General features: G+C 67.4%; 54 protein-coding genes and 3 tRNA genes (1 of these 57 running past the window's edge). 32 read left to right on the top strand and 25 right to left on the bottom strand.

Annotated elements, in window-relative coordinates:
* The 3 genes from J2S53_RS17055 to J2S53_RS17045 all read right to left on the bottom strand — a co-directional run.
* Positions 1-205 carry the 5' portion of a DUF1540 domain-containing protein gene (locus tag J2S53_RS17055; protein WP_092925690.1) on the bottom strand. 80 nt of this gene lie to the left of the window's left edge, so 205 of the gene's 285 nt are visible here — the first part of the coding sequence; it begins with the start codon at positions 203-205; its stop codon lies beyond the left edge, outside the window.
* 280 nt (positions 206-485) lie between these two features.
* On the bottom strand, positions 486-956 hold the full coding sequence (locus tag J2S53_RS17050; protein WP_456241805.1) for a hypothetical protein: 471 nt from the start codon (positions 954-956) through the stop codon (positions 486-488).
* 92 nt (positions 957-1,048) lie between these two features.
* Positions 1,049-2,248 (bottom strand): helix-turn-helix domain-containing protein, encoded by a 1,200-nt coding sequence (locus J2S53_RS17045; RefSeq protein WP_456241804.1) that lies wholly within the window; start codon positions 2,246-2,248, stop codon positions 1,049-1,051.
* 76 nt (positions 2,249-2,324) lie between these two features.
* Between J2S53_RS17045 and J2S53_RS17040 the strand changes: the two genes are divergently transcribed.
* From J2S53_RS17040 to J2S53_RS17015, 6 genes are all read left to right on the top strand, one after another.
* Complete coding sequence (locus J2S53_RS17040; RefSeq protein ID WP_456241803.1) at positions 2,325-2,531, top strand: hypothetical protein; 207 nt, start codon at positions 2,325-2,327, stop codon at positions 2,529-2,531.
* Positions 2,528-2,755 (top strand): hypothetical protein, encoded by a 228-nt coding sequence (locus tag J2S53_RS17035; protein WP_456241802.1) that lies wholly within the window; start codon positions 2,528-2,530, stop codon positions 2,753-2,755. The genes J2S53_RS17040 and J2S53_RS17035 overlap by 4 nt, the downstream gene beginning before the upstream one ends.
* A gap of 358 nt (positions 2,756-3,113) precedes the next feature.
* Positions 3,114-3,362, top strand: a complete 249-nt coding sequence (locus tag J2S53_RS17030; RefSeq protein ID WP_456241801.1) for a hypothetical protein — start codon at positions 3,114-3,116, stop codon at positions 3,360-3,362.
* 10 nt (positions 3,363-3,372) lie between these two features.
* Positions 3,373-4,083 (top strand): DddA-like double-stranded DNA deaminase toxin, encoded by a 711-nt coding sequence (locus J2S53_RS17025; RefSeq protein WP_456241800.1) that lies wholly within the window; start codon positions 3,373-3,375, stop codon positions 4,081-4,083.
* The gene (locus tag J2S53_RS17020; RefSeq protein WP_456241799.1) at positions 4,080-4,337 is read left to right on the top strand and encodes a hypothetical protein; all 258 of its coding nucleotides are present in this window, start codon (positions 4,080-4,082) and stop codon (positions 4,335-4,337) included. The genes J2S53_RS17025 and J2S53_RS17020 overlap by 4 nt, the downstream gene beginning before the upstream one ends.
* A gap of 53 nt (positions 4,338-4,390) precedes the next feature.
* Positions 4,391-4,534 (top strand): Imm1 family immunity protein, encoded by a 144-nt coding sequence (locus J2S53_RS17015; RefSeq protein ID WP_456242819.1) that lies wholly within the window; start codon positions 4,391-4,393, stop codon positions 4,532-4,534.
* A gap of 137 nt (positions 4,535-4,671) precedes the next feature.
* Here J2S53_RS17015 and J2S53_RS17010 read toward each other — a convergent pair.
* From J2S53_RS17010 to J2S53_RS16995, 4 genes are all read right to left on the bottom strand, one after another.
* Positions 4,672-4,744: transfer RNA gene (locus tag J2S53_RS17010), tRNA-Arg, on the bottom strand.
* Between the two features lie 39 nt (positions 4,745-4,783).
* Positions 4,784-4,873: transfer RNA gene (locus tag J2S53_RS17005), tRNA-Ser, on the bottom strand.
* A 122-nt stretch (positions 4,874-4,995) separates the two neighbouring features.
* Positions 4,996-6,969, bottom strand: a complete 1,974-nt coding sequence (locus J2S53_RS17000; RefSeq protein ID WP_456241798.1) for an acetoacetate--CoA ligase — start codon at positions 6,967-6,969, stop codon at positions 4,996-4,998.
* A 123-nt stretch (positions 6,970-7,092) separates the two neighbouring features.
* On the bottom strand, positions 7,093-7,797 hold the full coding sequence (locus J2S53_RS16995; protein ID WP_456241797.1) for a dienelactone hydrolase family protein: 705 nt from the start codon (positions 7,795-7,797) through the stop codon (positions 7,093-7,095).
* A 221-nt stretch (positions 7,798-8,018) separates the two neighbouring features.
* Here J2S53_RS16995 and hisC point away from each other — a divergent pair, with 221 nt between their 5' ends.
* The gene (gene hisC / locus J2S53_RS16990; RefSeq protein ID WP_456241796.1) at positions 8,019-9,071 is read left to right on the top strand and encodes a histidinol-phosphate transaminase; all 1,053 of its coding nucleotides are present in this window, start codon (positions 8,019-8,021) and stop codon (positions 9,069-9,071) included.
* Between the two features lie 123 nt (positions 9,072-9,194).
* Here hisC and J2S53_RS16985 read toward each other — a convergent pair whose 3' ends face one another.
* The 3 genes from J2S53_RS16985 to J2S53_RS16975 form a co-directional block, all read right to left on the bottom strand.
* Entirely contained in the window at positions 9,195-9,656 is a 462-nt protein-coding gene (locus J2S53_RS16985; RefSeq protein ID WP_456241795.1) for a hypothetical protein, read from the bottom strand.
* Positions 9,657-9,730: 74 nt separating this feature from the next.
* Positions 9,731-10,567, bottom strand: a complete 837-nt coding sequence (locus tag J2S53_RS16980) for a L,D-transpeptidase (RefSeq protein ID WP_456241794.1) — start codon at positions 10,565-10,567, stop codon at positions 9,731-9,733.
* A gap of 672 nt (positions 10,568-11,239) precedes the next feature.
* Positions 11,240-11,324, bottom strand: a tRNA-Ser gene (locus J2S53_RS16975).
* A 232-nt stretch (positions 11,325-11,556) separates the two neighbouring features.
* Between J2S53_RS16975 and J2S53_RS16970 the strand changes: the two genes are divergently transcribed.
* The gene (locus J2S53_RS16970) at positions 11,557-12,543 is read left to right on the top strand and encodes an ABC transporter ATP-binding protein (RefSeq protein ID WP_456241793.1); all 987 of its coding nucleotides are present in this window, start codon (positions 11,557-11,559) and stop codon (positions 12,541-12,543) included.
* Positions 12,540-13,325, top strand: coding sequence for an ABC transporter permease (locus J2S53_RS16965; RefSeq protein ID WP_456241792.1), 786 nt, complete (start codon positions 12,540-12,542; stop codon positions 13,323-13,325). Before J2S53_RS16970 ends, J2S53_RS16965 begins: the two co-directional genes overlap by 4 nt.
* Before the next feature lie 367 nt (positions 13,326-13,692).
* On the opposite strand, the gene J2S53_RS16960 is transcribed toward J2S53_RS16965, so the two are convergent.
* Positions 13,693-15,216: a M28 family metallopeptidase gene (locus J2S53_RS16960; RefSeq protein WP_456241791.1), complete on the bottom strand. Its 1,524-nt coding sequence runs from the start codon at positions 15,214-15,216 to the stop codon at positions 13,693-13,695.
* Positions 15,217-15,494: 278 nt separating this feature from the next.
* On the opposite strand from J2S53_RS16960, the gene J2S53_RS16955 reads away from it, so the two are divergent.
* From J2S53_RS16955 to J2S53_RS16930, 6 genes are all read left to right on the top strand, one after another.
* Positions 15,495-16,484: an NAD(P)H-quinone oxidoreductase gene (locus J2S53_RS16955; RefSeq protein ID WP_456241790.1), complete on the top strand. Its 990-nt coding sequence runs from the start codon at positions 15,495-15,497 to the stop codon at positions 16,482-16,484.
* 158 nt (positions 16,485-16,642) lie between these two features.
* Complete coding sequence (locus tag J2S53_RS16950; RefSeq protein WP_456241789.1) at positions 16,643-17,224, top strand: bacterial proteasome activator family protein; 582 nt, start codon at positions 16,643-16,645, stop codon at positions 17,222-17,224.
* Between the two features lie 177 nt (positions 17,225-17,401).
* Entirely contained in the window at positions 17,402-18,265 is an 864-nt protein-coding gene (gene wzm / locus J2S53_RS16945; protein WP_456241788.1) for a galactan export ABC transporter permease subunit Wzm/RfbD, read from the top strand.
* A gap of 83 nt (positions 18,266-18,348) precedes the next feature.
* Positions 18,349-19,110, top strand: coding sequence for a galactan export ABC transporter ATP-binding subunit Wzt/RfbE (gene wzt / locus J2S53_RS16940; RefSeq protein ID WP_456242818.1), 762 nt, complete (start codon positions 18,349-18,351; stop codon positions 19,108-19,110).
* Positions 19,110-20,039, top strand: coding sequence for a galactofuranosyltransferase GlfT1 (gene glfT1, locus J2S53_RS16935; protein WP_456241787.1), 930 nt, complete (start codon positions 19,110-19,112; stop codon positions 20,037-20,039). Before wzt ends, glfT1 begins: the two co-directional genes overlap by 1 nt.
* A gap of 219 nt (positions 20,040-20,258) precedes the next feature.
* A complete protein-coding gene (locus J2S53_RS16930) occupies positions 20,259-23,618 on the top strand; it encodes an arabinosyltransferase domain-containing protein (RefSeq protein ID WP_456241786.1) in 3,360 nt (1,119 codons plus the stop codon).
* A gap of 340 nt (positions 23,619-23,958) precedes the next feature.
* On the opposite strand, the gene J2S53_RS16925 is transcribed toward J2S53_RS16930, so the two are convergent.
* Positions 23,959-24,408 (bottom strand): GtrA family protein, encoded by a 450-nt coding sequence (locus J2S53_RS16925; RefSeq protein ID WP_130468796.1) that lies wholly within the window; start codon positions 24,406-24,408, stop codon positions 23,959-23,961.
* Between the two features lie 211 nt (positions 24,409-24,619).
* On the opposite strand from J2S53_RS16925, the gene J2S53_RS16920 reads away from it, so the two are divergent.
* The 5 genes from J2S53_RS16920 (at position 24,620) to J2S53_RS16900 (ending at position 31,198) form a co-directional block, all read left to right on the top strand.
* Positions 24,620-25,957 carry an FAD-binding protein gene (locus J2S53_RS16920; protein ID WP_456242817.1) on the top strand — a complete coding sequence of 446 codons (1,338 nt, stop codon included), beginning with the start codon at positions 24,620-24,622 and terminating at the stop codon, positions 25,955-25,957.
* Positions 25,954-26,709: a decaprenylphospho-beta-D-erythro-pentofuranosid-2-ulose 2-reductase gene (locus J2S53_RS16915; RefSeq protein ID WP_456241785.1), complete on the top strand. Its 756-nt coding sequence runs from the start codon at positions 25,954-25,956 to the stop codon at positions 26,707-26,709. Before J2S53_RS16920 ends, J2S53_RS16915 begins: the two co-directional genes overlap by 4 nt.
* A 359-nt stretch (positions 26,710-27,068) precedes the next feature.
* Entirely contained in the window at positions 27,069-29,351 is a 2,283-nt protein-coding gene (locus J2S53_RS16910; RefSeq protein ID WP_456241784.1) for a hypothetical protein, read from the top strand.
* 240 nt (positions 29,352-29,591) lie between these two features.
* Positions 29,592-30,437 (top strand): LGFP repeat-containing protein, encoded by an 846-nt coding sequence (locus J2S53_RS16905; protein WP_456241783.1) that lies wholly within the window; start codon positions 29,592-29,594, stop codon positions 30,435-30,437.
* Between the two features lie 164 nt (positions 30,438-30,601).
* Positions 30,602-31,198, top strand: a complete 597-nt coding sequence (locus J2S53_RS16900; protein WP_456241782.1) for a DUF2017 family protein — start codon at positions 30,602-30,604, stop codon at positions 31,196-31,198.
* 130 nt (positions 31,199-31,328) lie between these two features.
* On the opposite strand, the gene J2S53_RS16895 is transcribed toward J2S53_RS16900, so the two are convergent.
* Positions 31,329-31,868, bottom strand: coding sequence for a nitroreductase family protein (locus tag J2S53_RS16895; protein WP_456241781.1), 540 nt, complete (start codon positions 31,866-31,868; stop codon positions 31,329-31,331).
* Between the two features lie 115 nt (positions 31,869-31,983).
* Here J2S53_RS16895 and J2S53_RS16890 point away from each other — a divergent pair, with 115 nt between their 5' ends.
* A complete protein-coding gene (locus J2S53_RS16890) occupies positions 31,984-32,460 on the top strand; it encodes a YbaK/EbsC family protein (RefSeq protein WP_456242816.1) in 477 nt (158 codons plus the stop codon).
* A gap of 522 nt (positions 32,461-32,982) precedes the next feature.
* Here J2S53_RS16890 and J2S53_RS16885 read toward each other — a convergent pair.
* The 4 genes from J2S53_RS16885 to glf all read right to left on the bottom strand — a co-directional run bounded on the left by J2S53_RS16885 (position 32,983) and on the right by glf (position 38,178).
* On the bottom strand, positions 32,983-34,239 hold the full coding sequence (locus tag J2S53_RS16885) for a decaprenyl-phosphate phosphoribosyltransferase (protein ID WP_456241780.1): 1,257 nt from the start codon (positions 34,237-34,239) through the stop codon (positions 32,983-32,985).
* On the bottom strand, positions 34,232-34,819 hold the full coding sequence (locus J2S53_RS16880) for a phosphatase PAP2 family protein (RefSeq protein ID WP_456241779.1): 588 nt from the start codon (positions 34,817-34,819) through the stop codon (positions 34,232-34,234). Before J2S53_RS16880 ends, J2S53_RS16885 begins: the two co-directional genes overlap by 8 nt.
* Positions 34,820-34,937: 118 nt before the next feature.
* A complete protein-coding gene (locus J2S53_RS16875) occupies positions 34,938-36,857 on the bottom strand; it encodes a glycosyltransferase (RefSeq protein ID WP_456242815.1) in 1,920 nt (639 codons plus the stop codon).
* A gap of 133 nt (positions 36,858-36,990) precedes the next feature.
* Positions 36,991-38,178: a UDP-galactopyranose mutase gene (gene glf / locus J2S53_RS16870; protein WP_092925371.1), complete on the bottom strand. Its 1,188-nt coding sequence runs from the start codon at positions 38,176-38,178 to the stop codon at positions 36,991-36,993.
* 207 nt (positions 38,179-38,385) lie between these two features.
* Here glf and J2S53_RS16865 point away from each other — a divergent pair, with 207 nt between their 5' ends.
* On the top strand, positions 38,386-39,462 hold the full coding sequence (locus J2S53_RS16865; protein ID WP_456241778.1) for an N-acetylmuramoyl-L-alanine amidase: 1,077 nt from the start codon (positions 38,386-38,388) through the stop codon (positions 39,460-39,462).
* A 390-nt stretch (positions 39,463-39,852) separates the two neighbouring features.
* Here the strand turns inward: J2S53_RS16865 and J2S53_RS16860 are convergent, their stop codons facing one another.
* Entirely contained in the window at positions 39,853-40,665 is an 813-nt protein-coding gene (locus J2S53_RS16860; protein WP_456241777.1) for an HAD family hydrolase, read from the bottom strand.
* A 123-nt stretch (positions 40,666-40,788) separates the two neighbouring features.
* Between J2S53_RS16860 and J2S53_RS16855 the strand changes: the two genes are divergently transcribed.
* Both J2S53_RS16855 and J2S53_RS16850 read left to right on the top strand, forming a co-directional pair.
* Complete coding sequence (locus J2S53_RS16855; RefSeq protein WP_456241776.1) at positions 40,789-41,682, top strand: LLM class flavin-dependent oxidoreductase; 894 nt, start codon at positions 40,789-40,791, stop codon at positions 41,680-41,682.
* A gap of 160 nt (positions 41,683-41,842) precedes the next feature.
* Positions 41,843-42,487: an endonuclease gene (locus J2S53_RS16850; protein ID WP_456241775.1), complete on the top strand. Its 645-nt coding sequence runs from the start codon at positions 41,843-41,845 to the stop codon at positions 42,485-42,487.
* Between the two features lie 91 nt (positions 42,488-42,578).
* Here the strand turns inward: J2S53_RS16850 and serS are convergent, their stop codons facing one another.
* A complete protein-coding gene (gene serS / locus J2S53_RS16845; RefSeq protein WP_456241774.1) occupies positions 42,579-43,838 on the bottom strand; it encodes a serine--tRNA ligase in 1,260 nt (419 codons plus the stop codon).
* A gap of 145 nt (positions 43,839-43,983) precedes the next feature.
* Here serS and J2S53_RS16840 point away from each other — a divergent pair, with 145 nt between their 5' ends.
* The gene (locus J2S53_RS16840; RefSeq protein ID WP_456241773.1) at positions 43,984-45,015 is read left to right on the top strand and encodes a septum formation family protein; all 1,032 of its coding nucleotides are present in this window, start codon (positions 43,984-43,986) and stop codon (positions 45,013-45,015) included.
* Positions 45,016-45,020: 5 nt separating this feature from the next.
* Complete coding sequence (locus J2S53_RS16835; RefSeq protein ID WP_092925666.1) at positions 45,021-45,371, top strand: metallopeptidase family protein; 351 nt, start codon at positions 45,021-45,023, stop codon at positions 45,369-45,371.
* A gap of 33 nt (positions 45,372-45,404) precedes the next feature.
* Here J2S53_RS16835 and pheA read toward each other — a convergent pair whose 3' ends face one another.
* Positions 45,405-46,328, bottom strand: a complete 924-nt coding sequence (gene pheA, locus J2S53_RS16830) for a prephenate dehydratase (protein WP_456241772.1) — start codon at positions 46,326-46,328, stop codon at positions 45,405-45,407.
* A 148-nt stretch (positions 46,329-46,476) separates the two neighbouring features.
* On the opposite strand from pheA, the gene J2S53_RS16825 reads away from it, so the two are divergent.
* From J2S53_RS16825 to J2S53_RS16815, 3 genes are all read left to right on the top strand, one after another.
* The gene (locus J2S53_RS16825; RefSeq protein ID WP_456241771.1) at positions 46,477-47,076 is read left to right on the top strand and encodes a macro domain-containing protein; all 600 of its coding nucleotides are present in this window, start codon (positions 46,477-46,479) and stop codon (positions 47,074-47,076) included.
* Between the two features lie 130 nt (positions 47,077-47,206).
* Positions 47,207-47,734 (top strand): DoxX family membrane protein, encoded by a 528-nt coding sequence (locus J2S53_RS16820; protein ID WP_456241770.1) that lies wholly within the window; start codon positions 47,207-47,209, stop codon positions 47,732-47,734.
* A 102-nt stretch (positions 47,735-47,836) separates the two neighbouring features.
* Positions 47,837-48,472: a response regulator gene (locus J2S53_RS16815; protein ID WP_092978274.1), complete on the top strand. Its 636-nt coding sequence runs from the start codon at positions 47,837-47,839 to the stop codon at positions 48,470-48,472.
* A 25-nt stretch (positions 48,473-48,497) separates the two neighbouring features.
* On the opposite strand, the gene J2S53_RS16810 is transcribed toward J2S53_RS16815, so the two are convergent.
* From J2S53_RS16810 to J2S53_RS16790, 5 genes are all read right to left on the bottom strand, one after another.
* Complete coding sequence (locus J2S53_RS16810; protein ID WP_456241769.1) at positions 48,498-49,652, bottom strand: GAF domain-containing sensor histidine kinase; 1,155 nt, start codon at positions 49,650-49,652, stop codon at positions 48,498-48,500.
* 134 nt (positions 49,653-49,786) lie between these two features.
* On the bottom strand, positions 49,787-50,971 hold the full coding sequence (locus tag J2S53_RS16805; protein ID WP_456242814.1) for an arginine deiminase: 1,185 nt from the start codon (positions 50,969-50,971) through the stop codon (positions 49,787-49,789).
* 128 nt (positions 50,972-51,099) lie between these two features.
* Positions 51,100-51,927 carry a CPBP family intramembrane glutamic endopeptidase gene (locus J2S53_RS16800; RefSeq protein ID WP_456241768.1) on the bottom strand — a complete coding sequence of 276 codons (828 nt, stop codon included), beginning with the start codon at positions 51,925-51,927 and terminating at the stop codon, positions 51,100-51,102.
* A gap of 107 nt (positions 51,928-52,034) precedes the next feature.
* Entirely contained in the window at positions 52,035-52,805 is a 771-nt protein-coding gene (locus J2S53_RS16795) for a DUF2470 domain-containing protein (RefSeq protein ID WP_456241767.1), read from the bottom strand.
* A 472-nt stretch (positions 52,806-53,277) separates the two neighbouring features.
* Positions 53,278-54,465 (bottom strand): homogentisate 1,2-dioxygenase, encoded by a 1,188-nt coding sequence (locus tag J2S53_RS16790; RefSeq protein WP_456241766.1) that lies wholly within the window; start codon positions 54,463-54,465, stop codon positions 53,278-53,280.
* A gap of 172 nt (positions 54,466-54,637) precedes the next feature.
* Between J2S53_RS16790 and J2S53_RS16785 the strand changes: the two genes are divergently transcribed.
* Genes J2S53_RS16785 through J2S53_RS16775 form a run of 3 tightly spaced genes read left to right on the top strand, consistent with a single transcriptional unit; the run spans position 54,638 to position 57,409 of the window.
* On the top strand, positions 54,638-55,501 hold the full coding sequence (locus tag J2S53_RS16785) for a hypothetical protein (protein WP_245755324.1): 864 nt from the start codon (positions 54,638-54,640) through the stop codon (positions 55,499-55,501).
* Positions 55,498-56,703 (top strand): fumarylacetoacetase, encoded by a 1,206-nt coding sequence (gene fahA, locus J2S53_RS16780; RefSeq protein WP_456241765.1) that lies wholly within the window; start codon positions 55,498-55,500, stop codon positions 56,701-56,703. The genes J2S53_RS16785 and fahA overlap by 4 nt, the downstream gene beginning before the upstream one ends.
* A gap of 4 nt (positions 56,704-56,707) precedes the next feature.
* Positions 56,708-57,409 (top strand): IclR family transcriptional regulator, encoded by a 702-nt coding sequence (locus tag J2S53_RS16775; RefSeq protein WP_092977965.1) that lies wholly within the window; start codon positions 56,708-56,710, stop codon positions 57,407-57,409.
* Positions 57,410-57,671 lie beyond the last annotated feature (262 nt).

Raw genomic sequence — 57,671 nt, 5'->3', positions numbered from 1 at the left:
TGACGTTGTGCCCGCAGTCGGACATCTTGCAGGCCCCGACGTGGCCGACCGCCCCGGGATCACCCGCGGGGGAAGTGGCGGTGGTGAAGGTGTCGCACCGTGGATTGGCCGGCTCTCCCACGGTGATCGCGAGGGCGTGGCAGGCTTGGTGCTGGTTGTAAGCGCAGTCCGTGGCGTCGCACTCGTTCACGATGGGCATTTCCATGATGTCCACCTCCGTCTCGGAGAGCTTTCGGACAGCACGGTCCCACCGGACCGACCGCTCTACCAGTCGAAATGCCGAGCGCTTCACCCAATGGTGGCGCAGCGAGGCGGTTGCTCGGGTGGAGACCGAGGAATCGCGTCCGGAGGTCCCCATCCGGTCGCCGTGGCTAGCGGCCCGCTCGCTCGCACCGACCGAACGAGGGAACACACCTCTTAGCCCGCGCACCACTGGCCCTGTTCGCGCGGCTTGGCTAGCTGTTGTGGGTCGGGCGGTCTCCGCATCAACCTTCGTCGTGATTACTGGCCATCTCACGGTAGGCAACCAACGCCATCCGTGCGAGATGCACGGACAGAGATAGCATGTCGTCAAAGCTGAGACTTGTGATCTTTTCCTGCCCGATTGGTACGTCGATTAACCCCAATGGGCCGAGGTCCGGGTCCTGTAGCAGTTCGACGGCCGCTTCGCTTCCGCCGAGCATGGTGGTCATCCGGTAAAGCTGGCGTATCTCCGGGTCGCTCTGGAGCGTCACCGACTGTCGCTCTGCTCCTGCTACGCAGGTCGAATCAACAGCCTGTACAAACTTAAGAAGCTGTTCCGGAGTAAGATCTTTTAACGCGCAGTAACCAGCATATACGGTGCTACACACGACTGAACCGTCAGTCACGCCGTCGCTGCCATATTCGCCGTGTCCCGTCATCTCGGGTTGCTCATCTCCTGTGCTGCCAGAGATCTCCGGGTCAGGTGTGGGCACAGTCGTAACCTCCTTTCCGTACGTAGGCAGCACCGAATCTCGACGTTTCAGGGCACTTCGCGACTCGATGTGCTTCGAATTTCTATCGAATTTCAGATTTGTATTCCGGCCCAGCGGGCGAATCCAGCGAGGGTGTCGATGGCACGTCGGTCGGTTTCGGCGAGTGTCCGAACGGTTTCTTGCACGGTCGGGTGACGCCGGGTGTGGTGCGGTGAGATGTGTCGAGCCGCGTTGAGTTCCACCATGACTTTCTCGCGATTGCCGTGCAACAACCACGCACGGGCCATGTCGATGTGGTGGTGTCCCACCCGTTCGGGGCGGTTCCGGTCGACGATGTGGACCTGTTCGGCCCTGGTCACCGCTCCGGTTCCGTCGTAGTTCTCGACGGGAATCGCACACCAGTGGACGTCGATGTTCAGGGCGCTGGAATCGGTGTTGTAGTACGGCGATACGGGCGGATCGTAGCGTTGCCGTGCTGCCCGAGCCTCGGAGATGTGGGTATCGGCTCGTTCGGTGTCACCCGCCCGGGCTGCCAGCACAGCCGCTCGCAGGTGCAGTTGAATTGCCACCGAATCCCGTTGGAGAACCCGACTCTCGCGCACGGATTCGTGTCCTCGCTCGATCACTCGCAGCCCGCGAGCGAACTGACCGTGCCGCAGAAAATGGGTGGACCGGTGATAGGCCGACAGGGCGACACGCAACGGATCACCCGTCCGAGAGGCGAGCGCGACGTGGCGCTCCGAAGCCATCGCGCCGATATCGGGTTGGTGGAAACGCCCCCCGAGGGTCGCGACCAGCCGATAGGCGTCGTGCAACATGCTCCGGGCATGTTCTCCGGCGGAGGTATCCGCCGGGTCGAAGGCAGTGCGGGCGTAGAGCTGGTTCAGCAGTTCGGGCATACGACGGCACAACTCGTGATAGCGGAACGAATGCCGCAGCTTCTCGGCCGCATTCAACTGCCGCTGAAGTTCGGATGCGCTGTGAAGCGGATTCACGAGTTCGGGGTCGTCGTAGGCGTGCAGCGCGGCTCGGAGTTCTTCGACACCGGCCCGTTCGACGTGCTGTTCGGTGATCTGTTCCTCGGGATCGGTTCCGTAGAGCACGGAGGCATCGACCCCGAGAGCACGCGCACAGCACGACACCAGCGACGGACTCGCCGGAGTATGCCCCTGCTCCACCTTCTTGATCAGGCTGGTCGACACGAAGGCACGAGCGGCGAGCTGATGCTGGCTCCACCCGGCCAGCTTGCGGAAGCGGGCGACCCGTTCCGCCACTCCGTTGTCCGCACTCATGGCCGTATTGTCCCGCAATTGTCCCTCCAAGTCCGCAAAAACTCTTAGTTTTGATTCGACTACTGGAGGTGACGCTATGCGAGAACCCGTGTTGGTACGGTGTAACACCGTCGAGCACGACGGCACCGAATCACTGCGATTGTCGGTCGAGGGTGGTCGGCTGACGATCATCACTCCCACCGTCTACAACCGCACCCGCTGGAATGCCGAGCAGGCGCGCCAGCTGCGGGACACCCTGACCAAACTGCTGGGCCGGCTCCCGAACGGGGGTGGTGTCCGGTGAGCCAGCCACACACCCAACTGGCCGTACTGCTACGCCGCTGCCAATGGATGCTCGACGAAGCCGCCCACCGACTCGGCGGTAACCAACTCCCTGCCACCGATCGACGGACACTGGCCGACGCACTGGACGAACTCGCCGCCGCGCTGCGCGAATACCGCGACGAACCCACCGAGCTCACCATCTGTGACGGTGAGCAGGCCACGGTAATAGAGGCTGAGCGATGAGCCCCCGTCCGGATCGGCTCTACCTCGGTCGACACGGGTTCCGTCCCTGTCGGCTACCGGGTCACGTACGCGCGCTGTCCGGCGACCTCACGGCAGCGGGGACCCACCACCCAACACGGTCTCCGGGCAGTGATCGCCACGACAGCAGCAACCGGAACACATCTCGGGGCGGGGAGGTTCTGTCCGGCTAGTCCCGCGACCGGACCACTCTTGCCCGCATTCTCGCCGGACTCCACGCCCTGTAAGACACGGCCCGACGCCGGGCCGTTGCCACCCGGCCGGACAGTCCCTACACCCTTACTCGCCCGGCCGGGCAGTGCCCATCCGATGTTGTTTCCCGTTACGAGGAAGACTTGCGATGCTCGACGAGATTCGCGGCCAGCTTCAGCAGATCATCGGCACCGCACCCGCAGGCGAGTTACAGGGCATACAGACCACGCTCGACGAGCTGCGTGGGCAGCTGAATCAGGTGGCCGGGACCAGCACCAACCACGATGTGCGGCAGGCGCCGCGGCTGTTCGGCATCGCCCACGAGAAGGCGGGCGAGGCGGTCCAAGCCGTAGCGCAGGCCGCCGGACACGTCAGCACCTTCTCCGCCGTGCTGTGAGGAGCCCACCATGTCCCACGTGGAGGAGGTCGGCAACACCCTCGCCGCCATGCTCGGACAACTGCCACCGGAGCAGCTGCACCCGGCAAGGGCCTGGATCGAGGAATACGCCCTGCCCACCCTGACCGAGATCGGACAGGGCAGCACCTCCCCCGAACTGGCCGAGGCCGTGGCGCTGCTCGAACAGGCTCGCGAGCTCATCGACGACGTACTCGCGCTGTCCGACAACACCCGAGGGCACCTGGTGAACTACCTCGCCACCCTCGGCGTGACCAGCGAGCGACCCCCGCCGAGCCTGCCCCACCCATCAACCTTCCCGCGTGTTCCCACCGACGCGGCCCGCGACCGCACGTGGATCGACCAGGTCCGCCAGCGGCTACCCGAGCACACCGGCGGGCAGACCACCGAACTCACCGAAACCAGCGGACGCGACGAGGCATCCGAGCGCGCCCGGCTGAACCTGCACAACTCCACCGTGTTCCCGTCCGACGACCGTGGCGCTCCCACCGTGTACACCCACGTCGAAACGAAATACGCCCCACGGATGAAAGAACGCGGGCAGACACACGGCGTGATCGTGCTGAACAAGGACATGTGCTCCGGGCAGCGCGGAAACTGCTACCAAGCGGTGCGTGCCATCCTGCCTCGCGGGTCCACACTGGTCGTCTGGAAACCCGGAAAACAGCACCCCGTCACCATCCACGGAGAAGCCAGACCATGACCACGATCAGCGCGCCCACCGTCGTTACCGCGGTGACCGACAACGGGTGGCACTACGCCCACGAACCAGCGGAAACCGAGCAGCTCATCACACGCGTGCTCGACACACCAGCCCATCACGTCAGTCTGTTCTACGTCTGGGACCGCCCGTGCCGCTCCTGGCGCTCACTCGACGGAGAAGCGTTCCCCGACCACTCTCTACGGGTCGCTGCCGACCCAAAAAGTAGCGTCGCAGCGCTGAGCTACCACTACTAGCACCACGAACTGCTGGACTCCTACAACCCCCACACCACCGAGGACACCCCCCGCTGCTGTTCGACCCCGAAGGCGACCTGTGGTTTCCCACCTCGGCCTCACTACCCCTTGAGCGAGTTCGCGAAGCCATCACCGAATACTGCCGCACCGGACAACGCCCCACCCGCGTCGAATGGCAACCCGGCCAATGGTACTGAAGTAACCTTCGTAAGGACTACAACGGTGACGCTATCTCAGGGTTGAGGATCGTGTTCCCCACGCGCACAAAATGTGTACCGCACAGCAGCGGGGCGGCTCCGGAGTATTCCGAAACCGCCCCTGACCTGCGATAATGTGCGCCCGTAGGGATTCGAACCCCAAACCTTCTGATCCGTAGTCAGATGCTCTATCCGTTGAGCTACGGGCGCGTGTTCAGTTGTGGACTCCCACCTGGGTGGGTGCCCCGGCGGAGGCTCCGGGATTCGAACCCGGGAAGGGGGGTTGCCCCTTACCGCATTAGCAGTGCGGCGCCATAGACCAGACTAGGCGAAGCCTCCGGGTAGTTCCTCTCGGCTACTGATGTAAACCATACACACTCCCGCACGCCGAATTACAACGGGGGGTCGTCATTGACCATCGTCGGTACCGACCCCCCGCCGCCGCACGGCACGCGATCAGCTCAACCGCTGGTCATCTCGATGAAAGGTCGCAGTGAATCGGGGTTCCGCAAGGCGTCCATGCTGACCGCGCTCTCCGGTGCGGCCCCCGCGAGGATCTTCTTGACGGGCACTTCGAGCTTCTTGCCGTTGAGGGTGTGCGGTACCTCACCGATCACGACGAAGCGGTTCGGCACGTGCCGGGGCGATAGTTCGCTGCGCAACCGCTCCCGCAGCGCCGGTTCCAGCGTCGCCAGCTCGGCGCCCTCCGCCAACACCAGGAAGCACAGCAGCTCACCGTCGGTTTCCCCCGCGCCGGAAGTGTCGATGACCAGCGAGTCGGAAACCTCGTCGAAGCCCTCGACCACGCGGTAGAACTCCGCCGTACCCATCCGGATGCCCCCGCGGTTGAGGGTGGAGTCACTGCGCCCGTAGATGACCAGTGAACCCCGCTCGGTGATCCGCACCCAGTCCCCGTGCCGCCAGATGCCGGGATAGGTGTCGAAGTAGGCCTCCAGCAGCCTGCTGCCGTCCGGGTCGTTCCAGAAGTACACCGGCATGCTCGGCATCGGCTCGGTCAACACCAGTTCGCCGACCTCGTCGTGCGTCTCGTCCCCGTGCTCGTCGTAGGCGGCCACCGAGGCGCCCAGCATGGGGCAGGAGATCTCGCCCAGCCACACCGGCACGTCGGGTGAGGCCCCGACGAAGGCGGTACACAGATCGGTGCCACCGGAGACGCTGGCGATCTGCACGTCGTGCCCGACCTCCTCGGCGATCCAGCCGAACCCGTCGGCGGTCAACGGCGCCCCGGTGGAACCGACGGTCCGCAGCCGGGAGAGGTCGTGGTCCGTGGCCGGACGCAGCCCCCGCTTGCGGCAGGTCTGGATGAACGGTGCGGAGGTCCCGAAGTAGCTCACGCCGTGTCGCGCGGACAGCTCCCACAGCGTGTCCGTCCCGGGGTGCACGGGACTGCCGTCGAACAGCACGACGGCCGAGCCGGTCAGCAGCCCGCCGACCAGGAAGTTCCACATCATCCACCCGGTGGTGGTGAACCAGCAGAACCTGTCCCCGGGCCCCAGGTCGCAGTGCAGCCCGATCGCCTTGAGGTGCTCCAGGACGATCCCGCCGTGCCCGTGCACGATGCCCTTGGGCAGCCCGGTGGTCCCGGAGGAGTAGAGCACCCACAGCGGGTGGTCGAACGGCACCGACTCGAAGGAGAGCTCAGCATCGGCGTGTCGTTCCACCATGTCCCGCCAACCGACGGTGTCCGACAGCGACCCCGCACCCGTCACGTAGTCGATCGAGACCGTGGCACCGAGGCCGGGCAGCTGCCGCCGGAGCTCCTCGACGGTTCCGGTGATGTCGAACTCCCTGCCGCCGTAGCGGTATCCGTTGACGGTCAGCAGCACCTTGGGCTCGATCTGCACGAAGCGGTCCGCCACCGCGCGCAGCCCGAAGTCCGGGGAGCAGGAGGACCAGACAGCGCCCAGGCTGGCGGTCGCGAGGAATGCCACCAGGGTCTCGGGGCTGTTCGGTACCAGCGCCGCCACCCGGTCACCGCTGCGGACTCCCAGCTCGACCAGTCCCGCCCTGGCGGCGGCCACTCGCGAGCGCAGCTCACCGAAAGTGATCGTCTCGCCGTGGCCGTCCTCTCGTTCGAAGATCACGGCGGTGCGCGCGTCGTCCTTGCCCGGTCCCACGCACAACGCGTGTTCCGCGTAGTTCAACCGTGCGCCGGGAAACCACTCGGCTCCCGGCATGGTCTCGGCACTCAGCACCCGATCCGGGGGTTCGTGGAAGGAGACCCCGAAGAACTCGGCCACGGCCGACCAGAACCCGGTCAGGTCCTCGACCGACCAGCGCCAGAGCGCGCGGTAGTCGGGCAGGTCCAGCTCCCGGTGCTGCCGCAGCCAGTCGCGGAACCTGCCGATGCGGGTCTGCCGAACCCACTCGGGTGAGGGTTGCCAGAGCAGCTCGGGTGTGGTGCTTGAAGTCATAACAGCTTCCTAACCCACCACCGCCTTCCGGGGCCACAGATGACACCCGCGCGGTTCGACCGGAAATTTCCCGCGAATTCGCCGCCCGCGCCGGACGAGTGGCCCGGGAGAGCGGAGCTCCGATCAGCGCAGGTGCAGATCGAGCCAGTTGCGGGCACGTTGCCAGGCCTCCTCGGCGGCCTCCGGATCGGTGTCGAAGCGGTGATCGGCGTTCGGGTAGCGCACCACGTCGGTGGCGGTCTCGGCGGCGGTCGCGGCGGCACGCAGCTTGTCGATCTCTCCGGCGGGCGTTCGGCTGTCCTGCTCGCCGTACAGTCCGAGCCAGGGGCAGCTCAGCTCCCCCGCGATGTCGACCAGCGGCGAGAAGCCCTCCGAAAGCGGTGTGACGATGCCGTCACCACCCACGGTGACAGCCGCTCCCAGCCGCCTGCTGGCGGCCACCATGAGAGCGGCACTCCCACCGATGTCGAATCCGATGATGCCCTGTCGGTCGCTGGAAACGCCCCGATCCGCCAGCCAGACGAAGGCGGCGTCGGTGTCGGCGAGCACGGACTCGCCGGAGAGCCTGCTCACCTGCTCCGCCACCCGGTGCGGGGTTTCCTCGTTGGGGAGTTCGTCGGTGCCGTCCCGGTGGTACAGGTGCGGCGCCACCGTGAGCCAGCCCTCCTCGGCGAGCGCCGCGACCAGGACTCTCGTGTAGTCCGTCACTCCTCGTGCCTCGTGCAGGACCACGACGCCACCTCGAACCACGTTGTCCGGTTCGGCGACCGTCAGTCTGAGTCGGGTGTCATTGGTGAGCGCGATCGTCTCGGTCCTGGTTTGGATCATACGCGCAGATAACCACGCGAGGGTGAACTCCCGTCAACGTGCTGTGACGGAAAAGAACCGTGCGAATGTCGACATTACTTCGGAGGAGTCATCCCATCATTGCTCTTTCCGGAGTAGAAACGAGGAGACGAATCGACCGAAGATCCTACCGCGACCACCCGGCGGGATACTGTCGCACCGCGGCCCGTACGAGCCGCCACGAGCAGAGCAAGGAGTGGTCAATGAGCGTGCGCATCCGTTCCGACCTCGAGAAACTGCCCGCCTACGTCGCGGGCAGGACGGTGCCGGGTTCGGTCAAGTTGGCGAGCAACGAGGTCTCCGCCGGACCACTGCCGAGTGTGGTGGAGGCCATCACACGAGCGGCGCACGACGTGCACCGCTACCCCGACATGGCCGCGACCGAACTCGTGGAAACGTTGGCCGACCGGCTGGTGGTCACCACCGACCGCATCGCGGTGGGTTGTGGCTCGGTGGCGCTGTGCCAGCAGATCGTGCAGGCCACCTGCGAGCCCGGCGACGAGGTCGTCTTCCCGTGGCGTTCGTTCGAGGCCTACCCGATCCTCGCCCGCGTCGCGGGCGCCGAGGAGGTTCGCGTTCCGCTCACCCCGGAACACGAGCTGGACCTGGCAGGGCTGCTGGCCGCGATCACCCCCGCTACCCGGGTGGTCTTCGTCTGCACTCCCAACAACCCGACGGGGACCTCGCTGCGCCGGGAGGACCTGGAGGACTTCCTGCGGCGCGTCCCCCCGGAAGTGGTGGTGGTGCTGGACGAGGCGTACCGGGAGTTCGTGACCGACCCAGCAGCGCCGGACGGCGTGGAACTCACTCGACAGCGAGACAACGTGGTGTCGCTGCGGACCTTCTCCAAGGCGTACGGCCTGGCGGGGCTGCGCGTGGGCTACGCGGTGGGCGCCCCCGAGATCATCACGGCGTTGCGCAAGGTCTACATCCCGTTCAGCGTGAGCGCGGTCGCCCAGCGAGCGGCGGTGGCCTCGCTGAGCGCGACCGCGGAACTGGAGCGGCGCTGCGCCGAGATCGCCACCGAGCGAACCCGCGTACGCGAAGCGCTGCTCGAACTCGGCTACGAGGTTTCCGCCAGCCAGGCGAACTTCGTGTGGCTGCCGCTCGGGGAACGCAGCGCGGCCTTCGACGCGCACTGCGCGGAGAACCGGGTGGTGGTGCGTGCCTTCGCCGGAGACGGCGTGCGCATCACCATCGGTGCGCCCGAGGAGAACGACGCGCTGCTCAAGGCCGCGGCCTCGTTCCGGGGATGACCTCGGACGGCCTGGGGCGTCCTCCCGACGAAACGGACCCCGTACCGCTCCCCTCGGACCGGTCGCTCAACTGCGGAGGCGACAGCCCTTCGGGAACGAGTACGGGGTCCCGTTCGGTGACCGTCAGCCGGTGACGGCGGCGTGCCCCTCGTGGCTCACCGGAGTGGGAGCGGCGGGCATCTCCTCCTTCGGCTTGCCCGGCTTCTCCGGGTTGTCGGGCTTCTCGGGTTCCTTGGGCTCTTCCGGCTTCTCGGGTTCCTTGGGCTCCTCGGGCTCCTCGGGCTCCTCGGGCTCCTCGGGTTCCTTGGGCTCCTCCGGCTCCTCGGGCCCCTCGTCGCCGGTCTTGGGGTGATCGACCACCGGCGCGTTGACGCACTCGGAGGACTGGCTCGAAAGGACGTTGGCTACGACCCCCAGCACGGCGACGTTGTTACCGCAGAGCTGGACCGGCAGCACACTGGCGTTGTTGTCGTTGCCGACGTTGATGCCGTCGTTGTCGACACTGTCCGCCAGAGCCGGGGTGCCCGCGATCAGCAGACCCGCCGTCGCGGCCACGCTTCCCGCGAAGTATGTCTTCTTGGCCACTGTCACACTTCCTTCGTCGAATACCTGCGGATTTCGCACGGTGAGCCGGCGAAAACGCCTCACCGTCCGCCCACTCAGCGCAGCCGGACAAGCGTCCCCAACGGCAGCGACCGCAGTAACCGCAGCGCATCACCGGGCACTCGGACACACCCGTCGCTACTCGCCGTACCGAAGACATCGGGCTCCGGCCAGCCGTGCAACGCGACGGTTCCGGGACCACCGCCGTAGGTGGTGTAGGTCTCGGAGTGCGTCCCGAGCGGCAGAATGATCGGGCTGAAATCGCTGACCGTCTCCCGGATGGAGGCGAGAATGAAAGTGCGCCCCCTCGGTGTCGGCGTATCCACGGAACCGACCCCGACGCTCCAGGAACCGAGTTCCCGACCATTTTCGAGCACCACCAGCCGGCGGTTCCCCACGTCGACATCCACGACGTACGGGGAGTGCGCTTTGTGCACTTTCTCGGTTCCCAACCGAACCCAACCGGTCGAACCGTTCGGGCGCGAAGGCAACAGAACTCGTGCCCAGCCATCGCTTTCGGCGACTATCGGAACCCAGGTCGGCGATTCGAACTGGGTAGCGGGTAGTCGCGCGATCGCTTCACCACCCACGGAATCGCGTACCGCGATCTCCCGCTTCACACGCAGCACCACACCGTCGGTACCGGAGCGCGGTGCCGGATCGGAAGGGGCGTCGGGTGTGGTTCCGAAAGTGGTCGCGTCCGGAAGCGTGGAGAGATCCACCTTCGCACGCCGGGTCGACGACGGGGTTTCGTCGGCCTGACGCGACTCGGACGTGGCCGCCGAACAACCGGTGACCAACACGGCCAGCAGGACGCCGAGCGCCACGACGGCGCGACGGGACCGGGGTGTCCCGCCGCCCGCGTAACGGAACTCGACTCCCGAGAACTCCATTGCGAACGTCCTTGCGGCCGTGGCTGCCTTCGCTGTGCGCACCGATCCCCTCGGGGGCCGTCTCACCGACCCCGCGAGTACGATCAGCGGCGGAACCGACTCGACTGCACGGTCGGATTCCGAGCGAACGCTAACCGATCACCGCTGTATAGCAATCGCCAGGCAACTGTTCACGCATCGCGGGAAATTCCCGACAAAAAGCCGATCACCTGGTGAAACGATCGATCGAGTCGAACTCGGAAGTCGTTAAGCGAATAATTTTTCACTTCGGCTCGATTGAATTTTCACTCGAAAGAGCGAAGTCAACTCTTGATTGAAAGCGTTTCCCACGCGGTTGTCGAAAGTTGATCACAATGTGGTTGGCGGTACGTACGGCCGGACCGATGTCCGTTCGACGAAGCTCACCACACCGCCGAGACCGTGCTATCGAACTGGGCGTCCCGGATCGCACAGCGATGGGGATTCATGGGGTGGTCCAACGCCGCTCTCACCCAGCGCTATCAGCACGTGACCGGACGCGCGCCGGGAACCGTTGCCGACAAGATCGGAGACCATCCGTGGGAACCGCACGAGGCCTCCGACTACCCCCTTGCTGAGGGAAACTGAGACGGAACCGAACGAAGCCCGGCGGAACATCCGTCCACCGGGCTTCGTCTTCCCTGCTCACACCGGCGGAAGCGGGGGGATTCGAACCCCCGGGCCCTCTCGGACCGCTCGCTTTCAAGGCGAGTGCATTAGGCCGCTCTGCCACGCTTCCGCGCAGTAGGGTAGCCCTCGACACCCACCACGCCAACAGGGGGCCGCCGACAAGAGGCCGCTCACAGGCCCTCCCGCGGGCGAAAGTTGACCTCGATCACGGATCGGCGGCGTACAATCACGGCAGTAACCCAGCTGCCGCACGGGTTTCCGGTGCCGCGTGGCCCGCACGAGTGGCATGGGAGCACCACAGAGGGAACAACCGAGACGACGAGTTCCTGCCAGGGGGACGGGTGACTGCTGCTGTCGAAGTGGCGGATCTGGTCAAGCACTACCCCAAGAGCACCCGCAACGCGGTGGACGGGCTGAGCTTCCGGGTCCGGCACGGTGAGATCTTCGGACTGCTGGGACCGAACGGTGCGGGCAAAACCACGACGGTGGGGATTCTGACCACCCGGATCGTGCTCAACGGTGGGAGCGCCACGATCGGCGGGGTCGACGTGGCCCGTGATCCCGTGGCCGCCAGGAGCAAGGTCGCCGTGGTGCCGCAACGGGTCAATCTCGACAGGTCGCTCAACGCCAGGCAGAACCTGCTGTTCCACGCCTCGTACCACGGAATCGGTCGTTCCGAGCGGCACGCGTTGGCCACCCGACTCATGGAGCGGATGGGGCTGGCCGACAAGTCCAAGGCACGCATCGACGACCTCTCCGGCGGTCAGGCACAGCGGCTGATGATCGCCAGGGCGCTGATCCACCGACCCGAGGTGCTGTTCCTGGACGAACCGTCCACCGGGCTGGATCCACAGGCGAGGCTGTTCGTGCACGACCGCGTCAACGATCTGCGTTCCGAGGGAGTCACCGTCGTACTGACCACGCACGACATGGAAGAGGCCGAGAAGCTCTCCGACCGGGTGGGTGTAGTCGATCACGGCAGGATGCTCACCGTGGACACCCCCACCGCGCTGATCAGATCGCTGCCGGGCAGCGGAACCATCGACGCGCGGCTCCGTCCGAACGGTTTCGACAGCGACAAGGTCACCGGCCTGCTGTCCGACATTCCCGGAGTGCGGCGGGTCGAGGCCCCGGGCGGTTCGACCGCCCTCGAAGGGGTCTCCCCGGAAACCGAGCTGCGCCTCTATGTCGACGGTGAGCCCGGTTCGCTGCTCGGTCCGATCGCCGCGAAGCTGCACGACAACGACATCACGGTCAGTGACCTCTCACTCGGCTCGGCGAGCCTGGAGGACGTATTCATCGAACTGACCGGCAGGGACCTGCGATGACCGGCACCACGCAGAGCTCGGTACGCGCGTTCTGGGCCGTGCTCGGCAGGGACGTGTTCGTCACCGGACGCGAGATGCCCAGTTTCCTGGCACAGGTGCTGGTGCAGCCGGTGGCGCTGTTGTTCATCTTCGGCAAGGTGCTGGGCCAGCTCGGCTACACCCAACCCGGCTACGCGCAGATCCTGCTGCCGGGGATGATCGCGCTCAACTCGTTCCTGGTGGCACTGCAGAACACCTCGTTCCCGCTGGTGCTGGACTTCTCGTTCTCCCGCGAGATCGAGGACAGGCTGCTCGCCCCGCTGCCGATCACCTGGGTGGCCGTGGAGAAGATGCTCTTCGGCGCGCTTCGCGGGCTGTTCGCGGCACTTCTGATGTTCCCGATCGGGCTGCTGATGCTGGGAAACGTCGCGTGGGACCTGTCCGGCCTGCCGTTCGCGGTGCTGTGCATGGTGCTCGGCTCGCTGGTGGGCGGCACGGTGGGGCTCACCGTGGGGGCGGCGGTACCACCCCGGCGGATCAACATCATGTTCGCCGTGATCCTGGCTCCGCTGATCTTCACCGGCGCGAGCCAGTTCCCCTGGGCGCAGCTCGACCAGCTCCGCTGGTTCCAGGTCGTCTGCGCGTTCAACCCGCTGACCTACGTGAGCGAGGGGATGCGTGGCGCGCTGCTGCCGGACGTGCCGCACATGGCGCCCTGGGTGTGTCTGCTGGCCCTGCTGGGAGCTTGTGTGATCTTCGGTGCGCTGGGGATCAAGTTCTTCCTGCGCCGTGCCCTGGACTAGGAATCCGCGACAGAAGTTGCTCGGGCGGTTACGTAGCCGTCACGTGAGTCGGCGCCTTGCCGCGTTGGGCCGGCTCTTGAGTAGCGACCTACGCGGCGAGCGGCCCGGCCTCGCAATGCATCCGACTCACGCACCGGGGACAACCGCGCTGCTTAATCGCATGGTCCCGTTCCGACGGACAGTCCCGGACAGCGGCGGTGCCGACTGCGAGAGTGCTCGGGATTCGGTACTCGCCGGTACCATCTGCCCGGCGATTTTTGGGAAACCGCCGCCGCACGGAAACGGCCGGGGCGCACCGAGGACGCCCCGGCCGTCGATTCGCCGAGCGAGCGACCGCGTTGTGAACCGGTCCCCTACGGCAACCGGGTCACTTCAGCGGGAGCTGGCAGGTGTGACCGTGCGAGTCGGCGTTCGACGCGAGGCTCATGGGCTGCGCCATCGCCATGCTGCGCACCCGGGCGCGTTCGGCCCTGCTCCGCATCCCGTTGACGTCCTCGGTCGTCTGCCCGTAGTGCTGGACCACTCCGGCCAGTGCCCTGGTGTTGCGGATCAGGGCGGTGCGGTCGACGTTGCCGAGGTCGTCACCGGCCTTGTGGTAGTTCGGGTCGTAGGCGACGCCGGCTTCGCCGCCCCACTTGGCCGCCTGGGCCTCGGTCTTGATGCCCCCGGCGCCGGTGAACAGTCCGCCCGCCGGGATGCCCACGGCGATGAACTGCCCATAGTCCGACCGGCCGTTGAAGTCGGTTCCCTCGACCTCGATGCCCTGGCGCTGCATCGCCTCGGTGAAGTCCTGCTCGATCTGCGCCGAGCCGTACGGCCCGGGACCGGCGCCCACACCGTCCGAATCGTCACCGTCGTAGGTGAAGTAACCGGCGTTCGGCGATCCGATCATGTCGAAGTTCAGGTACATCGCGATGTCGAGCTGCTGCTCGAAGCTCAGCCCGTTGACGTACTTCGTGGAACCGATCAGGCCGGACTCCTCGGCACCCCACCAGGCGAACCGCACCGCGTTGTTGACGTCGGGGCTGCCGCCCATCTCCAGAGCCGTTTCCAGCAGTCCGGCGCTACCGGTGCCGTTGTCGTTGATGCCCGGCCCCGCGTCCGCGCTGTCGAGGTGGGCGCCTGCCATCACGACGTTGTCCTTGCGACCGGTGCGGGTCTCGGCGACTACGTTCTCGCTGGTGATCTCGTCGAAGGTGGCATCGAGGTTCAGCGTGGCGCTCTCGCCGGCCTTGGCGACCAGGTCGGCACCGAGGGCCTTGCCGACCGAGGCTGTGGGGATCACGCCCGCGTCGGCACCGCCCAGGGTGCCGTTGAGCTCTCCCTCGACGTTGTTGTAGATGATCGCGGCGTCGGCGCCCTGCTCGGCGGCGAGCCGCTGCTTCTTGGCGAAGGTGCAGGCACCGCGCTTGACGAGCGTGATGGTGCCGGCAACGTCCGTGCCCTGGTAATCGGCCGCCTGGCAACCGGTGGAGTCGTCCACCGGCGTGACCGACAGCGGTGCCTGGACTCCGCCGTCGGGCGTGGCGGGCGAGTACTCCAACGCACCGACTTCCTCGACCGGCGAGCCCGCGGCGCTCAGGGAGACCGAATCGAGGCGGTACTTGGTGTATTCGAAGTCGGGAGTGGACACTTCGTAGCCCGCGCTCCGGAGTTTGCCCGCGACATAATCCACGCTGGCCTGATATCCGGGCGTTCCGGAAGCACGTGTGCCGTCGTTGCGGTCGGCGATCCGCTGGAATGCCACGAGATGCCGATTCACGTCGTTGACATTGAATCCGGGCTCCGCCGCCGGGGTCGCCGCAGCGGGAACCGCCGTGAAAGCGGCGGTCGCGCCGGTGGCGAGCAGCGCGGCGACGAAGCGTCCTGATCGGACGTTGTGCACTGTCATCTTGCTCCCCGTATCGGGTGAATACGTGCCGGCCAAGAGTTCATAAAACTCCCCGGTAAAGTCAAGACGCCATGGCGGTGGAACGGATGGTCGAGATACCGAAATGTCTCCGTTCACGCGGCCCAGCGGCACGCACGAAGACATTTCCCGTTTTTCCCGAACAACCCTCACTGCCGCTTTCGAGAATTCCACCTTCCCACTGCCGGAACAAACCGACACACCGAGACCGAAAGGCACTCACCGCGTCCGGAAGGGGTGGCGGCGCTACGGTCGGGAGCATGCACGCGATCACCATCCGCGAAGCGGGCGAACCCGATGTCCTGGAGTGGCGCGAGGTCCCCGCGCCCGAGCCCGGCCCCGGAGAGGTGGCCGTCGACGTGACCGCCGCCGGGGTCAACCGGGCCGACCTGGCACAGCGCCAGGGCTCCTACCCGCCGCCCGAGGGGGCCAGTGAGCTGCTCGGGCTGGAGTGCTCGGGCACCGTGGTCGAGTCCGGCCCCGGCGTCACCGGCTGGCGGCCCGGTGACCGGGTGTGTGCCCTGCTGTCGGGCGGGGGCTACGCCGAACGGGTGGTGGTGCCCGCCACCCAACTGCTGCCGATACCTCCGGGGGTCGACCAGGTGGACGCGGCCGGACTGCCGGAAGTCACCTGCACGGTGTGGTCCAACATCGTGCACGAGGCCGGGCTGGAACCGGAACAACTACTGCTGGTGCACGGCGGCTCGGGTGGCATCGGTACCTGCGCGATACAGCTCGGCCGCGCACTGGGCGCGCGGGTGGTCGCCACCGCGGGCAGCGAGGACGGGCTGCGGCTGTGCGAGGAGCTCGGGGCCAGTCCGGCGGTGGACTACCGCGAGGGGGACTTCGTCGCCGAGGTCAAGCGGCTCGGCGGGGCGAACGTGATCCTGGACAACATGGGCGGCTCGTACCTGGACCGCAACCTCAGCGCGCTCGCCACCGACGGGCACCTGGCCGTGATCGGGATGCAGGGTGGCCGCAAGGCCGAACTCGACCTGGGAAAGATGCTGGTCAAGCGGCTGCGCATGTCGGCGTTGGGGCTGCGTGGCAGGCCGCTGGAGGGCCCCCACGGCAAGGCCGGGATCGTGCACGACGTACGGCAGTGGGTGTGGCCGATGATCGAGCGGGGCGAAATCCGCCCGGTCGTGTGGCACCGGCTCCCGATGCGGGAGGCGGCACGCGCGCACGAACTCATGGCGGCCGGCGGGGTGCACGGCAAGATCCTGCTCACGACCGACCGAGCGGAGTGACCACCGGGCGGGGTGACCGGAACTCGGGTGCCGGGCAGGCGGGCCCCGAGTTCTCCCGGCGTCACCACCCGGCATCACGGGCGAGTTCCGCCGTCTCGGAGTCACACAACCGGCACACCGCTTCGCGTTCCGTGTGGCACACGCGGCACCATTGAAGGATGAACGGCAGGGACATCGAACCGGGACGAATGTTCGTGGTCGGCGACGAGAACACTCCGGTGGGGGCCTCGATCACTCCGAACCAGCCACTCGGCGACAACAGCACCGAAGAGGACGCCGAGTCCACGACCGAGAACGGTGATCAAAATCTCGGCGAGCTCGTGGAGCAGCCGACCAAGGTCATGCGAATCGGCACGATGATCAAACAGCTGTTGGAGGAGGTGCGCTCCGCTCCGCTGGACGAGGCCAGCCGGTTCCGGCTGAAGGAGATCCACCGGTCCTCCGTCAAAGAACTGGAGCAGGGACTCGCACCGGAGCTGATCCAGGAGTTGGAACGCCTGTCGCTGCCTTTCACCAGGGAGGAAACCCCTTCGGAGGCGGAGCTGCGGATCGCACAGGCCCAGCTGGTGGGCTGGCTCGAAGGGCTGTTCCACGGACTGCAGACCGCGCTCTACGCCCAACAGCTCGCCGCCCGCGATCAACTGGAGAAGATGCGGCAGGGCGCGCTGCCCGCGGGAGAGACCGACGGCGGCGGGGAACACGATCACCGGAGCGGGTCGTCACACGGACAGTACCTCTGAACCACGCCCAGCGGGCCGTGCCACCCGCCTGACGGAGTCTTGCGCTGCATCGATCGAGCGAGGATCAGATCCCCCGTTCGAGCGATCTCGAAACGGACCAACCTAACCAAGAGGACAATGCTCCCCGGGGCGACTCCCACCGCAACAGCGCGTGCCCCGGTCGGTACGCTGCACAGCGTGCAGGCGACCAGCACGACAGACCAAACCGAAGCGCCCGCGGCAGCGCCCATCACGGCGCGCTCCCGCAGCTGGCGCAGGGTGTTCGACGACATCAGCAGGGCGGCACAGCAGCGACAGCTCTGGGCCCATCTGGGGTGGCAGGACGTCAAGCAGCGTTACCGCCGCTCCGTCCTGGGCCCGCTGTGGATCACCATCAGCATGGGCGTCACTGCCACCGGACTGGGGCTGCTGTACTCGACCATCTTCGGCATGGACCCCGGCGAGTACGTGCCGTACATGACGGTGGGCTTCATCATCTGGTACTTCATCTCCGGATGCCTGACCTCGGGTACGGACGTGTTCATCCAGAACGAGGGGATGATCAAGCAGCTACCCGCGCCGATCAGCATCTACGTCTTCCGGACGGTGTGGCGCGAATTCCTGCTCTTCTTGCACAACCTGGTCATATATTTCGCGATTCTGGCGATTTTCCAGCCCGAGCTGTCGTGGACCGTTTTCAGCGTGTTCCCCGCGCTGCTGCTGCTACTGGTCAACGCGGGCTGGGTCGTATTGCTGTTCGGGATCGTCAGCACCCGGTTCCGCGACATCCCGCCGGTGGTCAGCAGCTTCATGCAGCTGCTGTTCTTCATGTCGCCGATCGTCTGGCCCATGTCGGCGCTGGAGGAGAACGCGGGCCCGCGCGCCTGGCTGGCCCAGATAAATCCCATCTACCATTACGTCGACATCGTTCGTTCGCCGCTGCTGGGCAGCAACCAGGACATGTACCACTGGCTGATCGTGCTGGCCATCACAGTGGGCGGCTGGGGCCTGGCACTGCTGATGATGCGCAACTACCGGGCCCGCGTTTCCTACTGGGTCTAGAAGGAGGTCGACGAACCGTGGTCAGTATCGACGTGTGGAACGCAGCGGTTGACTTCCCGATCTTCGACGCGAAGTCGCGCTCGATGAAGAAGGCCATGCTCGGCAAGACCGGCGGCAAGATCGGCACCGACACCAAGGTCCCGATCATCGAGGCGCTGCGCGACATCGACCTCTCGCTGCGGCACGGCGACCGGGTCGCCCTGGTCGGCCACAACGGCGCGGGCAAGTCCACCCTGCTGCGGCTGCTGTCCGGCATCTACGAGCCGACGCGGGGCAGCTCGCGCGTGGAGGGCAAGGTCGCCCCGGTCTTCGACCTCGGCGTGGGGATGGACCCGGAGATCTCCGGGCACGAGAACATCATCATCCGGGGCCTGTTCCTGGGCATGAGCCGCAAGCAGATGGAGCAGCGGATCGACGACATCGCCGAGTTCACCGAGCTCGGGAACTACCTGTCGATGCCGCTGCGCACCTATTCCACCGGTATGCGGGTCAGGCTCGCGCTGGGCGTGGTCACCTCCATCGACCCCGAGATCCTGGTGCTCGACGAGGGCATCGGCGCGGTCGACGCCGACTTCCTGGAGAAGGCCAAGGGCAGGCTCAACGAGCTGGTCAAGCGTTCCGGGATGCTGGTGTTCGCCTCGCACTCCGACGAGTTCCTCGCCGAGCTGTGCAGCACGGCGATCTGGATGGAGAAGGGCCAGATCAAGGAGCACGGCCCGCTGCGCGAGGTGCTCACGCACTACAAGGGCAAGGACCCCTTCGAGAACCTCAGCCCCCGGGCGAAGGCCCGGATGCAGGAGGACCAGGCGGGTTCGACCGCGACCATCGGAAGCGGCGAGGGCTGATGACGGCATCCGAACAATCCGCACCGCTGCCGGCGGACTCGGTGGTGACGGTGATCGTCACCCGGCACCGCCCGGAGCTGCTCGCCGAGTCGCTGAAGGTGATCGGCAGCCAGACACGGCCGCCGGACCACCTCGTGGTGGTCGACAACGGCCCCGACCAACCCGTCGCCGAGGTGGTCGCCGAGTGCCCCATCCCCACGACCTATCTGCCCTCCCGGCGGAACCTGGGCGGCGCGGGCGGGTTCGCGCTGGGCATGATGCACGCGCTCTCGCTGGGCGCGGAGTGGATCTGGCTCGGTGACGACGACGGCCGCCCCGCCGACGAGCACGCGCTGCGCACCCTGCTGGAAGAGGCGGAAGCGCGCGGTCTCGCCGCCGTCTCACCGGTCGTGGTCGACATCGACAGCCCGGACACCCTCGCCTTCCCGCTGCGGCGTGGCCTGACGTGGAAACGCCGCCCGGAGGAACTGCGCGGCACCGGTTCCGAGCACGACTTCCTGCCCGGCATCGCCTCGCTGTTCAACGGCGCACTGTTCCGGGCCGGAACGCTGGACGTGGTCGGAGTTCCCGATTACCGGTTGTTCTTCCGCGGCGACGAGGTGGAAATACACCGCCGGATCGTGCGTTCGGGACTGCCGTTCGGGACCACACTGCGTACTCGATTCCTGCACCCCAACGGCTCGGGCGAATTCAAACCGATGCTGGGTGGGAAGTTTCACGCGCAGGATCCGGAGGATTCCACCAAACGCTACTACACCTACCGAAACCGCGGCTACCTGCTCGCCCAGCCGGGCATGCGCGGAATCGGGATGCTCGAAGTGGCTCGTTTCGGACTCTACTTCGTCTGGCAGCGCCGGAGCCCGAAGGATTTCCTGGAATGGCTCCGGCTGCTGCGCCTGGGCAGGCGCGAGCGTTTCTTCCGCAGGTAAAGCCGGGCGGTCCACGGCGGACTCGCCCGGCACGCCGGACCGGTCCGACCGCCACGCGGCCGGACCGGGAATCGGCGTACCGCCGGTTCGGCACCGCGCCGCCGGACATTGGACAAAACGGCGAAAAGCAGCTCGGGGACAATCGGCGCGACGTGTCAGGCGGCACATGCCGGTGATACCGCGAAACGGCGCCGCCTGAACACCTACTATTCTCCACTCGTGCTTAGCGTCGGGCGGAAAGAGGACGAGCGGCCCAATCGGGGAAACGGCTCCGGTGACACCGGAGGCCGTGATGCCGCGAACAACGCCGATTCCCGCAGACGTCTTCGGGTGATCGCGGCGGTGCTCGGAATAGTGGGAACGATCCTCTCGCTGTCGGTGCCGTTCCTGCCCGTCAAGCACGAGATCACCAACCTCAGCTGGCCCACGGCCGAGGGGACCGACCCGGTGTCCGCCCCGCTGGTCAGCTACTCACCGGTGGACCTGGAGTTCACCGCGCCGTGCGAGACCGCCCGCAGCCTGGACTCCAGAACCTCGGACTCGGCCAACGTGCTGAGCACGAATCCCCCCTCCTCCGAGTACGGCGACCTCACCGGCATGGTGTTACGCGTCGAGGACGGCGAGCTGACGCTGCTCTCGCGCGGGAGCCGACTCGGCAGCGCCACCATCCCGGACGGCAACTGCACGATCTCGGTGCGCTCCGACGGCTCGCGGACGGTCGCCAGCGTGGGCGACAAGCCACTGGCGAACGTTGCGGGCGAGGACCGGCGCCCGCAGCTGACCGGCATCTACTCCGATCTCGAGGAGCGGCAGGACCCGATCGACGAGGTGTCGTTCCGGGCACAGGTCGACACCCGGTGGTCCACCAGCGCGACGGTGTTCAAGTTCGTCGTCATCGGGTTGGCGATGCTGTGCTTCATCGGCTGCTTGGTCGTGATCCGCAGGCTCGACCGCCGCACCGGACGACGCGCTCCCAAACTGGTCCCGACCGGGTGGTGGAAACCCACGTGGCGGGACGCGTCGGTACTCGCGGCACTGATCGTCTGGTGGCTGATCGGGGCCATGACCTCCGATGACGGCTACATACTCTCGATAGCACGCTCCCGGGACAGCGCGGGCTACATCAGCAACTACTACCGCTGGTTCGGCGCTCCGGAATCCCCGTTCGGCTGGTTCTACGAGCTCTACTCGCAGTGGGTTCGGATCTCGGCCTCCACTCCTTGGATGCGGCTGCCCGCTCTGCTGATGGGCATCGCGAGCTGGCTGCTGATCAGCCGGGAACTGCTTCCCAGGCTCGGGCAGCAGGTTCGCCGCAGTCACGCGGCGGGCTGGGCCGCCGCCGCCGTTTTCCTGGCGTTCTGGATGCCTTACAACAACGGCCTCCGCCCCGAGCCGGTGGTCGTGCTGTTCTCGCTGCTCGCACTGGCCGGTGTGGAACGAGCGGTGGCCACGAAGCGCCTGCTGCCCGCGGCTGTCGGTCTGTTCGGGGCCGCGCTGGCGCTGGGGGCCAATCCGCACGGTCTGATGGCCGTGCTTCCCTTCGTGGTCGCGTTCAAACCGCTGTTCCGGATCGTCAGCCAACGGATCCGGGAGTTCGGCTGGCTGCCGACACTCGCCCCGATCTCGGCGTGCGGCTTCGCGATACTCAACATCGTCTACTGGGACCAGACCTGGCAGTCGGTGATCGAGTCGACCCAGCTGCGCGGTGAACTCGGCCCGAGTCTGAGCTGGTACCAGGAGGTGAGCCGCTACTCGCTGCTGTTCAGCCAGATCCCCGACGGATCGATGACCCGGCGGTTCCCGGTGCTGCTGGTGTTCCTGTGCCTGGTCACGTGCGCCGTGGTGCTGCTGCGACGCGGCCGTATCCGGGGCGCGGCACTCGGCCCGAGTCGCAGGCTGCTGGGGATGACGGCGCTGACGTTCTTCGTGCTGGTGCTCACGCCCACCAAGTGGACGCACCACTTCGGCATCTTCGCCTCGGTCGGCGGCGCCCTCGCGGCACTGACCGCGCTGGCGACCAGCGGCACGGTGCTGCGTTCACGACGCAACCGCGCCGCGTTCTTCGCGGGGCTGATGGCGATCTGCGCGCTGGCCGCCACCGGACCCAACGCCTGGTGGTACGTCTCGGGCTGGGGAATCCCCTGGCACAGCAAGCAGCCCTCCGTCCTCGGCTACAGCGCCAGCACCGTGCTGCTGGTCATCGCGGGGATCGCGCTGATCGTCGCGGTCATCGAGCACCTGCGGATCGACGAGCACCGGCCGCACGTGGTCGACCCACCGAAGCTCGACCGCAACGGCCGCACCGGCGTGGAGGGGCGCAGCCGCGCGCTGCGGCTGGGCACCGCTCCGCTCTCGGTGGTCTGCGCACTGCTCGTCATCGGGGAACTGGCCACCTTCGGCAAGGCGATCCAGAGCCAGTGGAACAGTTACAGCCTCGGCAAGGACTCGGCCAAGCAGCTGATGGGCAGCAGCTGCGGGCTGTCGGACTACGTGTACGTGGAGAAGGAACCCCTCAAGGGAATGCTGCGGGTCTCCGAGAAGCAACCCGACGATCCGATACCGGATGCCGAGGTTCCCGCCCGGCTGGAGTCCGAGGAGTCGCCGAAGGAGTACCTGGAGGCCAAGATGCGCGGTTTCCGACGCCACGGCCTGCCTCCCGACAACGACGAACCCCAGGGCAAGGACTGGAGCCCGCCCTACGACCTGGGCAGCGATGAAGCGCCGGTCTGGGGCAGCTACGACCCCCGGGGCGTCGTGACCGGCGAACTGCGCACCCAGTGGTACGACCTGCCGGAACGTGCCCGCAAGGGCAACGTCCCGGTGGTGATCACCCTGGCGGGCAAGGTGAACGATGCGAACAAGCTCTACGTGGAGTTCGGCAAGCGGACCGAGGACGGCTTCGAGGTGACGGACCGCCGCCGCGTGGTTACAGCTCCCGAAACCGAGTGGCGGGACGCTCGGATCAGTGTGAACGGCAGGGCCGAGGGAGCGGAGCAGGCCCGCGTGGTGGCGGTCGACCAGTCCCTCGGCGAAGACGGTTGGCTCGCCTTCAGCGCCCCCAGGGCGCCCCGACTGACGAACATGACCGACTTCATCGGCGACGCACCCGCGTTCGTGGAATGGACGGCCGCCTTCCAGCATCCGTGTCTGAACCTGCCGAACATCAGCCACGGGATCGCGGAGGTACCGCGCTTCCGGATCAGCGCCGGTGGCAGCCTGCGTTCGGTCGGCCAGGCGTGGTCCTCCCCCGACGCGGCGGGCCCGTTCGGCTGGCTCAACGTCACCAGCAGCATGCGCGAGATGCCGACCTACCTACGCGGCAACATCCACCGGGACTGGGGAACGCTCTACGCCGTGGACCGGTACCGCCCGGCGGCCTTACCCGCCCAGACGGCCATGAACATCGAGGAGGAGACCCACTGGGGCACCTGGAGCCCGGGACCGATGAGCAGACCGGTGCAGCTGCCCGGTGACGTCCCCAGTTCGGACGACCGCAACGACACCTCCGCGGAGGAGGAGTTCGACGGCGACGAGATCGGGCACGTCGACGGCTCCGCCAACCGGCGCGGAAGCCAGTAGGCTTTGACGGCTCGGGCGGAGTAGCTGATCGCTTGGCGGAACCTCTGGCACGGCTCTCGCTCCGGGGAGGCCCGACATCGGGTAGCGATCTACACAACGTCGGGCCTTCCTCGCGAGAGCCGCACCGGAGAACCCGCGGCGGTGCCGACGGCGAGAGTGGTCGGAGTGCCGCCTGCGGGCGTGGTGGGAGCTCGGCCCTGCGTCGTAGCGGCGCGGCGATTTCGCGAGAAATCGACGGAGGCGGGGACACCCCGCTGCGTCGCTCACGGTTGCTTCCCGACGGCGGTGCCGGGCCGGCGATTTCGCGAGAAATCGACGGAGCTCCGAGGTCAGGGGCGGTTCACTCGCGGAAGACGACCCAGCGCAACAGCACGAAATTGATCGCGGTACCCAGTCCCTGGCCCGCCAACCAGCACACGGTCCACTTGAGCTGCGCCCCGTAGTGGAAGCCGAACTCGGGCAGCAGCAGGAACAACAGCTGGTTGGTGCCGATGTTGACCAGGAAGGTCACCACGTAGACCAGCACGAATCCCCCGGCCTTCGCCTTGGTGTTGCCGGTGTTGGCACCGGCGAAGGTGAGTCTTCGGTTCGCGACGTAGGAGGCGCTGGTCCCCAGCACGAACGCCAGGGTTCGGGCCGCCCAGTTCGGCAGGTCCAGCGCGAGCAGCGTCATGTACGAGCCGTAGTCCAGCAGCGCACAGAAGACGCCGATGAGTCCGAAACGGATGAGCTGCTCGACTATCCCCAGCTTCTTGGTATCAGGTTCGGCGGTGCTTTCGGCCACGGCCACTCGTTCACCTCGGCTGTCACGACGACACTTAAGCGGGAACCGGGCCGAGCGGCAATCAATCCGCCCACGCGTCACCCGCCGCCCCTGACTCACAGGCAAGTGTAGCCACTCGACCGGTCAAGCGGGGTGGGGCCGGGTTTCACCCGGCGCTGCCGTGCCACGGTACGCAGCTAGACTCGTCACAGTGGGATCGGTTAACAACGAGCAACGGATGCTGACGGGCTGGGGACGTACCGCCCCCACCATGGCCGAGGTGGTCAGCACACCGGATGTCGAGACAATCGCCCGTGCCGTGCGCGAGGCCGGCCCACGCGGGGTGATCGCCAGAGGTCTCGGCCGCAGCTACGGCGACCCGGCGCAGAACGCCGGTGGGACCGTCATCGACATGACCGCGCTCGACCGGATCCACACGATCGACGTCGACAACGCGGTCGTCGACGTGGACGCGGGTGTGTCCCTGGACACCTTGATGCGCAGGCTGATCCCGCACGGCCTGTGGCCACCGGTGCTCCCCGGCACCCGGCAGGTGACCATCGGTGGGGCCATCGGGGCGGACATCCACGGCAAGAATCACCACTCGCAGGGGTCGTTCGGCAGCCACGTGATCTCGTTGGACCTGCTGACGGCGGACGGCGAGGTGCGCACCCTGACTCCCGAGTCCGATTCGGCCGAGCTGTTCTGGGCCACGGTCGGCGGCATGGGGATGACCGGGATCGTCCTCCGAGCCACCATTCGCCTCAAACGGGTGGAAACGGCCTACTTCGTGGTCGACAACATCCGAACCCGGAATCTGGACGAGCTGCTCGAACACTTCACGGACGGTTCCGACGACGATTACGTGTATTCGGTCGCCTGGTTCGACTCGTTGGCGCGGGGCGACCGGATGGGACGCGCACTGCTCACCCGTGGCAATCCGGCCACCCTCGACGAACTCCCGAAAAAACTGCGGAAGAATCCGCTCGGATTCGACGCCCCCCAATTGATGACGGCACCGCCGGTATTTCCGAACGGGTTGGTGAACAAGTACACCATCACCGCCTTCAACGAGGTCTGGTACCGCAAAGCACCTACGAAGTACGGCTCGGTACAGAACATCACGCAGTTCTTCCACCCGCTCGACCTGGTCGGCGAGTGGAACCGCGTGTACGGTTCCAACGGTTTTCTGCAGTACCAGTTCATGGTCCCGTTCGGCCAGGAACAGATGTTCCGCCGCTCGATCGACAAGATCAGCGCTTCGGGACACGTCTCGTTCCTGAACGTCCTCAAGACGTTCGGCCCGGGAAACGCGGCACCGATGTCCTTCCCGGACAAGGGCTGGACGCTAACCGTCGACATCCCGGTCACACCGGGGCTCGATCGGCTGTGCCGGGATCTGGACGAAATGGTGTTGGAGGCCGGTGGCAGGCTTTACCTCGCCAAGGAGTCCCGCACCACTCCCGAGATGATCGAGCGCATGTACCCGCGTATCGACGAGTGGCGCAAGACGCGTGCCGCGGTCGACCCCGAAGGAATCTTCCGTTCCGACCTGGCCAGGAGGCTGAACCTGTGATCGATGCGGTTGGCAACCCCCAGTCCCTGCTGCTGCTCGGCGGCACCTCGGACATCGCGCTGGCCACCGCCGAGCGCTACGCGCGAGAGCGTCCACTTCGGATAGTGCTGGCCGCGCGTCCCTCCGACCGGCTGGAAGCGGCGGCGGAGCGGCTGCGCGAGACGGGCAGCACGGTTACCACGGTCCCGTTCGACGCCCGCAAGCCCGAGACCCACGCGGAAACCCTGGACAAGGCCTTCGGCGAGGGAGACATCGATATCAGCATCGTCGCGTTCGGCATGCTGGGCGACCAGGAGAAACTCTGGACCGATGTGACGGCCGCGCAGGAGATGGCCGAGATCAACTACGTGGCCCCGGTGACGGTGGGAGTACTGCTCGCCGAACACCTGCGCAAGCAGGGGCACGGCCACATCGTCGCGCTCTCCTCCGTCGCGGGGGAACGGGTACGTCGGTCCAACTTCGCCTACGGCTCCGCCAAGGCGGGCATGGACGGGTTCTACACCGGCCTGACCGAGGCGCTGCGCCCCTCCGGAATCAAGGTGACGGTGGTGCGCCCCGGCCACGTCAAGTCGAAGATGACCGAGGGGCTCAAGGAGGCGCCGCTGGCGCAGACTCCCGAGCAGGTCGCGGAAATCGTCGTGAACTCGGTGCGCAAGGGCAAGGAGCTGGTGTGGGCACCGGCGCAGTTCCGTTACGTGATGAGCGTGCTGCGTCATCTGCCACGCGCGGTGTTCCGCAGACTCCCGTTCTGAACCCGCTTGTCGATACGTCACGGTTTCCGGCTGCTCCGACCGGACAGCACAACCGTCACGCGGCTTACCGACTTCGCCCGGTGCGTGTTCTCGTCGAACGCGTACCGGGCGAAGTCGTCCGCGGTCGACTGCGCACCGCGACCCGATTCCGCTGAGCACGGCCGCGAGGCATGACACAGTTTCCCCGTTCGGCGAGACTCGATGCCCAGCGCGATGAACAATCACGACCGATCGTGATGACGAAAACATGGAATGTAATCCGGCTCACCGTGTTACATCCCGCGGCAAGACGATTGCACGGGTAAATTCGACTGCGAAACGATAACAGGACGCGACAGTCACGCCCCTTTCGTCCGATCATGGAACGAGACCTGAAAGGGGAAATAGTGACGGTCAAGAATCTTGTGGGGCGCGCTGTCGCGCTGAGCACGGCAGCCGCCCTGGTCACGGCCGCTCCCGCGGCCGGAGCGACCGAACAGTCCGAGCAGAGCACGCCGACCACCCAGTCGAGCCAGCAGGCCGACTCCGGTGACGACTCCGCCCAGAACGAGGCGGGGAGCGAATCCGGAACGGGGACGAGCTCCTCGGACTCTGGGGACGACACTTCCGACGACGACTCCGGATCGAGCGACGCCTCGGGCTCCGGCGACAGTTCCACCGATGACTCCGGTTCCGATAGCGGTTCCACCGACGAGTCCGGTTCCACCGACGAGTCCGGTTCCACCGACGAGTCCGGTTCCACCGACGAGTCCGGTTCCACCGACGAGTCCGGTTCCACCGACGAGTCCGGTTCCACCGACGGCTCCGGGTCGAACGACTCGGAGTCCGGTGCTGACACCGGCTCCGGCAGCGAATCGGATAGTGACACCGGCTCCGGAGACAACGGCGACGGTTCCGCGGACGATGGCGACCAGACCGATGAGGGTCCCGGCGCGGGCAAGATCGACGAGTACTACCAGAACCTCAGCTCCGACGAGCAGCAGCGGCTGGGAGAGCCGGTGGGTGAGGAGCAGGTCGTCAGCGACTCGCTCCGTTACCAGAAGTACGACAACGCCCGGATCTACTGGTCGGCCGAGCAGGGCGTGCACTCCGTCTCGGGTGCCGTGCTCGACGCCTTCGTGAAGGCTGGCGGGCACGAGGTACTGGGTGTGCCCACCACCAACGTGCTCACCGACGACCTGGGAACCCCCTACGGCGAGTTCATGAGCTCCGAGCGGGGAACGAGCGCGATCTACGCGCCGGAGGACGCGGAAGCCCACGTGCTCGGTGAGCCCGTGCTGCGGAAGTGGCGCGCCGAAGGCGGCGGTAGCCAGCTGGGTTACCCGACCACCGACACCGCCGCGACAGCGGACGGCCGGGGTCAGTACAGCGAGTTCGCCAACGGCGGCGTCATCTACTGGACCGCCGAGACGCAGGCCCACGTGCTGCAGGGCAAGATCCTGGCGAAGTGGGAGGAGACCGGTGGTGGAGAGGGCCCGCTGGGTTACCCGACCACCGACACCACGGCCACACCGGACAACACCGGCCAGTACAACCACTTCGAGAACAACGGCTCGATCTACTCGTCGGAACAAACCGGCGCACACACCATCCAAGGCGCCATCCGGGACAAGTGGGCATCCACCAACTGGGAACGCGGCCCGCTCGGCTACCCCACCACCGACACCACCAACACACCGGACAACACCGGCCAGTACAACCACTTCGAGAACAACGGCTCGATCTACTCGTCGGAACAAACCGGCGCACACACCATCCAAGGCGCCATCTACGACAAGTGGGCCTCCACGGGCTGGGAACGCGGCCCCCTGGGCTACCCCACCACCGACACCACGGCCACACCGGACAACACCGGCCAGTACAACCACTTCGAGAACAACGGCTCGATCTACTGGACGGAACAAACCGGCGCACACACCATCCAAGGCGCTATCCGGGACAAGTGGGCCTCCACGGGCTGGGAACGCGGCCCGCTGGGCTACCCCACCACCGACGAGCAGAGCGCCGCGGATGGTAAGGGCAGCTACATCGAGTTCGCCGGAAGCGATGGCGGCGCCATCTACTCGGCCTCGGAGGGCGCCTGGATAGAAGAATTCGGGGCCACGCACGCCGTCTACGGCGCCATCTACGACAAGTGGATGGCGAGCGGCGGGGTCAACGGACCGTTGGGGTACCCGATCACCGACGAGCTCATCGGTTACGGGGACGGCTCCGGAAGGTTCAACCTCTTCAGCGGGCAGAACAATATGTTCGCCATGGTCGCCTGGAGTCAGGCGACCCAGGCGCATTCCCTGCAGGGAGGGATCGCCTCGAAGTACCTGCTGGAGGAGGGTGGGCCGGGCGGAGCCCTCGGTTACCCGACCACCGATCAGCGCATCACACCGGACGGGCAGGCCGCCTACAACCACTTCAACGGTGCGGGCGGCAGCTCGATCTACTTCAGCAAGAGCGTCGGCAGTGCGCACACCGTCTACGGGGGTATCCGTGACCGGTGGCAGCAGCTGGGTTGGGAGCGTTCCTACCTCGGCTACCCCACCAGCGATGAGATGACCACTGAGAACGGTGATCGCAGGGTGAACTTCCAGGGGGGCTACGTCATCTACTCCCCGGAGACCGGTGAGATCGTCGACCGGCCGTGGTGACCGAATCGGTCACACCGGGCTGAGCAACCGAGAGGTGTGACGCTCCGAGATTCCAGAAGGGCCTTCCGGATCCGCTCCGGAAGGCCCTTCGTTATCTCGAACAGGTGAAATACCGGGATTGGCCGCGTGATCGAGCGTGTCCGTGCCACAGCTCCCGCCCACCCGCTCCCAAGCTGGGCATCGTTCGGAGTTCGCCGAGCTGAACAGGAGCATCCCGTGTTTTCCGGAAACGGTTCGATCTTGCGTAGAGCGGTGGCCGGTGCGGCCACCATGCTCGCGGCCACACTGTCGCTGGGGCTGTCCGGCACCGCGAGCGGCGACGTGGACACTCCCCGCGCGGAACAACAGACCCAGACCGAACAGCAGTCCCAGGCGGAGGAACAGCCCCAGAAGGCGTCGTCCGCCGAATTCACCCCCATCGAACACCGGTACTGGAACGATCCGAAGCTGCGTAAGCTGCTCGGTCACCCCGTGGACACCGAGTACCACAAGGACGGGATCTCCTACCAGCAGTTCAAGAACGGCTGGATGTACCACACCGACGACACCGGCACGCACGAAGTGCACGGTGCCATCGCGGACCGCTACACCGAGGTGGGCACACACGAAACCTACGGTGTCCCCACCACCGACGAGCTGAAGACTCCGGACGGCAAGGGGCGTTACAACCACTTCACGGGAACCGATGCGATCGGGGTCGCCTCGATCTACTGGACCCCGAAGACCGGCGCGCAGGGAATCTGGGGACCGCCGAGGCAATTCTGGGCCAAGAACGGCTACGAACGCGGTTTTCTGAACTACCCGACCTCCACCACCACGGACACTCCCGGTGGCAAGGGGATCTACACGCATTTCCGCGGCGCGGACCACCACGGGGCCTCCGTGTACTGGAGCGAGAAGACCGGCGCTCACTCGGTGAAGGGCGCGATCCGTGCCCATTGGCTGAAGCTCGGCGCCGAGAAATCGTGGCTGGGTTTTCCCAAGTCCAACGAGTACGGCGTCAAAAACGGGCGGCGTAGCGATTTCCAGCACGGCTACATCGTCTGGAACTCCAAGACCGGCAAGACCAAGGTGCACCGTTACTGATCCGAGTTTTCCACCGGGTTGCCGACCTGGTCTCCTCCGGCGCGGAAGCGCCGGGGGAGGCCGGGCAACGGGCGGAGAACGCCGTTCGCTATCGCATCGTGGATGCGGTTGTGACTCCCGTCGAGTCGGCTGCGAGAATCGACTGTGGATTCGGGGCCGGGGCGATGGGAGACTCGGATATGGCCGTGAAGTGCTCCATTGTGGATAACACGCTGGTCGCTGAGTTCGATTCGACCATGTTCAAGTGGCTACGCGCTTCACTGCCACGATATCGGGAACTCGTCCAGGGAAGGTTGGACGAATACCGCGAATACGACTGGCTATGTGAGCGGCTCTCGTTGCCGTTGCCGGTCACACCACTGGACTCGACCATGCTCCGCGCGCTGCGCGACAGTTGGTGCGATCCCGTGGACGACGACGCGTTGCGCGGTTGGCTGGAGGCCGATCTGATCAATCGGCTCCGGGAGGACGCGGACGTCGTGTTGCGCACCCTGCCCGCCACGGGCGAACGGTTGGTGCTGCACAACGCCGAGCAGGTCGAGGCGTGGTTCTGGGTACTGGTGAACATGCGCATCGCCTACGGCGTGGAACACGGCGTGCTCGGCCCCGGTTGCGCCCCCATCGACGAGCACTTCGACAAGACCGCGGACTGGAACGATCCGCTCACGCCCGCCCGGTTCGCCGTGTGGTGGATGCAGAATGTCGCGGACGTGCTGCGCAAGGTTTCCGGGCAACCCCTGCCGGAGTACTCCTACTACTGACAGGTACTACTGGCAGGTACGACTGGCAGGGTTCGCGGCTCGGTTCGCGCTGGTGGACCGGTGGCCGTTGCTTGCTGCGACACCTTCCGCGTCGAGCCGCTGTCGAACGGCGCTCACTCCCCGATCAGGCTCATTCCCCCGACCAGAGGGCGTCCAACGGTAACCTGCCCTGCGGAATCGCGGATCTGCCGAGAGGCGCCGGCGCGGGCCAACCCAACGCGATCCCGGTACGCACCGACCACGGCTCCTCGAACCCGGCGATCGCGGTGGCCCGTTCGGCGTTGGCCGCGGGGAAGAACGTCGCCGGGCAGCAGCCGAGTCCGAACGCGCCCGCCGCCGCGATGAGCGTCTGTGCGAACCTGCCCCCGTCGAACTCGGCGTCCGCCCCGCCGCGATCCAACGCCAGCAGGAGCACCACAGGTGCCTGTGCGAGGTGCAGGGCGTAGTCGCCGCAGCGTCCCAGTTCGGCACGAATGTCCGCGTCGCGAACGGTGTGCACCCGCCACGGTTGGCGATTACGCGCGGAGCCCGTCCAACGGGCCACCTCGAGTATCCGGCGCAGATCCGTCGCGGTCACCTCGGCATCGGTGAACCAGCGGCTGGCGCGCAACCCGCGCAGCAGCTCCAACGACTCCGGGAAAAGGGCACCACGCCCGGGTGATTCGGTCACGATCGAAGTATGGTGCGCTAGGGTTCGAACTGTCGCGAGAGGTCGGCCCAATGCGCCGAAAAACCGTACGGAGGTTCGCCGCGTGCAATCGGAGACGACCGCGTCCTCGGAGAGCATGCTCCCCGAACGCAGCAAAGAGGTAGCCCGTCGGCTCCGGGCAGTTGGTGTGCCGGGCGAGATCCGGGAAATGCCGGGATCGACCAGGACCGCCGCCGATGCCGCTGCCGCACTCGGCTGCGAGACGGGCGCTATCGCGGGCAGCCTGGTCTTCCTCTCCGGTGAGGAGCCGGTCCTGGTGCTGACCAGTGGGCGTCACCGGGTGGACACGGAAGCGCTGGCCCTGCGACTGGGTTGGCAACCGCTCATCCGCGCCAAGCCGGAGCAGGTTCGTCGGGCCACCGGTCAGGCGATCGGCGGGGTGGCTCCGCTGGGACATCCCGAAGCGCTGCCGACGGTGGTCGACAGCGCACTGGCGGACTACGAACGGGTCTGGGCAGCGGGCGGTACGCCCCGCACGGTGTTTCCCACCACCCACGACGAGCTGCTGCGGATAACCGAGGGCCGATCCCTGCAGGTCGCCTCGGAAGAGTGAACAGTACCCGCACCGGCCCGCGTCGATTTCCCGCGAAATCGCCGAGCCGTTGGGCGAGGGCCCGGTGCGTACGGCGGTCCGGTCTGGGGTGGCCGTCGATTTCCCGCGAAATCGCCGTCCCCGGTACCGCCCGTCGGTACGCGACCGTGCGGATAAGCAGCGCGGGTGTCCCCGGTGCTCAACCCCTACCGCTCTCGCAGTCGGCACCGCCGCGGGTTCTCTCGTGCGGCTCTCGCGAGGACGCCGGAGACGTTGTGTAGGTCGCTACCCGATGTCGCCGGAACCGCAGCGAGAGCCGTGCGAGAGGTTCCGCCACGAAACCAGCTACGGCAGCCGAGTCGCGAGGCCGCACCACTCGCCTTCCCACGTGAGCAGCGCGCGTGTCCCCGGTGCGTGAGTCGGATGCATTGCGAGGCCGGGCCGCTCGCCGCGTAGGTCGCTACTCAAGAGCCGGCCCAACGCGGCAAGGCGCCGACTCACGTGACGGCTACCCGACCACGCACTCCACTCTCACGGTGACTGTCAGAGGTAGAAGGCGAGGAAGAGGCATCCGGCGAGGATGCCGAACAGTACCAGCAGCACCTTGTCCTTGAGTGCCACTTCCTCCGGCTCACCGGCCACGCCCTTGTCCACGTCCACCGCGTAACGCAGGATGCCGATCACGAAGGGAATGATCGACACCACTCCCCAGATCGAGTTGTCCTGCTGCCGGATGTCGTAGGCCCACATGCTGTAGGACATGATCATGATCGCGGCCGAGATGGCCCAGACGAACCGCAGGTACGAGGCGGAGTAGGCCCGCAGCGACTTGCGGATCTTGGCTCCGGTCTCGTTGGCGAGCTTGACCTCCGCGTAGCGCTTGCCCGCCACCATGAACAGCGAGCCGAAAGCGACCACGATGTAGAACCACTGGGTGATCTCCAGCCCGGCGGCGGCGCCACCCGCCACCGCGCGCAGCAGGAAGCCGGAGGCCACTATGCACAGGTCGATCACCGGCTGGTGCTTGAGTCCGAAGCAGTAGCCGAGCTGCACGGCGACGTAGACGGCCATCACCGCCAACAGCCCCATGCTCATCAGGCCGGATATGACCAGTGAGCCGACCAGCAGCAACCCGCACACCGCGTAGGCCACCGGCAGCGGAATCAACCCCGCCGCGATCGGCCGGTTTCGTTTGGTCGGGTGCGCCCGGTCCGACTCGACGTCGAGAGCGTCGTTGATGAAGTAGATTCCCGAAGCGGCCATCGAGAAGACCACGAAGGCCACGGCCGCGTCGAGCAGGGTCGGAACCGCCCACAGCTCGCCCGCGCTGAACGGTGCGGCCAGCACCAGGATGTTCTTGACCCACTGCTTCGGCCGCAGTTCCTTGAGCAGGCCGTTGAACAGCCCGGTCGGAGTTCCCGCGGCGGCGACCACCCTCGCGTGGTAGGCGTCCGAGGACTTGTCCTGGCGCGATCCCTCGGCGGTCGTTTCCCCCGCCGAGTCCGTGGTCGCCGTGCCTCCGGTGAACCGGTCCTCCAACGCACCGGCCTCACCACCCGCCTCCGAACCGATCAGTCCTTCGGAGTCGGCCCGCACGGCCTCCTCGGTGCCCGCGGGGTCCGCATCGGCGGTCGAGGGCTCGGCATCACGTTCGGTCTCGGCTTCCCGTTCGGTGGTGGCGGTGTCGACGCCGCCACCGGAAGCGGGGGTCGTCACCGACCGTTCGGACCGCTGTCCGTCGTTGGTTCCCGGAGTGCTCTCCTCCGGGGACCGTGAATCGACCTCGTTCCTGTCAGCCACGGTTCCTCCGCCGCTCGACGTATCGACGTACGCCCAGTGCGACCGCACCACCGAGCCCCGAGCCGACGAGCACGTCACTCGGATAGTGAACACCGAGCACCAGGCGGCTGACCATCATCGGCGGCACCACCACCGGCCCCAGCCCGCGTCCGAGCAACCTGCCGTAGAGAATCGCGGCCGTGGTCGTCGAAGTGGCGTGCGAGGAGGGGAAACTCAACCGGCTGGGGGTGTCGACCAGCACCCGGATACCCGGATCCCCGGGGCGTTGGCGCCGCACAAGACGCTTGACCGCGATCGAGGCACCGTGCGAAGCGGCGACACCGGCCGCCGCCAACACCCACTCACGACGACGGCGGCGGTCCGTGATCGCCCCGACCGCCCCGACCGCCAACCAGCCGAGTGCGTGGTCACCGAATTTGGACATACCCTTGGCAACGGTAACGACCGGCCGTTCCGCCAGCACGCTCTGGACACGGCGCACCGCGGTGGTCTCGGCCGTGACCGCAGCGGGCGGTTTCTCCTCCGTGGCCTGCTCCGGCCCCGTCGGCTCGGTGGCCACGGTGGTCAGCTCTGCGTCCACTTCGTCTCCGGCTCCCTCTCCTGCCGAGGTGCGTCCACTCCGGGCGCCCGTCCGGGACCGGTGTTCCGGTCCCGGATCCGCGCAGCCGACAGTGCCCGACACTCGGGTTCACTTCGAATCACTCGTACATCCGCTTCCAGGACTCCGGACTGGTCAGTTCCGGCAGCGCCTGGCGGTATGCGTCACGCAACCGGGGCCACTCACTGACGAGCTTGCGGTAGTCGGCCAGAGCCCGCCTGCCGAGCCTGCGGAACTCGTCCGGGTCACGTCGCCGGAACACGGTACCGCTCCCGTCCGCGGTGGATACGGTGGCACTGTCCAGCGCACCGAGCAGGAACCAGAGCGCGTTCGAGGACGGGATGTTCAGCTGCGGCCGTTGCTTGGCGTTCGGATCGGGGGCCTTGAGGTTGTGCAGCAACGCCTGGGAGGCACGCTTGGCTATCCGCACCGGGTGTACCGGCGGGTCCAACAGCGCTTCGGCCATGGCGGGATTGGCGGAGGGAGTCGGTAGTTCCCGGGCGGAGGAGTAGGTCTGTGCGTCGGAGTAGTGCTCACGCAGCTTGCGGACCTCCGGTAAGGCGGTTCGCAGGCTGTCGAAGAGCCCCTCGGGCCCGGCCATGAAGTCCTCGACGGCCTTGAGCTGCACCGCGACCGTGGAGTACTCCATGGAGAACAGGTGTCGCAGCGTGAGCTTCAGGCTCTGCTTGACCAGGTTCTTGCGCACGTCGTCCGGGCTGTGCAGCGCGGCGAGGATGAGCCTGTTGCGAGTGTGGAAATAGGCCGTCCAGTCCGTCGCGTCGTTCTTGTCGGTCCAGGGCATGTGCCAGACGGCGGCCCCGGGCAACGAGACGGTCGGATAACCGCGTTCGCCCGCGCGCAGGTGATACTCGGCGTCGTCCCACTTGAGGAAGAGCGGCAGTGGCAGACCCGTCCGCTCGATGACCTCCCTCGGGAACAGGCACATCCACCACCCGTTGTAGGTGGAGTGGATGAGCTTGTGCAGCTTCCTGCTCTTGCGCAGCGGGTACTGGGCGAAGTCGTGATCGGTGGCGGCTCCGGGTGCGGCACGCCACATCGCTGCACCGAGATCGACGACCTCGCCCATCGTGTGCAGCCGTGACCTGGCCTGGAGATTGAGCATGTGCCCACCGACGACCACAGGCTGCACCGACGCACGCGCGAAGGCGTTGGAGCGCAGGACGCCGTCGGGTTCCAACGCGATGTCGTCGTCGAACAGCATCACTTGTTCGGCGTCGGAGTTGTAGATCCCCTCGTACATCACGCGGGTGAACCCACCGGAACCACCGAGGTTGGGCTGTTCGATGACGTGGAGCTTGTCGCCGATCCGACGAGCGGCCTCGTCGAAGCCCTCGGTCTCGCGGATCTTCTGCGCCCCCTGGTCGGCCACCACCACACGTTCGACGAGATCGAGGACCTGCGAGTCCTCACCCAGCGTCTGCAGTGTCTGCACGCAGTCCTCCGGGCGCATGGTGGTCGTCCCCACCACCACCCGCTGCTTCGGCAGTTTGAGGTCGGTGGTCCAGGCCGCCTCGTCGAGTTCGATGTCACCCTCGTTGGTGAACAGGTCGAACCAGATCCAGCCGCCGTCCTCGAAGGGCTTGAGCGAGATGCGGAACTCCAGCCGACGCCAGGACTTCGGACTGGATACGGCCGTCCCCTCCAGGTGCACGATGTCACCGTTCGGCTTGGAGCGGTAAACGTCCAGCCTGCCCGAGCCACGAACCTTGAGCCGCAGCACGACCTCGTTCAGCTTCGTCCAGCGTTTCCAGTAACTGGCGGGGAACGCGTTGAAGTACGAGGCGAACGAGATGTTGGTGTGTACCGGAGCACGCAGCGATCGGCGGGACAACACGGTGGCGTGCTGCGAAGCGGCTTCCGGCTCGTCGAGGTAGAGCGGACGGGCGTCCATCGGGTCCTCCGGGCGGGGGAGCAACACCCGCTGCAGCACCTGTTCCGCCCCGATCCGCTTGCCGCCGGTACGGACCGTGGCCGAGTCGGCGAGCTTGCTCTCACCCACGGCGTGCGCGGAGTCACTCTCCGTCCCGGAAGCCGTCGTGTCCTGTTCCGAGGAGTTCCGCTCCGCGGCGTCCTGCTCCAACTGATCCGACTCGGCCAGGTCAGGCTCGGTCGGAGAAGTCCGGTCAGTCACGTCAGTCCTCCATCGAGCCGTCCAGCGAGCGGCCCTCGGTGAAGTAGGGGTAAACCTTGTTGTCGAACATGCTCAGCGCGGATCCGATGGCCATGTGCATGTCCAGGTACTTGTAAGTGCCCAACCTGCCGCCGAAGAGCACCTTGCGCTCCTTCGCCTCCCGTTTGGCCAAATCACGGTAGGCTTCCAGCTTCGCCCGGTCCTCGGCCGTGTTGATCGGGTAGTAGGGCTCGTCACCACTCTCCGCGAACCGCGAGTACTCCCGAACGATCACGGTCTTGTCATTGGGATAGTAATCGCGCTCCGGATGGAAGTGCCGGAATTCGTGGATCCGCGTGTAAGGGATCTCCTCGTCGGCGTAGTTCAACACCGGCGTGCCCTGGAAGTCACCCGTTCGCACGACCTCGGTCTCGAAATCGAGGGTTCGCCAGCCGAGCTCACCCTCGGAGTAGTCGAAGTAACCGTCCAACGGACCGGTGTAGACGACCGGAACGTCGGGCAACTGGTCGCGCACGTCGAAGTAGTCGGTCTCCAGCCGCACCTCGATGTTGGGGTGATCGGCCATCCGACGCAGCCAGGCGGTGTAACCGTCCACCGGCAGACCTTCGTAGGTGTCGCTGAAGTAGCGATTGTTGAAGTTGTAGCGCACCGGCAGTCGAGTGATGTTGGCAGCGGGCAGTTCCTTGGGATCGGTCTGCCACTGCTTGGCGGTGTAACCGCGCACGAACGCCTCGTAGAGCGGACGACCGATCAGCGAGATCGCCTTCTCCTCCAGATTCTTGGCGTCGGCGGTCTCGATCTCGGCAGCCTGCTCCGCGACCAGCGCCTTCGCCTCGTCGGGGGTGAAGGCACGTCCGAAGAACTGGCAGATCAGCCCGAGGTTCATCGGGAAGGAGTAGATCTGTCCCTGGTACCGGGTGAAGACCCGGTGTTGGTAGTCGGTGAAGTCGGTGAAGCGGTTGACGTAGTCCCACACGCGCTTGTTCGAGGTGTGGAACAGATGCGCACCGTAACGATGCACCTCGATGCCGGTTTCCGGCTCGGCCTCGGAGTAGGCGTTACCACCTATGTGGTGCCTTCGCTCCAGCAGCAGTACTCGCTTGTCCAACTGGGTGGCGGCGCGTTCAGCGATCGTAAGTCCGAAAAATCCGGAACCTACGATTATCAGGTCATAACCTCCGAAGCTCACAGCCGCGAGGGTAGCGTTAGACCGATCGGGTGCCGAAACCGCGTGCCATCAGCGACTGATCGTGTCGGTTTCGCGATCGTGGTTTCGGATAACGAGGCTTCGCCGGGCGCGTGAAGTTATCGGGTCGCATACTGCCCCGCGAAGGTGTGAACAACTCACATCGAAGACCACCCTCCGGGGCTCCCGACAATGTGAGCGAGGCGACTTATGCTCCGCGGCTTAATCGTCGGAACCATCGCACTGGCCACGACCACACTGCTGACCACCGGTGCCGCCGGTTCGACCACGGAACGATCGAGTCCGACTCGCGGAGAGACCACGGCGGTGCACCGGTCACTGTCCGAGGCACCGGGAGCACGGGACTCACCGGGCATACGCACGGTGCGGACCCGAAAGCGGTTCAGCATGGTCGCTGTCACCTGGGACGGGAAAGCCCCGGACCGGACAACGGCACAGTACCGGCAGGACGGGCGCTGGAGCTCCTGGCACGAGCTGTCGCCACTGGGTTCCTCCGGGCACGGCGGCAGCGATGTGTCCGGCGCGGCGGGCGCGAGCGGTGCCTGGTGGACCGGGCCGAGCTCCCGCATCCGGATACGCGCGGTTCGGGCGGGCGAGCACGTGACCGGGGAGCTGGAACTGATCGCGATCACGCCGGGCACGGAGCCGGTGCGTTCGGAAACCGAGCGGCGGACCGCACGGCCGCCGGTGGTGACCCGCGCGGAGTGGGGCGCCGACGAGAGCATGATGCGCTGGCCACCGGAGTACTCGGCCACCACGCGGGCGGCGATCGTGCACCACACCGTGGAGACGAACGACTACACCTGCGCGCGCTCCGCCGAGGTGGTCCGGGGGCTGTATCACTATCACGCCGTGGAGCTCGGGTGGGGCGACATCGGCTACCACGCGCTGGTGGACAAGTGCGGCACGATCTTCGCCGGACGTACCGACGGACTGCGACGCCACGTCGTGGGTGGCCACACCCAGGGATTCAACGGTCAGACCTTCGGGGTGGCGCTGATCGGCAACTTCGAGACCGCCTACCCGACCGAGAGCGCGCTGCGTTCGACCGGAAGGATCGCGGGCTGGAAGCTCGGCACCGTCGGTCGTGATCCGTTGGGGCAGACCACGCTGGTGTCCGGGGGAGGCAGGGGAAACAAGTACCCCGAGGGCACCTCGGTCACGTTGCCCAGGATTTTCACCCACCGCGACGTCGGCGAGACCGCCTGCCCCGGTGACAACGTCCACGCCCGGATGGACACCATCAGACAGGCCTCGGCCGGATGATCCGTGGTCGATTCGCGTAGCGATGCGGGTGACGGAACCTCTCGCGGGCTCTCGCTGCGGTGAGGCCCGACTGGCCCGACTCCGGTAGCGGCCTCCGCGATTTCGTGGGAAATCTACGCACACGAGGCCGCACCGCCGCACTGGGGCGTCAATTTCTCGCGAAATCGCCGCGCCGCTACGACGCAGCGCCGCGCTCCGACCACTTCCACGGGCCGCGCTCCGACCGCTCTCGCCACCGGCACCGCCGCGGGTTCTCCGGTGCGGCTCTCGCGAGGACGGCCCCGACGTTGTGTAGGTCGCTACCCGATGTCGGGGCACCCGCAGCGAGAGCCGTGCCAGAGGCTCCGCCACCCGCACCGCCACGCAAACCGCGCCGCCGACAGCAGGAGGTCACCACCAGCGTTCGAGCACGGTTGCCACCCCGTCGTGGGTGTTGCTCGTGGTCACCTCGTCGGCGACCTGGCGAACATCGGGGTGTGCGTTGCCGACCGCCACGCCGTGCCCCACCCACTCCAGCATGGGGATGTCGTTGGGCATGTCGCCGAACGCGATGACGTCGCGGGGATCAGCCGCCAGCTGCTCGGCCACTCGCGCGAGCCCCGCCGCCTTGTTCACGCCCGGCGCGGACAGCTCCAGCAACCCGGCGCCGGTGGAGTAGGTGACCCCCAGCCGTCCTCCGATCACTTCCTCCGCGACGGGCGCCATCTCGGCACTGGTCATCCGCTCGTGCATGACCAGCAGCTTCACCACCGGCACACCGACCAGCTCGTCCCGCGCAGCGATGCGCAGGTCCGGGTTGGGCCAGCAGCGGTGGAACGCGGACTCGGCGATGAACTGCTGGTCCAACCGGTCGTGCGCGCCGCTGGTGGAACGCTCCACCCCGAAGGAACAACCCGGTAAGGCGTCGCGCAGCTCGCCGGTCACCTCCCGCAGGGTCGTCGGGTCGATCGCCGTACTGTGCAGCACCCGGTCCGCCGCCGCGTCGTAGAGCACCGCCCCGTTGGAGCACACCACCGCCCCGGCCACGCCGAGACCGGCGACGATCCGCGGGACCCAGCGAGGTGGACGACCGGTGACCAGCACGAACGGGGTTCCGGAGTCATGAACGCCGCACGCGGCGCGCGCGGTGCGTTCGCTGACCCGCTCCGCCGGGTCCAGCAGGGTTCCGTCGACGTCGGAAGCGACAAGGGATGGTCTGCGCACCAGACCATTCTGCCGTGCCGAACCGGTTATCGGGACGCGATGCGCACCACTTTCATGGCACATGCCGCCTACGCCGTGCCTACCTCTCGTAGCGGAGCGGCATGAACGTATACGGTCACGAGTGTGCGCGTTGGGATAGTGATTCTGCCCGAACACCGTTGGTGGGCCGCGGAGCCGCTCTGGCGTATGGCGGAGGAGTACGGCTTCGACCACGCCTGGACCTACGATCACGTGGGTTGGAGATCGTTGGTGGACAAACCGTGGTTCGACGCGGTTCCCACCCTCACGGCGGCGGCCACCGTGACCTCCCGGATCAAGCTGGGCACGCTGGTGAGTTCCCCGAATTTCCGACACCCGGTGCATTTCGCCCGCGAGGTGACCGCGCTGGACGATGTCAGCGACGGCCGCTTCCTGCTCGGCCTCGGCTCGGGAAGCAGCGGTTTCGACGAGCGGGTGTTCGGAACCGAGCCCTTGTCCATCTCCGATCGGGTCGAGCGTTTCGGGGAGTTCACCGAGCTGCTGGACTCGATCCTCACCAACGACAACGTCAGTTCCGACGGCAAGTACTACTCGGCGGTGGAGGCGCGCCGCTCCCCCGGCTGCGTCCAGACACCGCGTGTCCCGTTCGTGGTGGCCGCGGAGGGAACCCGCGCGATGCGCCTCGCCGCGCGGTTCGGCAACGGGTGGGTGACGAACGGCCGCGGATCGGGCGCGGAAGTGACCGGCGATGAGGCGTGGTGGCGGTCGCTGCGGGACAACACGGAACGTTTCGAGGAAGTACTGCGGGAGCGGGGGCGCGTGCCGGGAAGGGTGCCGCGCTACCTGAACGCCGACGCCGGCTCGGTCTACTCGCTCAGCAGCGTCGAGCGCTTCAGGGACGTGCTGGGCAGAGCGGGCGAACTGGGGTTCACCGACGTGATCGTGCACTGGCCCCGGACGGAGGCACCGTTCGCTGGGCAGGAGTCGGTGCTGGAGGAGATCGCATCGGAGGTGCTGCCCGGCCTGAAGGAGCACTGACCCGCTGCGGTGTGACCCGCTGCCGTGCGAACCGCTGCCGTGCGAACCGCTGCCCGCGAGGCGGAACGACGCGGAATACCGACGGCTCGTGCCGGGTACCCGCCGAACGGAACGCGAAACGCTCGGAAGCGACAACCTCGCCGTCGGAAGAACCCGACCCATGACGACACGAACCACGGCCCGCCGCCTGTTGGACGTGGCGGGCACGACCTACGCCGCGCAGGCGGACATCACGCTGCGGAACCGACCGGAACCGCTGTACCGGCTGCTGGTGCTGTCGGTGCTGCTGTCCACCCGGATCAAGGCCGAGATCGCGGTGGCCGCCAATCGCGAGCTCGCCGAGTTCGACACGCCCGAACGGATGCTGCGTGCCACCTGGCAGCAACGGGTGGACGCGCTGGGACGTGGGCACTACGTCCGCTATGACGAGAGCACCGCCACCGCCCTCGGCCAGGGAGCGGAACTGCTGCGGGACGAGTACTCGGGCGATCCGCGCGAGATGCGTGCGGAGGCGGACGGGGACGCCGACGCGCTGCGGAAATCGCTGCGACGGATCCCGAAGCTGGGGCCGGTGGGGGCCGACATCTTCTGCCGCGAGGCACAGGCGGTGTGGCCGGAGCTGCGCCCCTACTTCGACAAGAAGGCCCTGACCGGCGCGCGGCGGGTCGGTCTGCCGGGAGGTGCCGAGGAACTCGCCGAACTCGTCGACGAGGAGGACCTGGCCCGGCTGGCCGCGGCCTGCGTACGGGTGACGCTGGAGAAGGGAACGGCGGAGCGGGTCACGCAACCCGCCACCACCGGGTGAGGGCAGGAGACCGAGTTCGGCCTGCCCGAGATTTTCCCGGCGGAACCTCCCGCCCGCAGCTGGCGGCGGGAGGTTCGGCGCCGGGTAGCGGCTACGGGGTCAGGACCTCGATACCGCCCATGAAGGGGCGCAACCCCTCCGGTACCCGAACCGAGCCGTCGGACAGCTGGTGGTTCTCCAGGATTGCCACGATCCAACGGGTGGTGGCCAGTGTCCCGTTGAGCGTGGCCGCGATCCGGTTCGCCCCGTCCGCGTCGCGGTGGCGGACGTTCAGCCGCCGTGCCTGGAACGTGGTGCAGTTGGAGGTGGAGGTGAGTTCGCGGTACTCCCCCTGACTGGGGATCCACGCCTCGCAGTCGAACTTGCGGGCGGCGCTGTCGCCGAGGTCGCCGGCGGCGGTGTCGATCACCCGGTAGGACAGTTCGAGTTTGCCCAGCATCTCCTCCTCCAGCGCCAGCAGCCGCTCGTGCTCCTCGCGGGCCTGCTCCGGCGGGCAGTAGGAGAACATCTCCAGCTTGTTGAACTGGTGCACCCGGATGATGCCGCGGGTGTCCTTCCCGTAGGAACCCGCTTCCCTGCGGAAGCAGGTGGACCAACCGGCGTAGCGACGCGGGCCCGCCGTGAAGTCGAGGATCTCGCCCTGGTGGTAACCGGCCAGCGGGACCTCGGAGGTGCCGACCAGGTACAGGTCGTCCTGCTCCAGCCGGTAGACCTCGTCGGAGTGCGCCCCCAGGAAACCGGTTCCCTCCATGACCTCGGGGCGAACCAGCACCGGCGGCACGGTCAGCGTGAAACCGGCCGCGGTGGCGCTGGCCGCGGCCATGTTGAGCAGTGCCAGTTCGAGTTGGGCCCCCACACCGGTGAGGAAGTAGAACCGCGCCCCGGAGACCTTGGCCCCGCGCTCCATGTCCAACGCGCCCAGCGAGATCCCCAGTTCGAGGTGATCGGCGATCCCGAAGTCGAACTCGGGCGGCGTGCCGACGTGCTTGAGCACGACGTAGTCCTGCTCGCCCCCGTGCGGGGTCTCGGGTTCGATGATGTTGGAAACGGCCCGCTGCGCCCGTTCCAGTTCGGCGTCGGCGGCGGTCTGCTCGGCCTCGGCCTCCTTGACCCTGTTGGCGAGCTCCTTCGCCTCGGCGAGCAGACGGTCGCGTTGCTCGCCCGACGACTTGCCGACTTCCTTGCCCATCCGCTTCTGCTCGGCACGCAGCTCGTCGGCGCCGGCCACCGCTGACCTGCGCCGCTCGTCGGCGGCGAGCAGTGCATCCACCAGAGCGGAGTCCTCCCCGCGGGCGCGCTGCGAAGCGCGCACGGCGTCGGGATCCTCGCGCAGCGTCTTCAGGTCGATCACGGCAGGTCAGCCTAGCTTGTCGCAGCCGGTGTGCCCCAGCCTGGGTGGCCCCGCGTGCCCACCGGCGTGGTCCGCGCCTCCCTCGGGAACGAAACACACCGTGCTGTGCGCGTTCCGATGTCGGGCCAGGCAGTATGGAGGAGTGATGGCCGAGCCCCCCGAATCACCGTCGGAGCAGAACTCCGGCGACAAGAATTCCTCCCGTGGCGACCGGAGCCGGCAGGGAGCCGCGAACGCTCGACTGGTGATGATCATGGCCGTTATCGGCGCCCTGCTGGTGTTCACGGTAGCTGCGCTGCTGAACTGGCCCTCCGCCGAGAACCCGCCCCCCGGAGTGGCGCAGCAGCCCACCACGACGGCCCCTCCCCCCGACTTCGAGGCACCGGCCGGGACCTGCCTGAACTGGACCCAGGACGATGCCAGCGACATCAGCGAGGTCCCCTGCTCCGAACCGCACCTGTTCGAGATGACCGGCACCACCGAGGTGTGGGCGCGGTTCGGTCCCGACGCCGAGTTCCCCAGCACCGAGGTGTTCAACGAGATCAAGACGAAACGTTGCGCCGACGTGGCACGGCAGTACCTGCCGAACGGCCTCGACCCGAACGGCCGTTTCGAGGTCAGCGCCTTCCTGCCGAGCAAGCAGAGCTGGAGCGACGGCGACCGCACGCTGCACTGCGCGCTGCAGCAACCGGGACCGGTAGGCCAGTTGTACCGCTTCACCGGCAAGGTCGACTCCCTCGACCAGTCCGACATCTACGACGTGGGCACCTGCCTGGGAATCAGCGGTTCCGCGGTGTTCTCCCCCGTCGAGTGCTCGAAACCGCACTCGGTGGAGATGACCGGTGTCGCCGATCTGAGCCAGAAGTTCGAGGACGGCCATCCCGCCACCGAAAAACAGGACGAGTTCCTGCTCACGACCTGCCAGGAACAGCTGGCCGACTACGCGGGCGGCAAGAACGTGGCCGAGGACAAGGGATTGTCGCTCTACTGGGACAACATCTCGAAGGAGAGCTGGCAGGTCGGATCGCGCAAGGTCAACTGCAAGGTGGCGGCCACCCTCGACGACGGCGGCTTCGCACCGGTGACGGGCAGTGTCACCGGCGAGATCTCCATCAGCGACCAGCCCGCACCCGAGAAGACACCACAACCGGGAGTTCCCGCCGACGGCCAGAGGTGAACGAGATGCCGGTGGAAATGTCGTCACAGCGTTTCGAGGAGCTGGTCGGCGACGCGTTGGACCGGGTTCCGCAGCAACTGCTGCGGGAGCTGAGCAATGTGGTCATCCTGGTGGAGGACCGCAACCCGGACGACGAGTCGCTGCTCGGGCTCTACGAGGGGGTCGCGCTGACGGAGCGCGACAGCAACTACGGCGGAGTGCTGCCGGACAGGATCACGATCTACCGGGAACCACTGCTGGAGATGTGCTCCAGCGAGCAGCACCTCGTGGAGGAGGTCGCGGTGACCGTGGTGCACGAACTGGCACACCACTTCGGGCTGGACGAGGAGAAGCTGCACGCGCTCGGCTGGGGCTAGCAGCGGCCCGGGACTCAGGCAGCGGCCCGGGACTCAGGCGGTTCTGCCCCTGCGCACCTCGCTCAACCACCGCATCGAGCGACGAAAGGCCTGTTCGGAGTCGGACGCCCGCACGCTGACGGGATTGCTGTCGGCCTTGGGGAACGATCCCAGGAAGCGCACCTCGGAACAGCGACGGTGCAACCCGGTCAACGCGTCGCCGATCCTGGTGTCGGCCACGTGGCCGTCGAAGTCGAGGAAGAACCGGTAGGCGCCGAGACGGTCCTTGGTGGGCCGCGACTCGATCCGGCTCAGGTTGATGCCGCGCAGCGAGAGCTCTGACAGCACCTCACCGAGTGCCCCCACCTCGTCGTGCGCGACCACGGCGATCGAGGTCCGGTCGGCCCCGGTCGGCTCCGGCAGGTGACCCGGGCGACGGACCAGGAGGAACCTGGTGACCGCGTCGTCCACATCGGCGATATCGCTCGCCAACCGGGTGAGTCGGGAGTGGTACCGGTGGGCGACCGGAGCCACCACGGCCGCGTCCGCCGTGCCGTTCTCCACCTCCACCGCGGCGGTGGCGGTGGAAGCGGTGGGTACGTCCTGCGCCCGGGGCAGCTCCCGGGACAACCACCCGCGTACCTGCGCCAGTGCGTGCGGATGGCTCGCCACCGAGGTGACCTCCGAGGGGTCGGTTCCCGGGCGCGCCAGCACGTCGAACCGGATCGGCAGCACCAGCTCGGCGACGGCCACCACGGGGTCACCCGCCACCAGCCCGTCCAGGGTCGACGGAACGGCCCCTTCGACGGAGTTCTCCATCGGCACACCGGCCGCTTCGACCTCCCCGGCCCGTACCGCCTCCAACGCCGAGTGCACGGTGTCGTGGGCGATCAGCTCTGCGGCGAAGTCCGCTGTCAGCTCACGCGCGGCCTGTTCGGTGAACGTGCCTTGCGGACCCAGATACGCGATTCGGGGCACGCGGCCAGCCTATGCCGAGCTGCTACGGGAGCTGTCACCCGGGCACTGCCGAAGAAACCCCAGTTCACACGTTAGTGGTAAAGATCATGCCCCCGGAGTGTGACCTACCCAATTACGCGAACCCCGTTCCGACTGCGATGCTGTGCACGTGACCGCGGATTCGGAGCGCTCGAGATACGGGGCGGAACCGGAGCTGCGGCTGGTCCTGTGCGCACTGGACGAGCCGCTGGCCGCAGCGTGGAACAGCATCGCCTACGGCCGGGAAGGCATCAGCGTTCACCACGGTTCGGTACTCGACACGCACGTCGACGCCGTGGTCAGCCCGGCGAACTCGTACGGCTGGATGCGGGGCGGGATAGACGCCGCCTACGCGAGCGCTTTTCCCGATGTGGAACAACAGGTGCGCAGTGCCGTACTCGCCTACCACGGGGGCGAGCTTCCGGTCGGCGAGGCGCTGTTGGTCCCCACCGGCTGCCGAGTACCCGCCTGGCTGATCAGCGCCCCCACCATGCGGGAACCGAGCGAAACACTGCCGGGTGACACCGTGCACCCCTACCTGGCGGCCAGGGCGATGCTTCGGCTGTGGTCCGGAGCGGTACTGGACAACGGGACCCCGGTGCGCCACGTGGTGCGTTCCATAGCGCTGCCCGGGCTGGGAACCGGGGTGGGCGGCGCGGCGCCGGAGCTCTGCGCCAAGCAGACGGCAGCCGCGTGGGACGAGGTGTTCGCACGGGTGGACACCGCCTGACCGCGCGGAATCCGCCCTACCCGCGGGCATCGTCGAGCGGTGACTCCGCCCCGAGCGGAACGGAGCGCGGAAGCGTAACGTCGGCCACGTCGCAGGCTGGCTAGGTGTAATACCTCGGGAGGTTTCGTCGATGCTCATCCGCAGGCTCGCGCGTCCACTGCTGGCTTCGATCTTCGTCTGGGGCGGTATCGGAGTCTTCCGCGACACCGAGGGGCACGCCAAGGCGGCCACCCCGCTGTTGGAGCGAGCCACCGCTCCGGTCAAGGACAGTCTGCCCCAGCAGGTACCCACGGATCCCCGAACCCTGGTCAAGATCGACGGCGCGGTGAAGATCGGCGCGGGTGTGCTGCTGGGACTCGGCAAGGCACCGCGGCTGGCCGCGTTGCTGCTCAGCGGCAGTCTGGTCCCGACCACACTCGCGGCGCACTCCTTCTGGGAGATCGACGATCCGGAGCAGCGCGCCGCACAGCAGATCCACTTCCTGAAGAACCTCGGCCTGCTCGGCGGGCTACTGACCACGGCGGTGGACACGAAGGGCAAGCCCTCGGTGGGCTACCGGGCCCGCCAGGGCGCGCACCGAGCCGTCGAGCAGACGCAGCAGAGCGTCCCCGGCAAGGGCGGTAAGAAGAACTGCCGGGGCGGGAAGTTCCGGCACTAGGAACCGCCGAGTTCGCGGGGCGGGACGATTCCGGCCCGTCGGAACGACCAGCTGGACACCCTGCCCGACCGCGCGGCGGAGCACGCCAGTAGCGTGGAGGTCGTGCAGGTACGCGTGCTGCTCGTCGACGACCACGAAGTCGTGCGCAGAGGGCTGCGCGATCTACTGGACACCGAGCCGGACGTCAACGTCGTCGGCGAGGCGGGCAACGTGGACGAGGGACTCGTCCGGGCCCGCGCGGATCAGCCGGACGTGGCGGTCGTGGACATGCGGCTGCCGGACGGCGACGGACTTCTGCTGTGCCGTGGGCTGCGCGAGTTACCCGAACCGCCACGCTGCCTGGTGCTGACGGCGTTCGACGACGAGCAGGCCCTGGTGGGAGCGATCAACGCGGGCGCCTCCGGCTATCTGCTGAAGCAGGTGCGGGGCCAGGACCTCGTCAACGCGGTCCGCGAGGTCGCCGCAGGGCGCTCCCTGCTGGATCCGGTGACCACGCGCCGCGTGCTGGACCGGATGCGCGAGGACAGCGAGAAACCGCCGGACGAGCTGGACACGCTGACGGAACAGGAACAGCGGGTGCTGGAACTGATCGGCGAGGGCATGAGCAACCGCGAGATCGCCAAACGGCTGTTCCTCGCCGAGAAGACGGTGAAGAACTACGTGACATCGGTGCTGGCCAAGCTGGGGATGGCACGCCGCACCCAGGCGGCCGCCTGGTACGCCCGCAGACAGGGCTGACCGGGTAGCGACACCGTCGCCGGACTCAGCTCGCGGCGAGTGGCACCTGCCAGGTGACGGTGCTGCCGCTTTCCGGGGAGGAGTCGACGGTGCAGCTGCCTCCGGCGGCTGTGGCCCGTTCCGCCATGTTGCGCAGTCCCCGCCTGGTCACGTCCCGCGGAACACCGCAACCGTCGTCGGTGACCTGCAACAGCAGCCCGTCGTAGGTACGTCGCACCCGGACCAGTACGTTCCGGGCCCCGGAATGGCGCACCACGTTGGAAAGCGCCTCGCGCAACGCCGCGCGTGCGTGGTCGGCCACCGCCACCGGAACCTCGTCGAGGTCGCCGGACAGCTCCAGCTCGGGCGGCTTGCCGAGCAACTCACCCGCGATGCGGACCTCGCCGCGCAGTGAATCCGCCAGATCCGGCGCCTGCCTCGACTGCTCGGGATCGGAGGAGGTCAGCGTGCGCACGGTCGCGCGCACCTCGGCGATGGTCTGATCGATCTGATCGGTGATCTCGGTCAGTCGCTTCGCGTCCGAGGGATCCAGATCGTCGGCGATCCTGCGGTCGAGCACGTTGAGCTGGACACCGGCCGCGTAGAGCCGCTGCACGATAACGTCGTGCAGGTCGCGCGCTATCCGCTCGCGTTCCTGGTAGACCGCGACACGTTGCCGGGCGGTGGATCCCTCCGCCAGCACCAGCGCCAGCCCGGCCTGCGCGGCCAACGAGGTCAGCAGATCCACGGTCACCCTGGTGAAGGGCTCCGCCCCACGCCTGCGGTACACCGCCAGCGCGCCCAACCTCCGTTCGTGCGTGCCGAACGGGGCCACGGCGAACGGACCGTACACCCGCAGTGCCCACGGGACGTAGGGAGCCGTCATCGGATCGTCGATGAGGTCGTCGACCACCACCGGAACACCGCCGTGTGCCACCTGGGAAGCGGCGGAGTGCGGTGAGAGCACCGAACCCACCGGGTCGGTCAACGGCTCGGGGGCGTGCGGACCGACGTAGGACGCCTCCACCGTGAGGTTGTCCTGCTCGTCGCGGACCATCACGAGCCCGAGGTCGGCTTCGGCCAGCGCGGCGGCACGCCGGACCACGAGCGGGAGCACCGCCCCCGGGTCCTCCTCCGCGAGGGCGGCCTTGGTGATCTCGGTGGAAGCGGCGAGCATTCGCCTGGCCAGCGTCGAATCCATGACACCCACGACGTTATAGCCATCCGGCGATTCACGCGCTCACCGCAGGAGCAACCTCACACCCGGAGTCCGATCGGGGAGTAGATTTCGCGCGAAATCGCCGCGCGGCGGAGGGAGCGGGGCCGGATGCGGTATCAGTACAGCGGATCCCGCACGATCGGCGAGGACATGCAGCGGGGACCGCCGCGTCCGGAGCCGAGTTCGGAACCGCTGATGCGCAGCACCTGGATGCCCGCTTCCTCCAGCCGCGCGTTGGTCTCCACGTTGCGTTCGTAGGCCACCAGCGTTCCCGGGGAGACCGCCAGCGTGTTGTTGCCGTCCTCCCACTGCTCGCGCTCGGCGGTGACCGGATCGAGGCCGGTGTCGACCACCCGCAGCCGGTCGAGTTCCATCGCTTCGGCGGCCGCACGGAGGAACGGCTCGGGGCCGGACACCTTGATGCCCTCACCGGCTGGCCGCAGCACGTAGGCGGTGAGGTGATCGCGGATCGCGGGATACATCAGCACCGCGTCGTGGTCGACCATCGTGCACACCGTGTCCAGGTGCATCGAGGCCCGGGTCTGCGTGATCGGCACCGCGAGCACGGTGTACGCGAGGCCGTCGGCGAACAGCGATCGGGCCAGCGACTCCGCGCCCGCGGGAGTGGTGCGCTCCCCGACCCCCACGGCCACCACGCCCGGCGCCAGCAGCAGCACGTCCCCGCCCTCGACCGGGGCGGAGTGCGCGCCGTAGGCACGGGCGGACTGCGCGAACCTGGGGTGGTAGGCGTAGACCAGGTCGGTCAGCGCGGACTCGCGGATCCGCGCGGGCATCGCCAGCGAGGTCACCGCCACCCTGTCGTCGATCCACACCGAGGAGTCCCTGGTGAACAGCAGGTTCGGCAGCGGGTCGATGGCGAAGTCGTGCGGCTGGTGCATCCTGCGAACCAGCGACTGCCCCTCGGCGGCGGGAAGTTCCTCGAAGGTCATTCCCGCCACCAGAACGCCGGTGAGCGTCTTCTCGTCCATGCTGGACAGGTAGGAGCACAGCGTGTCCGCCACCTCGGCGCCCAACCTGCGTTCGTCCACGCCGCTGTGCAGCGCCGCGGTGCGGGCCCTCGGGTCGCGCAGCGCCTCGGACAGCAGCTCGTCGAGCAGCAGCACCTCGACGCCCTGCTCGCGCAGCACCGCCGCGAACGCGTCGTGCTCCTGCTCGGCACGGTCCACCCAGGGAATCGCGTCGAACAGCAGTTGGTCGTTGTTGCGCGGGGTGAGCCGCTTGAGCTCACCGCCGGGGCGGTGCAGCAGCACGGTGCGCAGCGGGCCGACTTCGCTCGTCACGTGTGGGGTTGTCACGGTCCCGCAGCCTAGCCGTATCGAGCGAGAATAGCCGCATCCGACGCGAAATTCGACGGATCGTTAACCGATTCCGGCATGATGGGAACGGTTCGTTGTGCCGGGGTGTGCGATCAGGGCAGCCAACCCACCTGGTCGCGCAACAGGGCATAGCCGACGAAGGCGACGACGTCGATCAACGCGTGCCCGATGATCAGCGCGTGGATCCGGTTGGTGCGCTGCCACACCCGGCCGTAGACCAGCCCCATGACCACGTTGCCCACGAACCCGCCGAACCCCTGGTACAGGTGGTACGAGCCGCGCAGCACCGCCGAGATCCACAGTGCGCGGTTCTCGGTGGCACCCAGCTGCCGCAGTCGTGTGAGCAGGTAGCAGACCACCAGCACTTCCTCGGCCGCGGCGTTGCCCAACGCCGACAGCACCAGGACCGGAGCCCGCCACCACGCCTCGTCCAGGGTCGTCGGCTGCACGGCCAGGTTCAGTCCCAACGAGTGCGCCACCAGGTAAAGCCCCAGGCCGGGGATGCCTATCAGGGCGGCCAGCCCGGCACCTCCCGCGAGGTCCCGCCCCGGCCTGCTGTTGTCGAAACCCACGTTTCGCAGCGCGACACCGCCCTGCCACAGCAGGTAGACGCCGAGAGCGGCCCAGGCGAACAGGCGCAGCACACCCAGCAGCTGCTCCAGCAGGTCCAGCAGTCCCAACCGCGCCTGGGAGGCGTTGATCGCCACCGCCTGCTGGTCCAGCGACTCGGGACGCAACAGCGCGTCCAGCAGGGAAAGCAGGCTCTGCAACCCCGCCATGCCGAGCGTGATCGCGAAGACGATGATCAGCTCGACGACGATCGCCCTGCGCTTGCCCGGATCGGTGAGCCGGGCCGGCTCATCGGGTCGGTTCGGCAGTAACCAGGAACGCGGCGAGGCGGGACCGTGACTGGTGCTCACCCCGGAAACCCTACTGACCGTTGTTCTCCGATAGCGTCGCCGTGCCCTTCCGAACGGCGGAGCCGAGACGACCGCGCGACCGCCGCCGCTCGATCAACTCCGCGCGGTCACCGCTGCTCCGCCGGGAACGGGCATCCCATCAACCGCCGCAGTTCGGCGCCGAGCTGCTCGGAGTCCTCCACGGCACGGGAGAACCCGAGCCGGACGTCGTGGTCGCCGTCCGCCGATTCCACCCGGAGCCGTACTCCGTAGCGGTCCAACCCCAGCGGCCGCACGTGCCCGCCCCGCAACCGCTCCGGCAAGTAGCGGGTGAGCAGTCCGACCACGTCACGGTGGGAGAGTTCCAGGTGCCGCAGCCAGCCGTCCTCGTAGAGGCAGAACGGATCCGGCCGCGAGGCGGCGAACTCGGCGGAGTCGATCGAGCTGGTCTCCTCGGAATCCGCGAGTACCAGCGAGACGGCCTCCAACCGCAGTGCGGTCACGCCGTGCCCGACGTCCAGCAGTCGCGGGTCGGGGCGTTCCTCCGCGATCTGCAGTACCCGTTCGTGGCGTTCACCGCTGTCCGGGACACGCAGCCATCCGGTCAGCCAGATCAGCCCGCGCACCGGTTCACGCAGCCGTACCGGGGCGGAGTCGGCCACCTCCAGCACGGCACCGAACTCGCCGCGCGGAGCCTGCCAGACCGCCGCGACAAGGGGGTGCCCGTCCGAGAGCAGCACCGTGGCGGTGCCGTCCCGGTGGACGTGGTGCAGCAGCGGTTGAACCCGTTCGGCGTCGTTTCCGGAGGGCTGTACCGCCGCTCTGCCGCCCCGTTTGGCGATCGTGCGGGCACGTTCGGCGGCATCGGGCTTCGCGGGCGTGCGAGCGGTCTCGGGCATCGCTCACCTCCAGAGGCGGCACAGCAGGACTTATTAGGTAACCCTAACCCAGTCGACGCCGTTGTGGAAGTGACCCGATCAGGGATCGCCGCGTGGCGGAACCGCGTGCGGTGTACCGCGCTGTCGACCGGGGCCGGGGCGCCGTCGATCTCTCGCGAAATCGACGGTCCACTGGGGGCGGTGTGGCCCCGTGGGCGTAGATTTCTCGCGAAATCGCCGGTCCCGGAACCCTCGCCGGGAAGCGACCGTGCGGTTCGCAGCGCGATTGTCCCCGGTGCGTGAGTCGGATGCATTGCAAGACCGGGCCGCTCGCCGCGTAGGTCGCTACTCAAGAGCCGGCCCAACACAGCAAGGCGCCGACTCACGTGCCGGCTACCCGACCACCGCGCCAGAGCAACCGGCACAGCAACACGGCGAGAGCCGTACGAGAGGTTCCGCCACGCAACCAGCTGCGGAACACGAGCCGACCTGCTCAGTTGTCCGGCTTGTTGGTCACCCAGCTGCGGTAGTAGGTGGGGTCCTCGGATGCGGTGGCTGCCTCACCCAACCGCAACGGCCGGAAGGTGTCGATCATGACGGCCGTCTCGTCGAACCGCTCCGCGCCCAGCGACGCCTCCGCCGCACCCGGTTGCGGCCCGTGGCTGCACCCGGAGGGGTGCAGCGACAGCGAGCCGATGCCGATTCCGGAGCCCTTCCGCGCCTCGTAGTTCCCACCCACGTAGAACATCAGCTCGTCGGAGTCCACATTGGCGTGGTTGTACGGCACCGGGATCGAGTCCGGGTGGTAGTCCACCTTGCGGGGGCAGAACGAGCACACCACGAAGTTCGGCCCCTCGAAGGTCTGGTGCACCGGGGGCGGCTGGTGGATGCGTCCGGTGATCGGTTCGAAGTCGGCGATGTTGAACACCCACGGATACAGGCAGCCGTCCCAGCCGACCACGTCGAACGGGTGATGCTCGTACGTCATCCGGGTGAGGCCGTCGTGGTGCCGAACCAGCACGTCCACGTGCTCGCCCTCCAGCAGCAGCGGCTCCGTGGGACCGCGCAGGTCCCGTTCGCAGTACGGGGAGCTCTCCAGGAACTGCCCCTTGGCGCTGAGATAGCGCTTGGGCGGGCCGATGTGTCCGGTGGCTTCCACGAGGTACAGCCGGGGAGGTCGTTCGCCCAGCGGCACCACCCGGTACGTGGTGGAGGCGGGCAGCAGGACGTAGTCGCCCTCGGCGACCTCCAGGGCTCCGTAGATCGTCTCGAACCGTGCCGAGCCGTGCTGCACGTAGCACAGCTCGTCACCGGTCGCGTTGCGGTAGAGCGGGCTCGTGGTGTCGGGCACCGCGAAGCAGATCGACACGTCGCTGTTGCCGAACAGCAGCCTGCGCCCGGTGACCGCGTCGCTCCCGGCCTCGCCACGCGGGAACGCGAGCTCGCCGGTACGGAAGTGCCGTGGCCGGAGCGGCAGGTTGGGCTCGGTGGCACGTCCCTGTTCGGCAACCGCTTCGGCCGCGACGACCGCGGTGGGCAGTCCGCGGTGATACAGCAGGGCCGACTCCGAGGAGAACCCTTCGATTCCCATCAGTTCCTCGGCGTAGAGGCTGCCGTCCGGTTGACGGAACCGCGTGTGCCTCTTGCGCGGAATCTCACCCACTTGGCGGTAGTACGGCATACCGGCCTCCGGTCGATCGAGCGCGGCAAAGCCGAGCGCTGCGAAAACACAGGACTGATCGCCCAACGGTCACCTCTTCGCCCCGAATCGGCGGCGAATCGGACAATCCCGCAAGGCGTTCGTTTTGCGGACACTTTTGTTCACTGCCCGGCACGGCATTAGCGTGACACTCGTGTCAAGCGCTGTTGAACTCCACGCGCCCGGTCCGCGCGGTATTCCGCCCCTGTTCGCACGTCTGGTGGACGATGCCTCGCTGTTCCCGCCCGCCAACGCGTCCGTCGCTCAGGCGGTTGAGGAACACCTGCGTGCGCGGGACGGCGAGTACGCGGGGTTGCTGGGGCCGATCCTCTGCCAGGTCTCCCGCCTGCCGGAACTGATCACCGAACTGGCCAAGGCCAAACCGGCCGAACCCGTTCCCATGTCGCTGGTCTGCGACACCGGACTCGGCGAGGTGCCGAAGGCGCTCTCGATCATCGAGGGACGCCACGAACTGCTCTCGCTCCGAATGGTCGAGATGCCCGGACCGTCCGAGGTCGACGACGTCTGGCTGGAACGCGTTTCCGAGTTCGTCCCGGAGGACGTGGTTCGCGTCGTCGAACCACGACGTGGTGAGGGGTGGCTCGACGGGGTTCGTCGGGTCGCCGAGTTCGGCTGCTGGCCGAAACTGCGGTCGGGAGGTCAGACCGTCGAGTCCTTCCCCGGTGTCGACGTCGTGGCCGAGTTCCTGGCCGTGGCCACCACGCTGGAGGTTCCGTTCAAGGTGACCGCCGGAATGCCCCGCGCGGTGCGCCGTACCGACTCGGAGACCGGCTTTCCGCACCACGGTTTCCTGAACCTGCTGGTGGCCGTGGGGCGCGCCCTGTCCGGCCAGGACGTGCGCGCGGCCCTGGCCAGCACCGACGAGCGGGCACTGACCGAGGAGGCGTGCTCGCTCTCCGACGAGGCGGCGAAGGCGGTCCGGAGCGTGTTCTCCTCGTACGGGGCGACTTCGCCCACCGATCCCGTGTCCGATCTCGTCGAGTTGGAACTGTTGTGACCTGGATCGAGGACCCAGAGTTCGCGCCGGACCGCCCGTTCGGGCCGCAGACACTGCCTTACGGCGTGCTGGGCACCGCCAAGGGGCCGACGGTGGCCGTGCGGGTGGGCAAACACGCCGTCCCGCTGCGGGGCGTCGCCGACGAGCTCGGCCCGCGGGTGGGTGAGCTCGTCTCCGGTGACTCGTTGGATCCGCTGCTCGCGGCGGGACCGGCGGCCTGGCGCGAGCTGCGGGAACGCCTGCTGGAGCTGGTCGGGGCGGACTCACGTCCCAAGGGCGCCGAGTTGATCCGCACCGACTGGCACACCCAGCTGATGCCGTTCACCGTGGCCGACTTCGCCGACTTCTACTCCTCACGGCACCACGCCGAGAACGTCGGCAAGATATTCCGCCGCGAAGCGGAACCGTTGCTGCCGAACTGGACGCACCTGCCGGTCGGCTACCACGGCCGCTCCGGCACCGTGGTGGTCTCCGGAACGGACGTGGCCCGCCCCAACGGGCAGCGCCGCGTCTCCGGTGACCCCACCCCGGTGTTCGGGCCCACCCGCAGGCTCGACTTCGAGGCGGAGGTGGGCTTCGTCTGCGGCGGTGAACCCGCCACGTCGATCGAGACCGAGGACTTCGCCGAGCACGTCCTCGGGGCGGTGCTCGTCAACGACTGGTCCGCCCGCGACATCCAGTCCTGGGAGTACCAGCCGCTGGGGCCGTTCCTGGCCAAGTCGTTCGCGACCTCGATGTCGGGCTGGATCACCCCGCTCGCGGCACTGGAACAGGCCCGGGTCCCCACCACCGGCTATGATCACCAGCTGCTGGACTACCTCGTCGAGGATCGGCCGTGGGGTCTGGATCTGCGTTTGGAGGTGCGGTGCAACGACACCCTGCTGTCCCGACCGCCCTTCGCGGAGATGTACTGGTCGCCCGCGCAGCAGTTGGCGCACCTGACCGTCAACGGCAGCACGGTGCGACCGGGCGATCTGTTCGCCTCCGGTACGGTTTCGGGTCCGGAGCCCGATCAGCGGGGATGCCTGCTCGAACTCAGCTGGGGCGGCTCCGATCCCGTTACGCTGGAGGACGGCGAGCAGCGCACCTTCCTGCAGGACGGCGACCGCGTGACGATCAGCGCCACGGCGCCCGGTGAGCACGGCCGTCCGGTCGGGCTGGGGGATGTGTCCGGCACGGTGCTGCCCGCGGTTCGGAGGTGACCCGATGAGCACGAGCTCGGCCCGATCCGCCGGGGATCCCACTCCGGATCCCGAGCGGGAGCCCGCCGGAGCCACTCAGACGAAGGAGAGTTCGCTGACGCTGGAGCGCGGCCTCAACCTGCTGCAGGCGGTGGCCGATGCCGACAGTGAGGCACCCACCATCAGCGATCTCGCCACCATCGTCGGCGTCAGCAGGGCGGCGGTGTATCGGCTGCTGGGCCCGTTGCAGAGTCGTGGTCTGGTGCGGCGCGAGGGTTCCAAGGTTCGGCTCGGTCTCGGCGTGCTGTGGTTGGCGGGCAAGGTGGTGCCGCAACTGCGGTTCGCGGCACTGCCCGCGCTGCGCGCCCTGGCGGAACGCGTGGGGGCCACGGTTCACCTCACCGTCGCCGACGGCAACGAGGCACAGGCCATCGCCGTGGTCGAACCGTCCTGGACGAGCTATCACGTCTCCTACCGCGTGGGCACCAGACATTCCGTGCAGCGCGGCGCGGCGGGTCGCGCCGTGGACCTCTCGGAGGAGGGGCCGAAGTGGGTGGCCAGCGTGGGTGAGCTCCAGCCGGGGGCGTACGGGGTCGCCGCACCCGTGCGTGGTGTGCCCGGCCTGCGCGCCAGCGTGGGCGTGGTGGCCATGGAGCCGCTCTCGCCGGACGAGGTCGGGCCCCTCGTCGTACGCACCTGTTCCGCCGTCTCCGACGCTCTCGGGTAGTCGAATTGCCGGCTCGGTCTGCGTAGCTGGTTTCGTGGCGGAACCTCTCGCACGGCTCTCGCTCCGGGGAGGCCCGACATCGGGTAGCGATCTACACAACGTCGGGCCTTCCTCGCGAGAGCCGCACGGGAGAACCCGCGGGGGTGCCGACTGCGTGAGTGGTGGGAGCTCGGCCCTGCCGGGGGGGTGATCGGGGCTCGGCTCGCGTCGAAGGGGCGCGGCGATTTCGCGAGAAATCGACGGTGCCGGTGCGGACTGAAGT

Source organism: Actinopolyspora lacussalsi (genome assembly GCA_030803735.1).
Lineage (GTDB): Bacteria > Actinomycetota > Actinomycetes > Mycobacteriales > Pseudonocardiaceae > Actinopolyspora > Actinopolyspora lacussalsi.
Note: the sequence above shows the minus strand (reverse complement) of the source record. Positions and strands in the feature narration are given on the sequence as shown.

Coding starts and splice junctions, on each gene's coding strand:
- J2S53_RS17045 (WP_456241804.1), bottom strand. CDS start 2,248: ATGAGTGCGGACAACGGAGTGGCGGAACGGGTCGCCCGCTTCCGCAAG.
- J2S53_RS17040 (WP_456241803.1), top strand. CDS start 2,325: ATGCGAGAACCCGTGTTGGTACGGTGTAACACCGTCGAGCACGACGGC.
- J2S53_RS17030 (WP_456241801.1), top strand. CDS start 3,114: ATGCTCGACGAGATTCGCGGCCAGCTTCAGCAGATCATCGGCACCGCA.
- J2S53_RS17025 (WP_456241800.1), top strand. CDS start 3,373: ATGTCCCACGTGGAGGAGGTCGGCAACACCCTCGCCGCCATGCTCGGA.
- J2S53_RS17020 (WP_456241799.1), top strand. CDS start 4,080: ATGACCACGATCAGCGCGCCCACCGTCGTTACCGCGGTGACCGACAAC.
- J2S53_RS17000 (WP_456241798.1), bottom strand. CDS start 6,969: ATGACTTCAAGCACCACACCCGAGCTGCTCTGGCAACCCTCACCCGAG.
- J2S53_RS16995 (WP_456241797.1), bottom strand. CDS start 7,797: ATGATCCAAACCAGGACCGAGACGATCGCGCTCACCAATGACACCCGA.
- hisC (WP_456241796.1), top strand. CDS start 8,019: ATGAGCGTGCGCATCCGTTCCGACCTCGAGAAACTGCCCGCCTACGTC.
- J2S53_RS16980 (WP_456241794.1), bottom strand. CDS start 10,567: ATGGAGTTCTCGGGAGTCGAGTTCCGTTACGCGGGCGGCGGGACACCC.
- J2S53_RS16965 (WP_456241792.1), top strand. CDS start 12,540: ATGACCGGCACCACGCAGAGCTCGGTACGCGCGTTCTGGGCCGTGCTC.
- J2S53_RS16960 (WP_456241791.1), bottom strand. CDS start 15,216: ATGACAGTGCACAACGTCCGATCAGGACGCTTCGTCGCCGCGCTGCTC.
- J2S53_RS16955 (WP_456241790.1), top strand. CDS start 15,495: ATGCACGCGATCACCATCCGCGAAGCGGGCGAACCCGATGTCCTGGAG.
- J2S53_RS16950 (WP_456241789.1), top strand. CDS start 16,643: ATGAACGGCAGGGACATCGAACCGGGACGAATGTTCGTGGTCGGCGAC.
- wzt (WP_456242818.1), top strand. CDS start 18,349: ATGAAGAAGGCCATGCTCGGCAAGACCGGCGGCAAGATCGGCACCGAC.
- glfT1 (WP_456241787.1), top strand. CDS start 19,110: ATGACGGCATCCGAACAATCCGCACCGCTGCCGGCGGACTCGGTGGTG.
- J2S53_RS16920 (WP_456242817.1), top strand. CDS start 24,620: ATGCTGACGGGCTGGGGACGTACCGCCCCCACCATGGCCGAGGTGGTC.
- J2S53_RS16910 (WP_456241784.1), top strand. CDS start 27,069: ATGGAACGAGACCTGAAAGGGGAAATAGTGACGGTCAAGAATCTTGTG.
- J2S53_RS16900 (WP_456241782.1), top strand. CDS start 30,602: ATGGGAGACTCGGATATGGCCGTGAAGTGCTCCATTGTGGATAACACG.
- J2S53_RS16890 (WP_456242816.1), top strand. CDS start 31,984: ATGCTCCCCGAACGCAGCAAAGAGGTAGCCCGTCGGCTCCGGGCAGTT.
- J2S53_RS16865 (WP_456241778.1), top strand. CDS start 38,386: ATGCTCCGCGGCTTAATCGTCGGAACCATCGCACTGGCCACGACCACA.
- J2S53_RS16850 (WP_456241775.1), top strand. CDS start 41,843: ATGACGACACGAACCACGGCCCGCCGCCTGTTGGACGTGGCGGGCACG.
- J2S53_RS16840 (WP_456241773.1), top strand. CDS start 43,984: ATGGCCGAGCCCCCCGAATCACCGTCGGAGCAGAACTCCGGCGACAAG.
- J2S53_RS16835 (WP_092925666.1), top strand. CDS start 45,021: ATGCCGGTGGAAATGTCGTCACAGCGTTTCGAGGAGCTGGTCGGCGAC.
- J2S53_RS16820 (WP_456241770.1), top strand. CDS start 47,207: ATGCTCATCCGCAGGCTCGCGCGTCCACTGCTGGCTTCGATCTTCGTC.
- J2S53_RS16810 (WP_456241769.1), bottom strand. CDS start 49,652: ATGGATTCGACGCTGGCCAGGCGAATGCTCGCCGCTTCCACCGAGATC.
- J2S53_RS16795 (WP_456241767.1), bottom strand. CDS start 52,805: ATGCCCGAGACCGCTCGCACGCCCGCGAAGCCCGATGCCGCCGAACGT.
- J2S53_RS16790 (WP_456241766.1), bottom strand. CDS start 54,465: ATGCCGTACTACCGCCAAGTGGGTGAGATTCCGCGCAAGAGGCACACG.
- J2S53_RS16775 (WP_092977965.1), top strand. CDS start 56,708: ATGAGCACGAGCTCGGCCCGATCCGCCGGGGATCCCACTCCGGATCCC.